Source organism: Streptomyces sp. NPDC058671 (genome assembly GCF_042716475.1).
Classification (GTDB): domain Bacteria; phylum Actinomycetota; class Actinomycetes; order Streptomycetales; family Streptomycetaceae; genus Streptomyces.
This window is the reverse complement of the sequence record NZ_JBHXSA010000007.1, coordinates 173,757-223,423: the sequence shown is the minus strand read 5'-3', so window position 1 is coordinate 223,423 and position 49,667 is coordinate 173,757. Positions and strand designations below refer to the sequence as shown.

Annotated in this window: 46 protein-coding genes (1 of these 46 only partly in view); 16 read left to right on the top strand and 30 right to left on the bottom strand. The window is 72.6% G+C overall.

Annotated features, from left to right (window positions below):
- Positions 1–125: 125 nt before the first annotated feature.
- Positions 126–521 carry a superoxide dismutase, Ni gene (gene sodN / locus ACFWV2_RS11625; protein ID WP_360786109.1) on the bottom strand — a complete coding sequence of 132 codons (396 nt, stop codon included), beginning with the start codon at positions 519–521 and terminating at the stop codon, positions 126–128.
- 162 nt (positions 522–683) lie between these two features.
- On the opposite strand from sodN, the gene sodX reads away from it, so the two are divergent.
- On the top strand, positions 684–1,118 hold the full coding sequence (gene sodX, locus ACFWV2_RS11620) for a nickel-type superoxide dismutase maturation protease (RefSeq protein ID WP_384404821.1): 435 nt from the start codon (positions 684–686) through the stop codon (positions 1,116–1,118).
- On the opposite strand, the gene ACFWV2_RS11615 is transcribed toward sodX, so the two are convergent.
- Positions 1,022–1,651 carry a CGNR zinc finger domain-containing protein gene (locus ACFWV2_RS11615; RefSeq protein WP_384404820.1) on the bottom strand — a complete coding sequence of 210 codons (630 nt, stop codon included), beginning with the start codon at positions 1,649–1,651 and terminating at the stop codon, positions 1,022–1,024. The two genes, sodX and ACFWV2_RS11615, sit on opposite strands and share 97 nt — an antisense overlap.
- A 94-nt stretch (positions 1,652–1,745) precedes the next feature.
- Between ACFWV2_RS11615 and ACFWV2_RS11610 the strand changes: the two genes are divergently transcribed.
- Entirely contained in the window at positions 1,746–2,495 is a 750-nt protein-coding gene (locus tag ACFWV2_RS11610; protein WP_384404819.1) for a class I SAM-dependent methyltransferase, read from the top strand.
- Between the two features lie 64 nt (positions 2,496–2,559).
- On the opposite strand, the gene ACFWV2_RS11605 is transcribed toward ACFWV2_RS11610, so the two are convergent.
- From ACFWV2_RS11605 to ACFWV2_RS11595, 3 genes are read right to left on the bottom strand one after another with little or no spacing between them, the layout of a single operon-like run.
- Complete coding sequence (locus ACFWV2_RS11605; RefSeq protein WP_384404818.1) at positions 2,560–3,327, bottom strand: amino acid ABC transporter ATP-binding protein; 768 nt, start codon at positions 3,325–3,327, stop codon at positions 2,560–2,562.
- On the bottom strand, positions 3,324–4,274 hold the full coding sequence (locus tag ACFWV2_RS11600) for an amino acid ABC transporter permease (RefSeq protein ID WP_384404817.1): 951 nt from the start codon (positions 4,272–4,274) through the stop codon (positions 3,324–3,326). The genes ACFWV2_RS11605 and ACFWV2_RS11600 overlap by 4 nt, the downstream gene beginning before the upstream one ends.
- A gap of 29 nt (positions 4,275–4,303) precedes the next feature.
- A complete protein-coding gene (locus tag ACFWV2_RS11595; protein ID WP_384404816.1) occupies positions 4,304–5,272 on the bottom strand; it encodes an ABC transporter substrate-binding protein in 969 nt (322 codons plus the stop codon).
- Between the two features lie 536 nt (positions 5,273–5,808).
- On the opposite strand from ACFWV2_RS11595, the gene ACFWV2_RS11590 reads away from it, so the two are divergent.
- The 3 genes from ACFWV2_RS11590 (at position 5,809) to ACFWV2_RS11580 (ending at position 9,750) form a co-directional block, all read left to right on the top strand.
- Positions 5,809–7,020: an NADP-dependent malic enzyme gene (locus ACFWV2_RS11590; protein ID WP_384404815.1), complete on the top strand. Its 1,212-nt coding sequence runs from the start codon at positions 5,809–5,811 to the stop codon at positions 7,018–7,020.
- 212 nt (positions 7,021–7,232) lie between these two features.
- Positions 7,233–8,198, top strand: coding sequence for a zinc-binding dehydrogenase (locus ACFWV2_RS11585; RefSeq protein ID WP_384404814.1), 966 nt, complete (start codon positions 7,233–7,235; stop codon positions 8,196–8,198).
- Between the two features lie 181 nt (positions 8,199–8,379).
- The gene (locus ACFWV2_RS11580; RefSeq protein ID WP_384404813.1) at positions 8,380–9,750 is read left to right on the top strand and encodes a cellulase family glycosylhydrolase; all 1,371 of its coding nucleotides are present in this window, start codon (positions 8,380–8,382) and stop codon (positions 9,748–9,750) included.
- Between the two features lie 18 nt (positions 9,751–9,768).
- Here the strand turns inward: ACFWV2_RS11580 and ACFWV2_RS11575 are convergent, their stop codons facing one another.
- On the bottom strand, positions 9,769–10,668 hold the full coding sequence (locus ACFWV2_RS11575; RefSeq protein WP_384404812.1) for a helix-turn-helix transcriptional regulator: 900 nt from the start codon (positions 10,666–10,668) through the stop codon (positions 9,769–9,771).
- A gap of 1 nt (position 10,669) precedes the next feature.
- Entirely contained in the window at positions 10,670–11,539 is an 870-nt protein-coding gene (locus tag ACFWV2_RS11570; protein WP_384404811.1) for a DUF4097 domain-containing protein, read from the bottom strand.
- Between the two features lie 147 nt (positions 11,540–11,686).
- Here ACFWV2_RS11570 and ACFWV2_RS11565 point away from each other — a divergent pair, with 147 nt between their 5' ends.
- Entirely contained in the window at positions 11,687–12,544 is an 858-nt protein-coding gene (locus ACFWV2_RS11565; protein ID WP_384404810.1) for a hypothetical protein, read from the top strand.
- A 469-nt stretch (positions 12,545–13,013) separates the two neighbouring features.
- Here the strand turns inward: ACFWV2_RS11565 and ACFWV2_RS11560 are convergent, their stop codons facing one another.
- From ACFWV2_RS11560 to ACFWV2_RS11505, 12 genes are all read right to left on the bottom strand, one after another.
- Positions 13,014–13,199 carry a DUF6104 family protein gene (locus ACFWV2_RS11560; RefSeq protein WP_360786129.1) on the bottom strand — a complete coding sequence of 62 codons (186 nt, stop codon included), beginning with the start codon at positions 13,197–13,199 and terminating at the stop codon, positions 13,014–13,016.
- Between the two features lie 107 nt (positions 13,200–13,306).
- Positions 13,307–17,149: a multifunctional oxoglutarate decarboxylase/oxoglutarate dehydrogenase thiamine pyrophosphate-binding subunit/dihydrolipoyllysine-residue succinyltransferase subunit gene (locus ACFWV2_RS11555; protein ID WP_384404809.1), complete on the bottom strand. Its 3,843-nt coding sequence runs from the start codon at positions 17,147–17,149 to the stop codon at positions 13,307–13,309.
- 269 nt (positions 17,150–17,418) lie between these two features.
- Positions 17,419–18,471, bottom strand: a complete 1,053-nt coding sequence (locus ACFWV2_RS11550) for an ATP-binding protein (RefSeq protein WP_384404896.1) — start codon at positions 18,469–18,471, stop codon at positions 17,419–17,421.
- A 68-nt stretch (positions 18,472–18,539) separates the two neighbouring features.
- Positions 18,540–19,277 carry a response regulator transcription factor gene (locus tag ACFWV2_RS11545; RefSeq protein ID WP_360786132.1) on the bottom strand — a complete coding sequence of 246 codons (738 nt, stop codon included), beginning with the start codon at positions 19,275–19,277 and terminating at the stop codon, positions 18,540–18,542.
- Positions 19,278–19,359: 82 nt separating this feature from the next.
- Positions 19,360–20,031: a spermidine synthase gene (locus ACFWV2_RS11540; RefSeq protein WP_384404808.1), complete on the bottom strand. Its 672-nt coding sequence runs from the start codon at positions 20,029–20,031 to the stop codon at positions 19,360–19,362.
- A 121-nt stretch (positions 20,032–20,152) separates the two neighbouring features.
- Positions 20,153–20,752 (bottom strand): hypothetical protein, encoded by a 600-nt coding sequence (locus ACFWV2_RS11535; RefSeq protein WP_384404807.1) that lies wholly within the window; start codon positions 20,750–20,752, stop codon positions 20,153–20,155.
- The gene (locus tag ACFWV2_RS11530) at positions 20,749–22,071 is read right to left on the bottom strand and encodes a hypothetical protein (RefSeq protein WP_384404806.1); all 1,323 of its coding nucleotides are present in this window, start codon (positions 22,069–22,071) and stop codon (positions 20,749–20,751) included. The genes ACFWV2_RS11535 and ACFWV2_RS11530 overlap by 4 nt, the downstream gene beginning before the upstream one ends.
- On the bottom strand, positions 22,068–22,871 hold the full coding sequence (locus tag ACFWV2_RS11525) for an ABC transporter ATP-binding protein (RefSeq protein WP_384404805.1): 804 nt from the start codon (positions 22,869–22,871) through the stop codon (positions 22,068–22,070). The genes ACFWV2_RS11530 and ACFWV2_RS11525 overlap by 4 nt, the downstream gene beginning before the upstream one ends.
- Positions 22,868–23,719, bottom strand: a complete 852-nt coding sequence (locus ACFWV2_RS11520) for a zf-HC2 domain-containing protein (RefSeq protein WP_384404895.1) — start codon at positions 23,717–23,719, stop codon at positions 22,868–22,870. Before ACFWV2_RS11520 ends, ACFWV2_RS11525 begins: the two co-directional genes overlap by 4 nt.
- A 293-nt stretch (positions 23,720–24,012) precedes the next feature.
- Positions 24,013–24,633 carry an RNA polymerase sigma factor gene (locus tag ACFWV2_RS11515; RefSeq protein WP_384404804.1) on the bottom strand — a complete coding sequence of 207 codons (621 nt, stop codon included), beginning with the start codon at positions 24,631–24,633 and terminating at the stop codon, positions 24,013–24,015.
- 41 nt (positions 24,634–24,674) lie between these two features.
- Positions 24,675–24,998 (bottom strand): hypothetical protein, encoded by a 324-nt coding sequence (locus ACFWV2_RS11510; RefSeq protein WP_384404803.1) that lies wholly within the window; start codon positions 24,996–24,998, stop codon positions 24,675–24,677.
- 585 nt (positions 24,999–25,583) lie between these two features.
- Positions 25,584–26,222 carry a GNAT family N-acetyltransferase gene (locus ACFWV2_RS11505; protein WP_384404802.1) on the bottom strand — a complete coding sequence of 213 codons (639 nt, stop codon included), beginning with the start codon at positions 26,220–26,222 and terminating at the stop codon, positions 25,584–25,586.
- A gap of 130 nt (positions 26,223–26,352) precedes the next feature.
- Here ACFWV2_RS11505 and lon point away from each other — a divergent pair, with 130 nt between their 5' ends.
- Both lon and ACFWV2_RS11495 read left to right on the top strand, forming a co-directional pair.
- Complete coding sequence (gene lon, locus ACFWV2_RS11500; RefSeq protein ID WP_384404801.1) at positions 26,353–28,773, top strand: endopeptidase La; 2,421 nt, start codon at positions 26,353–26,355, stop codon at positions 28,771–28,773.
- A 140-nt stretch (positions 28,774–28,913) separates the two neighbouring features.
- Positions 28,914–29,573: a DUF4240 domain-containing protein gene (locus ACFWV2_RS11495; protein ID WP_384404800.1), complete on the top strand. Its 660-nt coding sequence runs from the start codon at positions 28,914–28,916 to the stop codon at positions 29,571–29,573.
- On the opposite strand, the gene ACFWV2_RS11490 is transcribed toward ACFWV2_RS11495, so the two are convergent.
- Both ACFWV2_RS11490 and ACFWV2_RS11485 read right to left on the bottom strand, forming a co-directional pair.
- Positions 29,570–30,457 carry a lytic polysaccharide monooxygenase gene (locus ACFWV2_RS11490; protein WP_384404799.1) on the bottom strand — a complete coding sequence of 296 codons (888 nt, stop codon included), beginning with the start codon at positions 30,455–30,457 and terminating at the stop codon, positions 29,570–29,572. The genes ACFWV2_RS11495 and ACFWV2_RS11490 overlap by 4 nt on opposite strands.
- Before the next feature lie 202 nt (positions 30,458–30,659).
- Complete coding sequence (locus ACFWV2_RS11485) at positions 30,660–31,490, bottom strand: lysozyme (RefSeq protein WP_384404798.1); 831 nt, start codon at positions 31,488–31,490, stop codon at positions 30,660–30,662.
- A 530-nt stretch (positions 31,491–32,020) separates the two neighbouring features.
- Here ACFWV2_RS11485 and ACFWV2_RS11480 point away from each other — a divergent pair.
- On the top strand, positions 32,021–32,443 hold the full coding sequence (locus ACFWV2_RS11480; protein WP_384404894.1) for a MarR family winged helix-turn-helix transcriptional regulator: 423 nt from the start codon (positions 32,021–32,023) through the stop codon (positions 32,441–32,443).
- A 4-nt stretch (positions 32,444–32,447) separates the two neighbouring features.
- Here the strand turns inward: ACFWV2_RS11480 and ACFWV2_RS11475 are convergent, their stop codons facing one another.
- Positions 32,448–33,239 (bottom strand): hypothetical protein, encoded by a 792-nt coding sequence (locus tag ACFWV2_RS11475; protein ID WP_384404797.1) that lies wholly within the window; start codon positions 33,237–33,239, stop codon positions 32,448–32,450.
- 383 nt (positions 33,240–33,622) lie between these two features.
- Between ACFWV2_RS11475 and ACFWV2_RS11470 the strand changes: the two genes are divergently transcribed.
- From ACFWV2_RS11470 to ACFWV2_RS11450, 5 genes are all read left to right on the top strand, one after another.
- Complete coding sequence (locus tag ACFWV2_RS11470; protein ID WP_384404893.1) at positions 33,623–36,697, top strand: nitrate- and nitrite sensing domain-containing protein; 3,075 nt, start codon at positions 33,623–33,625, stop codon at positions 36,695–36,697.
- Complete coding sequence (locus tag ACFWV2_RS11465) at positions 36,694–37,185, top strand: roadblock/LC7 domain-containing protein (RefSeq protein WP_360786148.1); 492 nt, start codon at positions 36,694–36,696, stop codon at positions 37,183–37,185. The genes ACFWV2_RS11470 and ACFWV2_RS11465 overlap by 4 nt, the downstream gene beginning before the upstream one ends.
- Positions 37,182–37,613, top strand: coding sequence for a DUF742 domain-containing protein (locus ACFWV2_RS11460; protein ID WP_360786150.1), 432 nt, complete (start codon positions 37,182–37,184; stop codon positions 37,611–37,613). The genes ACFWV2_RS11465 and ACFWV2_RS11460 overlap by 4 nt, the downstream gene beginning before the upstream one ends.
- 61 nt (positions 37,614–37,674) lie before the next feature.
- Positions 37,675–38,292 (top strand): ATP/GTP-binding protein, encoded by a 618-nt coding sequence (locus ACFWV2_RS11455; RefSeq protein WP_384404892.1) that lies wholly within the window; start codon positions 37,675–37,677, stop codon positions 38,290–38,292.
- Positions 38,293–38,321: 29 nt separating this feature from the next.
- Positions 38,322–39,557: a styrene monooxygenase/indole monooxygenase family protein gene (locus ACFWV2_RS11450; RefSeq protein WP_384404796.1), complete on the top strand. Its 1,236-nt coding sequence runs from the start codon at positions 38,322–38,324 to the stop codon at positions 39,555–39,557.
- Between the two features lie 163 nt (positions 39,558–39,720).
- Here ACFWV2_RS11450 and ACFWV2_RS11445 read toward each other — a convergent pair whose 3' ends face one another.
- The gene (locus tag ACFWV2_RS11445; RefSeq protein WP_384404795.1) at positions 39,721–40,392 is read right to left on the bottom strand and encodes a DUF4097 family beta strand repeat-containing protein; all 672 of its coding nucleotides are present in this window, start codon (positions 40,390–40,392) and stop codon (positions 39,721–39,723) included.
- Between the two features lie 231 nt (positions 40,393–40,623).
- On the opposite strand from ACFWV2_RS11445, the gene ACFWV2_RS11440 reads away from it, so the two are divergent.
- Positions 40,624–41,376: a helix-turn-helix domain-containing protein gene (locus tag ACFWV2_RS11440; protein ID WP_384404794.1), complete on the top strand. Its 753-nt coding sequence runs from the start codon at positions 40,624–40,626 to the stop codon at positions 41,374–41,376.
- Between the two features lie 49 nt (positions 41,377–41,425).
- On the opposite strand, the gene ACFWV2_RS11435 is transcribed toward ACFWV2_RS11440, so the two are convergent.
- The 4 genes from ACFWV2_RS11435 to ACFWV2_RS11420 form a co-directional block, all read right to left on the bottom strand.
- Positions 41,426–42,922 (bottom strand): NlpC/P60 family protein, encoded by a 1,497-nt coding sequence (locus ACFWV2_RS11435; protein ID WP_384404793.1) that lies wholly within the window; start codon positions 42,920–42,922, stop codon positions 41,426–41,428.
- Between the two features lie 74 nt (positions 42,923–42,996).
- The gene (locus ACFWV2_RS11430) at positions 42,997–43,305 is read right to left on the bottom strand and encodes a hypothetical protein (protein WP_384404792.1); all 309 of its coding nucleotides are present in this window, start codon (positions 43,303–43,305) and stop codon (positions 42,997–42,999) included.
- 48 nt (positions 43,306–43,353) lie between these two features.
- Positions 43,354–44,076, bottom strand: a complete 723-nt coding sequence (locus tag ACFWV2_RS11425) for a TetR/AcrR family transcriptional regulator (RefSeq protein ID WP_384404791.1) — start codon at positions 44,074–44,076, stop codon at positions 43,354–43,356.
- Between the two features lie 250 nt (positions 44,077–44,326).
- A complete protein-coding gene (locus tag ACFWV2_RS11420) occupies positions 44,327–45,262 on the bottom strand; it encodes a diiron oxygenase (protein ID WP_384404790.1) in 936 nt (311 codons plus the stop codon).
- 180 nt (positions 45,263–45,442) lie between these two features.
- Here ACFWV2_RS11420 and ACFWV2_RS11415 point away from each other — a divergent pair, with 180 nt between their 5' ends.
- Positions 45,443–46,552: a ferritin-like domain-containing protein gene (locus ACFWV2_RS11415; protein ID WP_384404789.1), complete on the top strand. Its 1,110-nt coding sequence runs from the start codon at positions 45,443–45,445 to the stop codon at positions 46,550–46,552.
- Between the two features lie 8 nt (positions 46,553–46,560).
- Here ACFWV2_RS11415 and ACFWV2_RS11410 read toward each other — a convergent pair whose 3' ends face one another.
- The 3 genes in view from ACFWV2_RS11410 to ACFWV2_RS11400 are tightly spaced (at most 60 nt apart) and all read right to left on the bottom strand, a layout consistent with a single transcriptional unit that may run on beyond the window.
- Positions 46,561–48,081 carry a penicillin-binding transpeptidase domain-containing protein gene (locus ACFWV2_RS11410; protein ID WP_384404788.1) on the bottom strand — a complete coding sequence of 507 codons (1,521 nt, stop codon included), beginning with the start codon at positions 48,079–48,081 and terminating at the stop codon, positions 46,561–46,563.
- A 31-nt stretch (positions 48,082–48,112) separates the two neighbouring features.
- Positions 48,113–49,492 carry an FtsW/RodA/SpoVE family cell cycle protein gene (locus tag ACFWV2_RS11405; RefSeq protein ID WP_384404787.1) on the bottom strand — a complete coding sequence of 460 codons (1,380 nt, stop codon included), beginning with the start codon at positions 49,490–49,492 and terminating at the stop codon, positions 48,113–48,115.
- Between the two features lie 60 nt (positions 49,493–49,552).
- A protein-coding gene (locus tag ACFWV2_RS11400; protein ID WP_384404786.1) for an ATP-binding protein crosses the window boundary here: on the bottom strand, positions 49,553–49,667 show its end. The gene runs 1,157 nt beyond the window's last position; the window shows 115 of its 1,272 coding nt (coding positions 1,158–1,272); its start codon lies beyond the right edge, outside the window; it ends in the stop codon at positions 49,553–49,555.

Below are 49,667 nucleotides of genomic sequence, written 5' to 3'. Positions count from 1 at the left end.
AAAAAAAAATTTTTTTCGGGGCCCGTTTTTTTTTTTTATAATCCACCGATACTGGGGCCGGGGTCCCGGCCCGCCCCCGCGGGGGGGCCGGGGGGGGCCCGCCCCGCGTCCAGCGGGAGAGAAGGTCAGGCCTTCTTGGTCTCCCAGAAGATGCGGTCGATCTCGGCGATGAGTTCCAGCGCCTTCTCGCCCGTCTTCGGGTCCGTCGACGCCTTCGCGGCCGAGAGGGCCTTCAGGGTGTCGTTGACCAGCTGGTTGAGCTCGGGGTACTTCTCGAAGTGCGGGGCCTTGAAGTAGTCGCTCCAGAGCACCGAGACGTGGTGCTTGGCGAGCTCCGCGCGCTGCTCCTTGATGACCGTGGCGCGGGCGCGGAAGTGCGCGTCCTCGTTCGCCAGGTACTTCTCCTGGACAGCCTTGACCGACTCGGCCTCGATGCGGGCCTGGGCCGGGTCGTACACGCCGCAGGGGAGGTCGCAGTGGGCGCTGACCGTCACCTTGGGGGCAAACAGGCGGGAGAGCATGGTGCCGTCCTTCCTCGTGATCGTCTTCTCAGGTGGGACATTACTCGGTGAGAAGGGCGTTTTCGCGGGCGCCCCCTGGGGCTTAGGTCAAAAGTCCAGGGTCACCATGGGACTCGTGTACGAGTGGACGAGCGGACGCGCGGGCGGATCGGGAGGTGCCGGATGAGTGGACCGGGGTGGGAGCGGGGGTCGGAGGCCGGGGCTCCGTTCGGGGTCGCCGAGGTCACGGGGGTGTCCATGGTGCCCACGCTGCTCCACGGTGACCAGCTGCTGGTGCAGTACGGGGCGCGGTTGCGGCCCGGGAACGTGGCCGTGCTGCGGCATCCGCTCCAGCAGGATCTGCTCATCGTGAAACGGCTGATCGAGCGACGCGACGGCGGCTGGTGGGTGCTCGGGGACAATCCGGACGCCGAGGGGGACAGCCGGGTCTTCGGCGCCGTACCGCCCGAGCTGGTTCTCGGGCGGGTGCGGGCGCGGTACCGGCCGGTGACGCCGGGGCGTCAGCGGTCCGCCGGGGTGGTCCTCTCCTGGCTGGTCTCCTCTGTGCGGCCCGTCCGGTCCGTCCGGTCGGCCTCCAGGCGCTTGCGGGCCCGGTAGGCGGCCACGTTGGCGCGGGTCGCGCACCGGTCGGAGCAGTAGCGGCGGGAGCGGTTGGTGGAGGTGTCGAGGTAGGCGTTGCGGCAGGGCGGTGCCTGGCAGAGGCCGAGCCGGTCGGCGCCGAACTCGGTGAGGTGGAAGGCGAGGCCCATCGCCGCGATGGCGGCGTATCCCGCGGTCGCGTTCGACGGGTGGTCGGCGAGGTGCATGTGCCACCGCGGCCGGCCGTCCTCGTCGAGGATGTCGTGACCGGAGATCTGGGGGCTGACCGGGAACTCCAGCAGGAGGGAGTTCAGCAGGTCCACGGCGCCCGTGTGGTCGCCCTCGTCGGCCGCGGTGAAGACCGCCCGCAGCCGGGCGCGCACCGCGCGGAAGCGGGTCACGTCGGAGTCGGTCGCCCTGCGGGCCATCTGGGTGGCGGGGCCGAAGAGCTCCCGGATGACCTCGACGGAGGTGAGGGCGTCCTTGTTGCGGGCCGGCTCCTCGGTGTTGACCAGACGCACGGCGTAATCCGAGTAATAGGCCAGTTCCACTTGTAGTCCTTACTCCGGCGGGCTAGTGTCTCGGTCGGCAGGGGTAACGGATGTTTCCCCTATGAGGGTATTACGACGACGGGGAGGAACGGCGATGACCGGAACCGACTGGGCGGCCTGGCAACAGAGCTGGGACCGTCAGCAGGAGTGGTACATGCCGGACCGGGAAGAGCGGTTCCGGGTGATGCTCGACATGGTCGAGGCCTTGGTGGGGCCGAAGCCCCGCGTCCTCGACCTCGCGTGCGGTACGGGAAGTATCACGGACCGGCTCCTCCGGAGGTTCCCGGAGGCGACCAGTACCGGCGTCGACCTCGACCCCGCGCTCCTCGCCATCGCCGAGGGGTACTTCGGCGACGACGAGCGCGTCACCTTCGTGACCGCCGACCTCAAGGACCCCGCGTGGACCACGAGGCTGCCCCACGCCTCGTACGACGCCGTCCTCACCGCCACCGCGCTCCACTGGCTCCACAGCGAGCCCCTGACCGCCCTCTACGGGCAGGTCGCCGGCCTCGTCCGCGACGGCGGCGTCTTCATGAACGCCGACCACATGATCGACGAGGCCACTCCCCGCATCAACGCCGCCGAGCGCGCCCGGCGGCACGCCCGCATGGACCGCGAGAAGGCCGCCGGGGTCCTCGACTGGGCCGACTGGTGGGCCCGCGCCGCGGAGGACCCGGTCCTCGCCGAACCCACCGCCCGCCGCTTCGCGATCTACGGCGAGCACGCCGACGGCGACATGCCTTCGCCGGCCTGGCACGCCGACACCCTCCGCGCCGCCGGATTCGGCGAGGCCAGGGCCGTCTGGGCCTCGCCCTCCGACACCCTGCTCCTGGCCGTGAAGTAGCCGCGTGGAACGGGGAAGGGGCGGTACGGGATTCCCGTACCGCCCCTTCCCGCTGCCGCGCCGGCTACAGCACCTTCGACAGGAACGCCTTCGTCCGGTCGTGCTGCGGGTTGCCCAGGACGTCCCGCGGGTTGCCCGACTCGACCACCACGCCGCCGTCCATGAAGACCAGCGAGTCGCCGACCTCGCGGGCGAAGCCCATCTCGTGCGTGACGACGATCATCGTCATGCCCGACTCGGCGAGGTCCCGCATGACGTCGAGGACGTCACCCACCAGCTCCGGGTCGAGCGCCGACGTCGGCTCGTCGAAGAGCATCAGCTTCGGCTCCATCGCCAGCGCGCGGGCGATGGCGACGCGCTGCTGCTGACCGCCGGAGAGCTGCGTGGGGTAGTTCCCGGCCTTGTCGGCCAGGCCGACCCGGTCCAGCAGCCGCTCGGCCCGTTCGCGGGCCACGGCCCTGGACTCGCCCTTCACCTGGATCGGCGCCTCCATGACATTGCCCAGGGCCGTCATGTGCGGGAACAGGTTGAAGCGCTGGAAGACCATGCCGATGTCACGGCGCTGGCTCGCGACCTCGCTGTCCTTCAGCTCGTAGAGCTTGGCGTTCTTCTCCCGGTAGCCGACCAGCTGGCCGTCCACCGAGAGCCGGCCGCCGTCGACCCGCTCCAGGTGGTTGATGCACCGCAGGAACGTCGACTTGCCGGAGCCGGACGGGCCGACGAGGCAGAAGACCTCGCCGTTCTGCACTTCGAGGTCGATGCCGCGGAGGATGTGGGCGGCGCCGTACGACTTGTGGACGCCCTCCGCCTTGACCATGGGCTGACCGGTCATCGCGATGCCTCCGGGGAACGCTTGAACGTGGTGAGGTTCGTCCTGACCCGCTGCCACGGGGTGGGCGGCAGGCTGCGGAGCGAACCTCGGGCGAAACGGCGCTCCAGGTAGTACTGGCCGACGCTGAACACGCTGGTCAGCGCGAGGTACCAGATGGAGGCGACGAAGAGCATCTCCATCACGGCACCGGCCGTGTTGCCGATGTTCGAGGACGCGCGCAGCAACTCGGTGTACTGCACGGCGGAGACCAGCGACGAGGTCTTCAGCATGTTGATGAACTCGTTGCCCGTCGGCGGCACGATCACGCGCATGGCCTGCGGAAGGACGATGCGCCGCATGGTCTTCGTCTGGGACATGCCGAGCGCGTGCGCCGCCTCGGTCTGGCCCTCGTCGACCGACTGGATGCCGGCACGGACGATCTCCGCCATGTAGGCGCCCTCGTTGAGGCCGAGGCCGAGCAGCGCCACCATGAACGGCGTCATGACGTCCACGGTCTCGTTCTTGTAGATCGGCCCGAGGTCGATGTACTGGAAGATCAGCGACAGGTTGAACCACACCAGCAGCTGGACGTAGACCGGGGTGCCGCGGAAGAACCAGATGTAGAGCCAGGCGACGGCGCCCGTCACGGGGTTCTTCGAGAGGCGCATCACCGCGAAGACGACGCCGAGGACCAGGCCGAGGGCCATGGAGGCGACGCTGATGATGATGGTGTTCCACAGGCCGCTGATGACCGACGTGTCGAACACCTTGTCCCACACCGTGTCCCAGAGGATGTTGCCCTGGGAGAAGGCGAAGACGAGCCAGCCGAGCAGGGCGACGACCACGACGGCGCTGACCCAGCGCCCGTAGTGCCTCACCGGGATGGCCTTGATCGCCTCGTACGGGCTGCCCGAGGCGCCGGGCCCGGCCGGAGCGGCGGCCGGGTCCTTGTTGATCTTGTCAGTCACGACGACTGCCCTTCAGTGGAGCGGGGAGGTCACTTGCCGGCGTTGACGGTGGCCGACTTGACGGCGCTGCCCTCGACGTTCCACTTCTTCAGGGCCTCGGCGTAGGTGCCGTCCTTGATGATGGCGTCGAGCGCCTCCTTGACGGCGTCACGCAGCTGGGTGTTCTCCTTCGAGACGCCGATGCCGAAGAGGCCGACATCGCTCTGGCTGCCGACGACCTCGAAGTCGTTGCCGCCGCCCGAGGTCTTCGCGATGTACGCGGCCACCGGGTAGTCGTTCAGGTCGGCCACGGCGCCGCCGGCCTTGACGCGGGTCTGCGCCTCGGCGTCGGTGTCGAAGGCCTGGATCGTCAGCTTCTTGGCCCCGCACTTCGTGGCCTGGGCCTTGAAGGTGTCCTCGTAGATCGTGCCGCGCTGGACGGCCACGGTCTTGCCGCAGAGGTCGTCGAGGGAGTTGATGCCCTGCGGGTTGCCCTTCTTGACCAGGAGGGAGACGCCGGAGCTGAAGTAGTCGACGAAGTCGATGCCCTTGCCGATCTTCTTCCCGTTGTCGTCCAGGCCCTCCTGGCGCTTCTTGTTGTCCGTCATCGAGGACATGATCAGGTCCTGGCGGCCGGTGTAGATCGAGGTGATCAGACCGTCGAAGGTGCCCGAGGTGAACTTGAACTCGACGCCGAGCTGCTTGCCCAGGGCCTGGGCGATGTCGGGGTCGACGCCGACGATCTTGCCGCCCTCGGTGAACTCCATCGGCGCGTACGAGGCGTCCGTGCCGACCTTGATGACACCGGCCTTCTGGATGTCCGCGGGGAGCTTCGAGAAGAGCGGGGCGGCGTTGGTGGACGCGGAGCCGCCGTCCTTCGTCGGGGTGGCGGAGCCGCCCTCGGTCTGGTCACCGCAGGCGGTCAGCAGCACGGAGCCGGCGACCGCGACGGCGGCGACCGCGGCAAGACGGGAGGTGCGGGTCTTGGCGGTCGTACAGCGCGTGGAGCGTGCGGTCATGATCGGGTTCCTCCGGCGTGTGAGGGAGTTTCCAGTGGCCACGTACGTCTCTTCGAGTGTCGTGACCTCGTGTGATTACGGCATCTTGCCATTCGGACCGCCCCAAACCGACGGCCACGGATGTCAAAATCGGGTAACGGGTGACGGCCGGATGCCGCGAGGCCGGTACATCAGGGCCGGATCATCTGCTGGATCCCTTCCCCGCCACCGAAGAATCTCCTGCATATCTCGCCGTTCGGATGACTCGAAGGCGGCTATTCGGGTGGGGTTCGTATCTATCGGGACATCGGGTGACGTGTCGTTCTCCGTCCACGTCCGGATGCACTCGGTATGAGTCGCATCACCGAGCGGTTATGGACTCGTCTGCGGTGCCGTCCGTCCGGTAAGAAGGATCCTTACACCCCTCATCCGGGGCTCAGGGCGCGTTGTGCGGCGCGCCCGCGCGGCTGCCAGACACGGCGGCCGCGGTGCCTCCCCACCCCTCCTCAACCGGGAGTGGCCACCCTCAAATGAAAAGACTTAAGGGGTTCAACCCAATGGCAGCGGAGATCGTCAATCCTCGCAATGACAGTGGTACGAAAGGAGCTCCGGAGGAGCCCTTCGATCCTGTCTTCGCCCTCCACCGGGGCGGCAAGATGGCCGTGCAGGCCACCGTCCCCCTCCGGGACCGGGACGACCTGTCCCTCGCGTACACGCCCGGCGTCGCCAAGGTGTGCACCGCGATCGCCGAGCAGCCCGAGCTGGTCAACGACTACACCTGGAAGTCCCAGGTCGTCGCGGTCGTGACCGACGGTACGGCAGTGCTCGGTCTCGGCGACATCGGCCCGGAGGCCTCCCTCCCGGTCATGGAGGGGAAGGCCATCCTCTTCAAGCAGTTCGGTGGCGTGGACGCGGTCCCGCTCGCCCTCGCCACCACCGACACCGACGAGATCATCGAGACCGTCGTCCGGCTCGCCCCGTCCTTCGGCGGCGTGAACCTGGAGGACATCTCGGCGCCGCGGTGCTTCGAGATCGAGCGCAGGCTCCAGGAGCGCCTCGACATCCCGGTCTTCCACGACGACCAGCACGGCACCGCCATCGTCACCCTCGCCGCCCTCCGCAACGCGGCGAAGCTGACCGGCCGGACCCTCGGCGAACTGCGCGCGGTCATCTCCGGCGCCGGCGCGGCCGGTGTGGCCATCGCGAAGTTCCTCCTGGAGGCGGGCCTCGGAGACGTGGCCGTCGCCGACCGCAAGGGCATCGTCAGCCGCGACCGCGAGGACCTCACGGACGTCAAGCGCGAGATCGCGGAGCTCACCAACAAGGCCGGGCTCAGCGGCTCCCTGGAGAGCGCCCTCGCCGGCGCGGACGTCTTCATCGGCGTCTCCGGCGGTACGGTCCCCGAGGCCGCCGTCGCCTCCATGGCTCCGAACGCCTTCGTGTTCGCCATGGCCAACCCGAACCCCGAGGTCCACCCCGACGTCGCGCACAAGTACGCGGCCGTCGTGGCGACCGGACGTTCGGACTACCCGAACCAGATCAACAACGTCCTCGCGTTCCCCGGCATCTTCGCCGGCGCGCTCCAGGTGCGGGCCTCCCGGATCACCGAGGGCATGAAGATCGCCGCGGCCAACGCGATCGCGGACGTCGTCACCGACCAGCTCGCCGCCGACTGTGTCATCCCGTCGCCGTTCGACGAGCGCGTCGCCCCGGCCGTCGCGGCCGCGGTCGCCGCCGCCGCCCGCGCCGAGGGCGTCGCCCGCCGCTGACGCGCGCACCGGTCGGCGCCGGCGCGCGCACCGGTCGGACGTGCCTTGTGCGGGCACGTCCGCCGGTCGTCCGCCGGTACGCCCAGGGGCCCGTTCCGTACGTCGGGACGGGGCCCTTTCGCGTACGCGGGGTCCGACGGCGGCGCCGGGCGACATGGGTCACACGGGGGTGTGGTTCCCCTCGCCGTCCGCGGCACCCTAGGGTCGGGCCCATGTTCGCTGCCTACGCTGCCCGAATCGACCGCGACCAGCCGCTGAACGGCCTCGAATTGGGCGAACGCCCCGAACCCGAGGTGCGGCCGGGCTGGACCACCGTCACCGTCAAGGCCGCCTCGCTCAACCACCACGACCTGTGGTCGCTGCGCGGGGTCGGACTGCCCGAGGGAAGGCTGCCGATGATCCTGGGCTGCGACGCCGCGGGCATCGACGAGGACGGCAACGAGGTCGTCCTGCACTCCGTGATCGGCCAGACGGGCCACGGCGTCGGACCGGACGAGCCCCGGTCCATCCTCACCGAGCGCTACCAGGGCACGTTCGCGGAGCGGGTGACCGTGCCCCGCTGGAACGTGCTGCCCAAGCCGAAGGAGCTGTCCTTCGAGGAGGCCGCCTGCCTGCCCACGGCCTGGCTGACCGCGTACCGCATGCTCTTCACCAACGCCGGGGTACGGCCCGGGGACTCGGTGCTCGTCCAGGGCGCGGGCGGCGGTGTCGCCACCGCCGCGATCGCCCTCGGCAAGGCGGCAGGACTGCGGGTCTTCGCCACCAGCCGCGACGAGGCCAAGCGCAAGCGGGCGGTCGAGCTCGGCGCCGTCGAGGCGTACGAACCGGGCGCGAGGCTTCCGCAGCGGGTGGACGCGGTCATCGAGACGGTCGGCGCGGCCACCTGGTCCCACTCGGTCAAGTCGCTGCGGCCCGGCGGCACGCTCGTCATCTCGGGCGCCACGAGCGGTGACCGGCCCGCGCACGCCGAGCTGACCCGGATCTTCTTCCTGGAGCTGAAGGTCGTCGGCTCGACGATGGGCTCCAAGGACGAGCTGGAGGACCTGCTGGCCTTCTGCGCGGCCACCGGCGTCCGGCCGGTGATCGACGACGTCCTGCCGCTGGACCGGGCACGGGAGGGCTTCGAGAAGATGGCCTCCGGCGAGCTCTTCGGGAAGATCGTCCTGACGAACCCCTGACGAACCCCGGAAGGACTGCTGACGAGCCCCCTGACGGACTCCTGGCGCACCCCTGAGGCGGGACTTCCGGCGACTTCCCGACGGACTCGGACCTACCTCTTGATGACGCGTCAGTCATGCTGATGGGATCTCCGGCACGCGAACGTGAACATCTCTCACATCCCCGTGCCGGAGGTCCTCCATGTTGCGAACCACCCTGGCGGCCGGTGCCACCGTCGCCGCACTCCTCGCCCCGACCACCGCCCACGCCGCGCCGGTCGACTCCGGCATCCCCGTCCTCACCGACGAGCACGGCCGCGCCCTCACCCTGCGCGGCTGGAACGTCGAGGACAAGGCGAACCGGGGCGACGCCGCCCTCTCCGCGATCACCGAGCGGCACTTCCGCGACATGCGGGCCGAGGGGTTCAACTTCGCCCGCCTCCTGGTCTTCTGGGACGACCTGGAGCCCCGGCCCGGGCGGTACAGCCAGGGCTACCTGCGCAAGATCGAACAGATCCTGGACTGGGCCGGGAAACACGACGTCAAGGTCCTCATCGACGCCCACCAGGACGTCTTCGGTCCCGCGTTCGGCCATCGGGGCGTGCCCGCCTGGGCCACCAGGACCGACGGCCTGCCGTTCACCCCGCACCCGGACGACTGGTTCTCCGAGTACTTCGAACCCGCCGTCCAGCGGGCCTTCACCCACCTCTACGAGGACGAGGACCTGCGGCGCGCCCAGGCCCGCATGTGGCGGCTGCTCGCCGACCGCTTCGAGGACCACCCGGCCGTCCTCGGCTACGACCTGATCAACGAACCCATGGGCGAGCTGCGGAAGGGCGAGGACCTGGCGACGGCGGCCCGGCGCATCGAGCGGGACCAGCTCACCCCGATGTACAACCGCCTCGCGGACGCGATCCGCTCCGTCGACGGGTCCACCTGGATCTTCGTCGAACCGACCCCGATCGTGGGCGAGGGCGTGCCCACCGGACTCGGCCGGATCGACGACCCGAGGATCGTCTACGCCCCGCACTTCTACAACACCGGCATGGAGGCGGGCGCCGACTACGATCCCGCCGCCGGCTGGATCGAGACGTACGAGCAGGCCGTCACCCGGTACCCCAAGGAGCAGAAGGTGCCCGTGGTCGTGGGGGAGTGGGGGCCGCTCAACAACTCCCTGCCGAACATGAACCGCTTCTACCGCGACGCCATGGCGTCCCTCGGCCGCTACGGCTCCGGCTGGGCCGGCTACGTCTGGTGCTACGGCGGCGGCTACTGCGCCGTGGACTCCGCCGGGACCTTCCGTACGAACAAGGAGCTGACCGCCGAGCCGTACGCCGAGGCGGTCGCCGGCACGGTCCGCTCCACCACGTACGACGCGGGGACCGGGACCTACCGCCTCTCCTACGACGCCTCCGGGCGGCGCGGCCCCCGGGTCACCGAACTCTCCCTGCCGGCCGGCGGCTGGCGGGTGACGGCCGGGAGCGGGGCGCTCGTGCTCCGCACGTCCCCCGGCAGGGCCTGGGTCCTCGCGGCCCCGGGCGCCCGGGTGACGGTCACGGCCACCCGGGGCTGAGGCTGGCGCCCGCCTCGGCTACACGGAGGGACGTGACCCCAGCAGGCCCGTGATTCTGATCGCCGCCGTGGACAGCTGGTCGCGGGCCTCGGCCAACTGGTCCCGGCTCACCCCGTGGTCCCGGGCCGCGTCCCGGATCTCGTCGCGGAAACGGTCCAGGAGCCGGTCCAGGTCACGGGCCGGATCGCCCGAACCCTCGGTGTCCCGGGCCCACTCCGGCACCGCGCCGGCCGGTGCCGTCGTGAACGGCGGCTCCTGGCCGGCGGCCTTCGGGTGGGTCGTGCCCGTCACCAGGTCCCCGAGCTGCGCCGTGATGCCGGAGAGCCCCTCCCACACCCCCTTGGGCCAGTCGCCCCGCGAGAAGCGGTCCTGGACCTCTTCCTGCACCTGCTGGGCGATCCGCTGGAACTCCTTCGCCTGGTGCCGGGCCGACTTCGCCTCGGCGCGGGCCTGGCGGGCCTGCTCCTTCCACTCCTGCCCGACCCGGCGCAGCTCCTCCCTGGCGTCGGCGAACGAGGAGGACTCCGCCGTACGGGCCCGGCCCGCCGCCGCGCGCATCTCGCTGCGCACCCGGCCGGCCGCACCGCGCACGTCCTCGCGGATCTCCGCCGCCAGCTCCGACACCGACTCGCGGATCTCCCGCTCCAGGTCGTCCAGTTCGGCTCCGCGACCGGCCAGCTCCGCGCGGCCCGCGTCGGTGATCGAGTAGACCTTCCGGCCTCCCTCGCTGGCGTGGGTGACGAGGCCCTCGGCCTCCAGCTTGGCGAGGCGGGGATAGACCGTGCCCGCGGAGGGCGCGTAGAGCCCTTGGAAGCGCTCCTCCAGGAGGCGGATCACCTCGTAGCCGTGGCGCGGGGCCTCGTCGAGCAGCTTGAGCAGGTAGAGACGGAGGCGGCCGTGCGCGAAGACGGGCGGCATGTCAGAGCACCTTTCCGGTCGCGGAGGAGGAGGGAGTGGGGTCGGTGTCGCCGTCCGGCTCTGGACGGCGGAGCAGGGCGATGGAGCCGGAGACGGTCGTCGCCCTGAGGGTGCCCCGGCCGGCGCCGAGGGTGCCGGTGAGGGACTTGGCGCCCCACTGGCCCCCGACCCGCAGGTCGTCGAAGGCGCTCGACACGGAGCCGCTCGTGGTGCTCGCCTCGACCCGGGCGTCGGCCGGGTGCGGGAGGCGGATGGCGACCTCGCCGGAGACGCTGGCGAGCCGGATGTCGGCGGGCGGTCCCGCGAGGTCGGAGGGGTCGAGGTCGATGACCATGTCGCCGCTGACCGTCTCGGCCCGCACGGAGGAGCCCGCGCCCTCGATCACCGTCACGTCACCGGTCACGGAGTTGACCCGGAGGGCGCCCGTGACCGACTGGGCCTCCAGACTGCCCGAGACGCTCTCGGCGCGGACCGGGCCCGAGAGCCCGAGGAGGGTCGTGTCGCCGGTGACGCCCCGCACCTCCGTACGTCCCCGGATGCCGGTGACGACGGCCTCGGCGCCGACCACTCCCACCTCGACGTCGACGCCCGCCGGGACGGCGACGGAGACGACGACCCGGCGCCGGTACTCCTTGCGGTCGAGCCACTTGAGGATGTTCTTCCACTGCAGGTCGTCGTAGCCCACGGTCAGGGCGGAGCCGTCCTGCGACACGGTCAGCGGCGGGCCCTCGATCTCGGTGATCTCCACGCGGGCGGAACTCTCGTCCGTCCCCACCACGTTCACCGTGCCGTTGACGATGCGGATCTGCAGGCGGGTCACGGGGTCGGCCGGCGCCAGTTTCGTCGGCTCGGTGACGGACCACTCTGTCATGGTGCTGACCTCCCGCTCGGGCAATGCAACATATCGCGTCTTCCGGTAGACACGATATATCGCGGTCTTGGGGAGTCAACCCTGACTCCTCCCTGACAGGGTGTGCAATCGCCGTCGTAAGCGGACAAATTGACCTAGCGTGGGGCCATGAACGCGACATCCGGACCGAGCTCCGCCGGGGCGCTGCTGCTCTGCCGCGCCGAACCCCCGGCGGTCCGTCCGCCCGCCCGGCTGCTCGGGGAACAGCTGCTCCTCGCCCCGGCGGGTGACGGCTGGAGCGTGCTCGTCCCGGAGGGGAAGCCCTGGCTCCACCACGGGGAACCCGTCGAACAGGTCGTCACCGGCTGGGCCACCGCCCTCGCCGTCTCGGCCGCGACCTGGCCCGTCGTCGCGCTCTGGTGGGACCGGGACGGGGCCGGGCTCACGCTCGCCGCCGGCTTCCGCCGCACCGTCGGCTACACCTGGCTCGCGGACGGCACGCCCGTCGGCGAGGACGAGGCCATGCACACCTTCGCCGCCCGCCTCGGCCTCGACCCGGTCCTCGACGTCCAGGCCCTGGAACCGCTCACCGCCCCCGACCCCGACGCGGACGCGCCCGGCCGGCTCCTCGCCGTCGTCGCCGTCCTCGGCCGGATCGGCCTCGCCATGCCCACCGGACTCCACCCCGGCGAGAGCGCCGACCGGCTCCGCTCCGTCGCCCTGGCCGACGGGGCCGAGCAACTCGAACGGTCCGGCCACGGGGCCGCGTCCCCGGCGCGAACGAGGCGGGGAGGCTGGGGAGGAGACGCCGTAACGGCCGAACTCCACGTGCTGGAGGACGGACCCCTCGGGCGGTGCCTGCGCGGTCCCGAGGCGCGCGTACTCGCCGCGGCGCAGCTCGCGGCGGGAGTGCCCCTGCTTCTCTGGGGTCTCGGCCGCCGCAGCGGCGGCTGGGCGACGGCCGGAGCCCTGCTCGTCGCCCACGGCACCCTCGGCCTCGCCCACGCCCGGCTACGGGAGACGTGAGCCCCGGCGGCCGGCACGGGCGACGGTGACCCCGCGTGCGCGTGAGGCGTACGGCCCTCGTCGTCCTGGGCACGGGCGACGGTGACCCCGCGTGCGCGTAAGGCCCCCGTACGGCACGTCGTCGTCCGGGGGCGGTCGCACCGTGACCCCGGCGCGCGCGTGAGGCGTACGGCCCTCGTCGTCCTGCGGACGGTCGTACGGTCGCCCCGACGCGCGCTTGCGGCGTAAGGCCCTCGCCGCCCTGCAAGCGGTCGAAGGGCGTCCCATCGCGTGCGCGTGCGGGGCGGGGCCGATGTCGTACGCCGGGGCGCCCTCCGGGCCCGCGTGTGCCCCCTGGCGGCACCCTCCGGGCCCGCGTGTGCCCCCCGGCGGCGCCTCCCCGGGCCCGCGTGTGCCCCCTGGCGGCACCCTCCGGGCCCTCGTTGCGCCCCCCGGCGGGCGTATGTCCCCCCGGCGGCCCCTCGACTTCCTACTCGTCGTCTTCCATGTCGTCGTCCAGACGTGCCAGCCAGGTCGCGAGGCGCTCGACCGGCACCTCGAAGTCGGGGTTGAGGTCGACGAAGGTCCGCAGCTGCTCGGCGAGCCACTCGAAGGTGACCTCCTCCTCGCCTCGCCGCTTCTCCAGTTCCTCGATGCCACGGTCGGTGAAGTACATGCGATCAGGATAGGTCGTGCCCTCGGCGCCCCCCACCCGCCCCGGACACGCCGGAGGCCCGGCACCCCACCGTGGGGTGCCGGGCCTCCGTACGTCGTCGTACGAGGTCAGGCGTCGAAGACCTCGTTGACCAGCTGCTGCTGCTCCGCCTGGTGGCGCTTGGCCGAGCCGACCGCCGGGGAGGAGGAGTGCGGACGCGAGATCCGGCGCAGGCGCTCGCCCGCCGGGATGTCCGCGCCGACCGCCAGGTCCAGGTGGTCGATCAGGTTGAGCGCGATGAACGGCCACGCACCCTGGTTCGCCGGCTCCTCCTGGGCCCACAGGTACTTCTCGGCGTTCGGGTACTTGGCGATCTCGGCCTGGACCTCGGCACCCGGCAGCGGGTACAGGCGCTCCAGGCGGATGATCGCCGTGTCCGTGGCGCCGCGCTTCTGGCGCTCGGCCTCCAGGTCGTAGTAGACCTTGCCGGCGCAGAAGACGACCTTGCGGACGTCGGCCGCCTGCACCGTCGCGTCACCGATCACCGCGCGGAAGCCGCCGGTGGTGAACTCCTCCACCTTGGACGCCGCGGCCTTCAGACGCAGCATCGACTTCGGGGTGAAGATGATGAGCGGCTTGTGGTGCGGGTTGTGCACCTGCCAGCGCAGGAGGTGGAAGTAGTTCGACGGCAGCGTCGGCATGGCGACCGTCATGTTGTCCTGGGCGCACATCTGGAGGAAGCGCTCGGGACGCGCGGACGAGTGGTCCGGGCCCTGGCCCTCGTAGCCGTGCGGCAGGAGCAGCGTGACGCCCGAGGTCTGGCCCCACTTCTGCTCGGCCGAGGAGATGAACTCGTCGACGACGGTCTGCGCGCCGTTGACGAAGTCACCGAACTGGGCCTCCCAGACGACCAGGGAGTCCGGGCGGGCCAGCGAGTAGCCGTACTCGAAGCCCATCGCCGCGTACTCGCTGAGCAGCGAGTCGTAGACGTTGTAGTGGGCCTGGTCGTCGGTCAGGTAGAGCAGCGGGGTGTAGTCCTCGCCGGTCTCCTGGTCCACCAGCACCGCGTGGCGCTGGCCGAAGGTGCCGCGGCGGGAGTCCTGGCCGGAGAGCCGGACCGGGGTGCCCTCCATCAGCAGGGAGCCGATGGCGAGGGTCTCGCCGAAGCCCCAGTCGATGGTGCCGTCGTCGATGGAGGCGGCGCGGCGCTGCATCTGCGGCAGCAGACGCGGGTGGACCGTGATCCGCTCCGGGACGGTGACCTGCGACTCGGCGATCCGCTTCACGACCTCGGCGGAGACCGCGGTGGTGACGCCGACGGGGAACTCGGCGCGGGCGTCGGGGACGTGCGCCGGGGCCGGGGCGGCCGTGGCCTCGCGGACCTCCGCGAACACCTTCTCCAGCTGGCCCTGGAAGTCCTGGAGCGCCTGCTCCGCCTCTTCGAGGGTGATGTCGCCGCGACCGATGAGCGACTCGGTGTACAGCTTGCGCACCGAACGCTTCTTGTCGATCAGGTTGTACATCTGCGGGTTGGTGAACTGCGGGTTGTCGCCCTCGTTGTGACCGCGGCGGCGGTAGCAGATGAGGTCGATCACGACGTCCTTGTTGAACGTCTGGCGGAACTCGAAGGCGAGCCGCGCGACGCGGACCACGGCCTCCGGGTCGTCGCCGTTCACGTGGAAGATCGGCGCCTCGATCATGCGGGCCACGTCGGTCGCGTACATCGAGGAGCGCGAGGACTCCGGGGCGGCGGTGAAGCCGACCTGGTTGTTGATGACGATGTGGACCGTGCCGCCGGTGCGGTAACCGCGCAGCTGCGACATGTTCAGCGTCTCGGCGACGACACCCTGGCCGGCGAAGGCCGCGTCACCGTGGAGGGCGACGGGCAGGACGGTGAAGTCCGTGCCGCCCTTGTTGATGACGTCCTGCTTGGCGCGGACGATGCCTTCGAGGACCGGGTCGACCGCCTCCAGGTGCGAGGGGTTCGCGGCCAGGGAGACCTTGATCTCCTCGCCGTCGAGACCGGTGAAGATGCCCTCGGCGCCCAGGTGGTACTTGACGTCGCCGGAACCGTGCATCGACTTCGGGTCGAGGTTGCCCTCGAACTCGCGGAAGATCTGCGCGTACGACTTGCCGACGATGTTCGCCAGGACGTTCAGCCGGCCGCGGTGGGCCATGCCGATGACGACCTCGTCGAGGCGCGACTCGGCGGCCGAGTCGATGACCGCGTCGAGCAGCGGGATGACGGACTCGCCGCCCTCCAGGGAGAAGCGCTTCTGGCCGACGTACTTCGTCTGCAGGAAGGTCTCGAAGGCCTCCGCCGCGTTCAGCCGGCGCAGGATGCGCAGCTGCTCCTCGCGCTCCACGCGGGAGTGCGGGCGCTCGACGCGGTCCTGGATCCACTTGCGCTGCTTCGGGTCCTGGATGTGCATGAACTCGACGCCGGTGGTGCGGCAGTACGAGTCGCGGAGCACGCCGAGGATGTCGCGGAGCTTCATCATCGACTTGCCGGCGAAGCCGCCGACCGCGAACTCCCGCTCCAGGTCCCACAGGGTGAGGCCGTGCTCGGTGATGTCCAGGTCGGGGTGCTTGCGCTGCTTGTACTCCAGCGGGTCGGTGTCGGCCATGACGTGGCCGCGGACCCGGTAGGAGTGGATGAGCTCGAAGACCCGCGCGGCCTTGGTGACGTCGTCGTCGTGCGAGGCGTCGATGTCCTTGAGCCAGCGGACCGGCTCGTAGGGGATGCGCAGGGCCTTGAAGATGTCGTCGTAGAAACCCTGCTCGCCGAGCAGGTAGTTGGCGACGACGCGCAGGAACTCGCCGGAGGCGGCACCCTGGATGACCCGGTGGTCGTACGTCGAGGTCAGGGTCATGACCTTCGAGATGCCCAGCTTGTTCAGGGTGTCCTGGGAGGTGCCCTGGAACTCGGCCGGGTAGTCCATCGAGCCGACGCCCATGATGACCGACTGTCCGGGCATCAGACGCGGCACGGAGTGGACGGTGCCGAGGCCGCCGGGGTTGGTCAGGGAGACCGTGACGCCGGTGAAGTCCTCCATCGTCAGCTTGCCCACGCGGGCGCGCTTGACGATGTCCTCGTACGCCTGCCAGAACTCGAAGAAGTTGAGCGTCTCGGCCTTCTTGATGCCCGCGACGACGAGCTGGCGGTCGCCGTTGGGCTTCACCAGGTCGATCGCGAGACCGAAGTTCACGTGCTCCGGCTTGACCAGGGTCGGCTTGCCGTCCTTCTCCGCGAAGGAGTAGTTCATCGACGGCATGGCCTTGATCGCCTGCACCATCGCGTAGCCGATGAGGTGCGTGAAGGAGATCTTCCCGCCCCGGGCCCGCTTGAGGTGGTTGTTGATCACGATGCGGTTGTCGAAGAGCAGCTTCACCGGGACGGCGCGGACGGACGTGGCCGTCGGCACCTCCAGGGAGGCGTTCATGTTCTTCGCGACCGCGGCGGCGGGGCCGCGCAGCGTGATCAGCTCGGGGCCGGCGGGGGCCTCGGCGGCCTCCTGGGCCTTCGCCGGGGCCGGAGCGGCCTTGGCGGCGGCCGGAGCGGCGGTGGCGGGCTTCGCGGCGGCCGGGGCTGCGGCGGGCTTCGCGGCGGCCGGAGCCGGAGCGGCAGCCTGAGCCGGAGCGGCGGCCGGGGCGGGCACGGGGGCCGGAGCGGCTACCGGAGCGGCAGGCGCGGCCTGTGCGGGGCCCGCCTGCGGCGCGGGGGGCGCGCTCTGAGTGGCCGGAGCGGCCTGCGTGGTGGGTGCCGGGGCGGTCGGGGTCTCCGACGCTCCGGGCTTGTAGTCGGCGAAGAAGTCCCACCAGGCACGATCGACCGAATTCGGGTCCTGGAGGTACTGCTGGTAGATCTCGTCGACGAGCCACTCATTGGCACCGAAGGCGGTCGCAGGGTTCTGGCCCTGCCCGTCTTGGTCGGTCGGGGAGCTCGGGGTACTGGGGGACTGAGACGACACGGCGGCAACCGCCCTCTTCCGCTTCACAAGGTGATGGACAGCGGGAATCAAGGCTACGCCTGTCCGGCCGAGAGGTGCAGGCGGGGCGCACCAACGTCGCGCAAGTCACACTTGACGAGGTGTTTCGGGGCTGTGAATGGCGGGAAACAAGCGGGGTTCCGCAGGTGTGAGGGTACGGAAAAGCGCAGGCACGGCCCGCTTCGACCGCTCCCCCGATCACGTCCTGCTCACGTACACGCAGAACGCGCTCTTCCGGTTCGAACCCTACGTCAATCCCTCACAGGAAGGCTGCCCGGAAGAGTGACTCTGATGCGGCAGCCACGTGCGGATTCGGCCACACCGATCCCGCCGCCGTGCAGATCCACCGCCCAGCGGGCGATCGCGAGACCGAGACCCGTGCCGCCGTCGCTCCCCGGCCCCTGCCGATGCCGCGCCGAACCCCGGTTGAAGCGCTGGAAGACCTTGTGCCGCTCCGACTCCGGGATGCCGGGACCCTCGTCCTCGACCTCCAGCTCCAGCGAGTCCGGGTACGGGCCGCGGCGGGCCCGCACCGTGACCCGGCCGTGCGGCGGCGAGTGCTTCACCGCGTTGTCGATCAGGTTCGCCATCACCTGGTGCAGCCGCTCCGCGTCCGCGTGCGCCACCAGCTCGGGCGGTGACACGTCCAGGTGCAGATGCACGTCCGTACGGTTGTGGAGCCCCGACGTCGACGAGAGACCGCGCTGCGACGCGGCCAGGTTCGCCTCCCGCAGCACCCCCGACAGATACGGCCAGACCTCGAAACGACTCGCCCGCAGGGCGACGACACCGTTGTCAAGACGGGACAGGTCGAGCAGCGTCTCCACCAGGCGGCCCAGCCGCTCCGTCTGTTTCAACGCCGACCGCATGGTCTCCGGATCCGCGTCGGACACCCCGTCCACGACGTTCTCCAGAACGGCCCTGAGTGCGGCGATCGGGGTGCGCAGTTCGTGCGACACATTGGCCACCAGCTCCTTGCGGTGCCGGTCGACGGCCTCCAGGTCGTCCGCCATGCGGTTGATCGTCGAGGCGAGGTCCCCGAGCTCGTCCCGCCGGTCCGCGCCCCGCACCCGGCGGCTGAAGTCACCGCGCGAGATCGTCCCCGCCACCGTGGTCATCTCGTCGAGCGGCGCCGTCAGGGACTGGGCCACGAACTGCGTGATCAGCAGGGTCGCGATCATCGCGAAGATCGTGATGTACCGGAACTCCGTGGACGTGCGGATCGCGACCAGGGCCAGGCAGGAGGTGAGCAGCACCGCGCCGACGACCAGCGCGCCCAGCTTGGTCTTGATCGAGATGACGATCCGGCGCGGCCTGCGCGCCCCGCCGTCCGGCCCCCGCTGCGCCCGCGACCCGCCGGGCCCCCGCAAGCTCACAGCGCCGGGGTCTCCAGCGCGTAACCGACGCCGTGGACCGTACGGATCCGCTCGGCCCCGATCTTCCGGCGCAGCGCCTTGATGTGACTGTCCACGGTCCGGGTGCCCGAGGCGTCCGCCCAGTCCCACACCTCGGCGAGGAGCTGCTCGCGGGAGAGGACCGCACGTGGGGTGCTCGCCAGGCAGACCAGCAGGTCGAACTCGGTCGGCGTCAGGTGCACGTCCTCGGAACGCACCCGGACCCGGCGCTGCGCGTGGTCGATCTCCAGTTCGCCGAGGCGGAGGATGCCACTGCGCGGAGTGGCCGCGGCCAGCGCGGCCCGCTCCACCCGGCGCAGCAGCACGTGCACCCGGGCGGCCAGCTCACGCATCGAGAACGGCTTGGTCATGTAGTCGTCCGCGCCGACGCCGAGACCGACCAGCATGTCGGTCTCGTCGTCGCGGGCGGTCAGCATGAGGACCGGGACGGGGCGCTGGGCCTGGACCCGGCGGCACACCTCCAGGCCGTCGAAACCGGGCAGCATCACGTCCAGCAGCATCAGGTCCGGCTGCCAGGCCTCGGCCGCCTCCACCGCCGCGGGACCGTCGGTCGCGGTCTGCACCAGGAAGCCCTCGGCGCGCAGCCGCGCGGAGATCGCTTCCACGATCGTCACGTCGTCCTCGACCACCAGGACACGTCTCTGAGCCCCCGGAGTTGCCGCCGCACCGTGGTGAGTGGTGTGTGTCTGCTCCATTGCCCCGCCTCGCGTCGCCGATGTCGGTGCAGCAGCCTAGAGGTACCCGCAGCGTCCCGGCTATCCAGGATCCGTCCAGGAGCTACAGGGGGCGGACGGCGAGGTGGATCACGTCGGGGACGCCCCGGGCAACGGGCACCTCTTCCGTCCGTACCCCGCTGAATCCGGCATTCCGCAACGACTCCTCGAAATCGGCGGAGGGCCGCGCGGACCACACGGCGAGCACCCCGCCCGGGTTCAGCCGGTCCGCGCAGGCCGCCAATCCCTCGGCCCCGTACAGGGATTCGTTGTCCTCGGTGACCGTCCAGTCGGGGCCGTTGTCGATGTCCAGGCAGAGGGCGTCGAAGGTGTCCGTGGAGGTCCGCAGGTACTCCACGAGGTCCGTGTGGAGGATCACCGTCCGCGGATCCCCCAGCGCGCGCCCGGAGATCGCGGCGAGCGGGCCCTGCCGGTGCCAGTCGATGATCGCCTCCTCACGCTCGGCGACGGTGATCCGACCCCAGCCGGGGTCGGCCGCGGCGTGGGCGAGGGAGAAGCCGACCCCGAGACCCCCGATCAGGAGGGAGCAGCCGACGCGGGACTCCTCGGGCAGGGCGTCCCGCGCCGCGTCGACCAGGAGCCGCTCGGAGCGCCCGTCGGAGGTGTCCATGAGGAAGGTGCCGTTGGCGATGATCTCGTAGTGCTCCGCGCGGCGGCGCAGCACGACCTCTCCGTACGGTCCTTCGCGGCGGTCCAGGGTCACGGGTCCTGACATCGTTCGTCACTCCGTTCTCGTCGGCTCGGCAGACGGTCCCCGCCATCCTCGCGGGACGGGGACGGCGGGAACAAACGCCTTACGGAACCGCGGGGTTACGCCCCCGGGGCGCCCCGGGCCCTCAGGACTCGCCGGCCATGTGCCGCGCACCCCGCCACGCGTACCCGCTCGTGCCCGTGACGAACGCGGCGACCGCCACCGACCACGCGCCGGCCTGCGCCCCCGGCTGCATCACCCAGGCCCACCACTGCGCCGTGCCGCCCGCGGCGGACGGCGCCGCCAGGTACACCGCGCCCACGAGGAAGGCGGGCGGCAGCCAGCTCAGCCGGGCGCCGACGAGAGCGGCGGCGCCCGCCGCCACCCCCACGAGCCCGAGCGTGTTCCGCACCGCGGCGGGCGCCCCGAACGCCTCCGGATGATTCGGCACCCCCAGTGCGAACAGGGCGGCGGCGAGCACCGTCGGAGCCAGCACGTGGGCGAGCCGGCGGGGCCACCACGCCCGTACCGCCGTACGGTCCAGTTCGTCGCTCGGGGTGTGCAGGCTCACACCGACGGCGGCCGACGCGAGCAGCGGGCCGAAGACGACGACCGGCAGCCGGGCCGAGTGGTCGAACTCCGGCAGCGCCTCCAGCCACCGGGCCGACCCGGCGGCGGCCGCCGCCGCGGCGACGAGGGCGGCGAGCGTGCCGGGCAGGGCACGGGAGCGCAGATAGAGCCTCACGGGACGGGCACCTCGTCCGGACGGCAGCCGTTCGCCGCCAGATACCGGGCGAGGTAGTCACGCTGGGCGGCGGGGGACCTGGCCTCCAGCCGGTCGATGTACGGGCGGGCGGCGGACGGATCGGGGCCGTAGTCGTCCGGGGTGGGCGCGAGCCACTCGGCGACGGCGAGGTGGATGAGGCCGGCCCGCTCGGCGTGCGGACCCGTGCCGTCGCCCGGCCGGCAGGTGTCCGAGAACAGCCAGGTCACGGCCGAGTTCAGGTACAGGTCCGGGCGTACGAGCCGGTCGCGCACCGCCTCCTGCCCGGTGTCGGGCAGCGCGACGTCACCGGGACGAGAGGCACCGCCGGGTCCGCTCACCCAGCGGACCGGGGCGCCGGGCAGCCCCGTGAGGCGGGCGTTCAGCGGGGCGAGCGCCGCCGACACGTCCGGCAGCAGCCCCTCGTCCACGGCCGTCAGACACACCTGCGGGGTGCCGTCGTCACAGACCAACCGGGCCAGGGCCGGGTCCGGGCGCCACGGCCCCTCGTCCACCGGCAGGCGCAGGATCAGGCCGGCGGCGCCGACCGCGACGGCCAGCGGGACCAGGGCGAGCGGCCGCAGGGCGGGGCGCAGCCCGTACGCGAGGAGCGCGGCGAGCGCGAGCCCCGTCGTCCACGCCATCGACACCGGCCCGAACCACCACACCGGCCGGTCCCAGAAGAACTGGTGCTCGGAAGCGGGGCCCAGCCAGCGCGCGGGGCCCTCCGCGTACGTGGCCATGGCGAGCCCCACGTACCCGACGATCCCCAGGAGCGGTGCGGTCAGCCGCCAGGGGACCGCCCGGCCGGTGACATGGCCGAGCGCGCCGAGGGCGGCGACGGCGAGCACGTCGGCGGCGACGAGTTCCAGGTAGGGGCGGCCCCCGGAGACGTACGGCCAGGTCGCGAGCAGACAGACGACGTCCGCGACCAGCACCCCCGCGGCCGGCCACAGCGCGGACGGGGCGACGGCGACCAGCAGGCGGCGCACGGGGGAGCGGGGGACGGACTTCCACAGGTCCGTCGTCCCGCGCCGCCGGTCCCGGCCGCCCTGCCAGCAGCCCGCCGCGAGCGCGAGCGGCCCGGCGAGCAGCCCGGCGGCGACGTGCAGCAGGTTCGTCGTGTCCGCCCAGCGGCCCTGCCAGCCGGGCGCCTTGCCGTACATCGTCACCAGCACGGTGAGGGCGACGGCGGCGCCCGCCCAGGGCCCGAGACCGCGCCGCAGCTCGGTGCGGAGCGGGGAGGACGCACGCGCACGCGTGGGGCCCTCGGCACGGGGCGGGGTGAGGGTGTCGGTCACCGGAGCGCCTCCTTCGGGTGGCTCGCGGCCTCGGGTGCCCGGTGGGCGCGGAGTGCCGCCGTGTAGCCGCGTTCGACGGCATGGGTCGTGGAGTCGGCCGGGCCACCGGGCTCCCCGCCGAGCGCGGTGAGTTCGGCCGTGGTGCCCTGGAAGGCGAGCCGCCCCGCCTCGATGAGCGCGACCTCCCCGCACGCGGCGGCCACGTCCTCCACCAGGTGCGTGGAGACCACCACCGTCGTCTCCGCGCCCAGCTCCCGGAGCAGCGCCCGGAAGTCGACCCGCTGCTCCGGGTCGAGCCCGGCGGTCGGCTCGTCGAGCAGCAGCAGCTGCGGGTCGTTCACGAGGGCCTGGGCGATCCCGGCGCGCCGCACCATGCCGCCCGACAGCGTCTTCATCCGCGCGTCGATCCGGTCACCGAGCCCGACCCGCCGCACCGCGCGCTCCACCGCCGCCGGGACGCGGTCGGCCGGCATCTCCTTGAGCCAGGCGACGTACGCGACGAACTCGCGCACGGTGAACCCGGGGTAGTAGCCGAACTCCTGCGGCAGATAACCGAGCCGGCGCCGGATGCCGGTGCGCTCGCGGTGGTCCGTGGCGTCCCCTCCGAGCAGCTCCACCCGCCCGGAGGTGGGCGCGGCGACGGTCGCGAGGACCCGGATGAGGGAGGTCTTCCCGGCTCCGTTCGGGCCGAGCAGGCCGTGCACGCCGGGCCCCAGGGACAGGTCGAGCCGGTCCAGGGCGACGGTACGGCGGTGACGGACGGTCAGTCCGGTCACCGCCACGGCGGTCGAGAGGTTCACCGGGGCTCCAGGTGGTCGAAGGAACGGCGCCGCAGCGTGAGGAGGGCCGCGCAGGCGAGTGCCGCGGCGGCCCACCCCCCTTGCGCGGCGGAGCCGGAGAAGTACGGGGCGAGCGCGGCTGCTCCCGAACCGGACCCCGCGCCCGCGTCCGGCCCCCCGAGGAGGGGGCCCGTGACGGCGAGCAGCCATCCGCCGCCGACCGTCGCGGCCGCCGCCCGGCAGCCGACGAACGAGCCGAGCGCGAGGGCGGCCAGGGTCAGCGCCAGACCGGGAAGCAGCCAGGCGGCGGCCCCCGGGCCCCCGGCCGCCCGTGGCAGCAGGGCACCGCCCGCGGTGAGCAGCGGCACGCATACGGCGAGTACGGCGGCGGTACGGGTGAGCAGCAGCCGCAGCCCGCCGGAGGGGGTCGCGGCGGTGATCTCGAACAGGGGGTCGGCGTGCCGTCCGTAGGAGACGGCGACGCCCGCGAGCGGAAGAACGGGAGAGACGGCGAGCAGCAGACTGCCCGCGCCCCGGAACCCGGCGCCGTGGGCGAGCCCGAAGGCCCCGCCGACGACGAGGACCACGGCCACCACCCAGGACCCGCGGAGGGCGGGGCCGACGGCCCACCAGAGGCGTGCCCACCGCCCCAAGCGGCTACCGGCGACGGCCGTGGCGGCCACGGGGGCGGGCCGGTGGCCCAGCGAGCTCAGGAGGTCGGAGCGGACGGCCGCGAGGACGGGGCCCGCGGCGCCGGCGCGGACGGCGGCCGAGACCCGCGCCGCGCAGTCCGCGCAGGATTCGACGTGCTTCTCCAGGGACCAGGCGTCGGTCTCGGGGACGCTGCCGCCCGCGTACCGGAGGGCCAGGGCGTCCGTGACGTGCCAGGGGGGTGGGGGGGCGGGTCGGGGTGTGGGGTGGGGGGCGGATCCGGGGTCGGGGTGAGGTGTGGGTCGGGGTTGGGGGGCCGGTGTGGGCTGGGGCGCGAGTCGGGGTTGGCGTGCGACTCCGGTTTCGTCGTGAGGCACGGGCTCGGGTCCCAGTCGCGGTGTCGGCTCGGGTTCGGGACGGGGTGCGGGTGTGGGCTCGGATTGGGGGCGGGGTGCGGGTGTGGGCTCGGGTTCGGGGCGGGGCGTGGGCTCGGGTTCGGGGCGGGGTGCCGTCATGCGGTGCCTCCCAGGGCGTGCGGGCCCCCGGGGTTCCCGGCGGCGAGGGCGGCGCGCAGCTCGCGGCGGGCGCGCAGGGCGCGGGTCTTGACGGTGCCCTCGGGTATGCCGAGGAGCCGGGCCGTCTCACGGGTCGTCAGGCCGTCGACGACGGTCGCCCGCAGAACCTCCGCGAGCTCGGGCGAGATCCGGTCGAGTGCGGCGCCCACCTCCCCGTACTCCAGGCCCGCGAGCACCCGTTCCTCGGCGGAGGGCGCCGTGGGCGATGCCCCGGAGGGTGCGGCGGCGTGCGTGGCGGCGCGGTCGGCGCGGGCCCCGGCCCGCTGGGCGTCCACAAGGCGCCGGGCGGCGATCACCCAGATCCAGCCACCGGCCTCCCCACGGCCCCGGTGGCCGCCGGCCGAGCGCCAGACGGTGACGAAGGTGTCCTGGAGGACCTCCCGTACGGTCTCCTCGTCGGCGCAGCGCCGGGCGAGGCGGGCGTGCAGCCAGCCGGCGTGCCGGTCGTAGAGGACGGCGAGCGCCTCGGTGTCCCCCCGGGCGACGGCGCGCAGCAGCGCGGAGTCGTCCTCGTCGCCCCCGGAGGGGCCTCCCCCTGTGGGGCGCGACAGTCTCACGCCCTCTCTATCGCCGGCAGGGCCCGGTACGGTTCACGCCCTCACGGGCGGGTCGGCGGACCGCCGTCGGGAAGGGCGGCGAAGACGCGCTGGAGGGCGGGCGGGCGCTCACCGTCGCCGGTGACGACGAGCCGGTGGCGGTAGGTGAGGAAGTACTGGAAGCCGTCGGGGACGGGGCCGCCGGTCGGACGCGCCGGTACGCGCGCGTAGGCGGGGTCTTCGAGCGCCGCCCGCAGCTCGGCGGCCTCGGCGGGGGTCATCCGGCCGGTGCGGGGCGCCTTGGTGCCGGAGCGGCTGGTCCAGGAGCCGTCGTAGTGGACGACGAGCTGGTTGCGGACCCCGGCGAGGCCGCCGTTGACGACCACTTCGACGAGGACCTCCTGACCTCGCGGCTCCCGGGTGGACGCGCCGGTCCCGGACGGGGTCGTGGGCGGGGCGGGGGTGCCGGGGGCGGACGGCGCGTCGGTCGACGGTGCTCGGGTGCCGGGGCTGGGGGGTGTGCCGGTTGCCGACGAGGGGCCGCCGAGTGCCGGAGGGGCCTCGGGGCCGCAGCCGGTCGCGCCGACGGCGCCGAGCGCCAGGACGGCCGCAAGGAGCAGCGCTCCACGCCGTGTCCCCCGCGCCCGTGGCCCGGTCTCGGGTGCGGCCTGTCGGGCTTCTCGCGCGCGTGGCCCGGTCTGCGGTTCGGCCCGGCGCGGCTCCCGCGCGCGTGACGCAGCCTCCCGTACGCCCCGCAGGCACTCCCGCGCGCGTGGCTCGGCTTCCCCTTCGCCCCGCCGGGACTCCCAGGCGCGTGGCGGCCCGGTCTCCCGTACGCCCCGCCCCGCCGGCCGTACGTCTCGCCGTGTCTGCCGTACGCCTCGCACCATGCACCGAGCATGCCCCTTCCGGGCCGCCGCGCGCAGCCGGAAGCCCGGGATCGCGTGCCCCGGCTCCGGCCCGGCTCGCGGTCAGGCCTCCGTCCGGACGATGCCGGTGAGCGGCCCCCGGTGGCGCCAGCCCAGCGCGTCGTACAGCGCGAGGCCGTCCGTGGTCGCGGAGAGCACCCCGGTCTCCGCGCCCGCCTGGGCGGCGGCGGCCTCGAGCGTGCGCATGACGTTGGCGCCGAGGCCGCGCCGCCGGTGCGCGGGGTCGGTCTCGATCTGGTCGGCGACGGCGGTGGAGCCGGTCGGGGCGATCTGGCCGCGGGCGGCGAGGGTGCCGTCGGGGGCGAGCACGCGGACCCGGATGACGCCGTCCCGGACCTCGGTGGTCCTGGCGTACCCCTCCGGGGGCGCGGGGCGGGCCCCGGGGTCGAGCGGCTTGGTCATCATGAACCCGGGATCGTCGGGGACCGTCCACCCCTCGGTGATCCACGACTCCACGTCCTCGGGTCCCGCCATGACCTTGAGCCAGCTGTACGGCGCCGTGAGCCGCGTGCAGAGCGCCCCCACGGTGGCCGCGTCGGGGGCGGGCAGGACGTGCCGTACGACGTGTCGGGGCAGGCCCACGTCGATCCGGTAGCCCCAGGGCTCCGGGACGGGGGCGGGGGTGCCCCGCGAGACCGTCCAGCCCGCCACCCAGGACAAGGTAATAGACGCCATATCCATAGGGGCATTACACCTGGTGTCACCCCGCGGAAAAGCGGTGATCGCTCAGAGCGAACGGACGTCCGGGAACATCTCCGGGCTGGCGTGCATTGAGTCCACATAGCTCAACTTGACTGCCGAAGGGGAGATCATGGCTTCTGAGTCCAAGGCGTCCGTGCCGCTCACTCTGCCCGTCCTGCCGCTCGACGACGAGGTCGTGCTGCCCGGAATGGTGGTGCCGCTGGACCTCTCCGACACCGACGTGCGGGCCGCCGTCGAGGCCGCCCAGGCCGCCGCGCGGTCCGGAGCGGGCAAGCCGCGGGTCCTGCTCGTGCCGCGCGTCGACGGGACCTACGCCGCGACCGGCGTCCTGGGCACCGTCGAGCAGGTCGGCCGGCTCTCCGACGGCGACCCCGGCGCACTGATCCGCGCCCTCGGCCGCGTACGCATCGGCGCCGGTACGACCGGACCCGGCGCCGCCCTGTGGGTCGAGGGCAGCACCGTCGAGGAGACCCTGCCCGACCCGCTGCCCGGCCAGGTCACCGACCTGGTCAAGGAGTACAAGGCACTGGCCACCAGCTGGCTCAAGAAGCGCGGCGCCTGGCAGGTCGTCGACCGCGTCCAGCAGATCGACGGCGTCGGCGCCCTCGCCGACAACGCCGGCTACTCGCCCTTCCTCACCGTCGAGCAGAAGGTCGCGCTCCTGGAGACCGCCGACCCGGTCGCCCGCCTGAGGCTCGCCACCGCCCAGCTCCGCGAGCACCTCGCCGAGCAGGACGTCGCCGAGACCATCGCCAAGGACGTCCAGGAGGGCGTCGACAAGCAGCAGCGCGAGTTCCTGCTCCGCCGCCAGCTCGAAGCCGTCCGCAAGGAGCTCCGCGACCTCAACGGCGAGGCCGAGGGCGACGAGTCCGACGACTACCGCGCCCGCGTGGAGGCGGCCGACCTGCCCGAGAAGGTCCGCGAGGCGGCCCTCAAGGAGGTCGAGAAGCTGGAGCGGTCCAGCGACCAGTCGCCCGAGGGCTCCTGGATCCGCACCTGGCTGGACACCGTCCTCGAACTGCCGTGGAACCGGCGGACCGACGACGGCGCCACCGGCCGCGACATCCGCGGCGCCCGCGCCGTCCTCGACGCCGAGCACGCCGGTCTGGACGACGTGAAGGAACGGATCACCGAGTACCTGGCCGTGCGCAAGCGACGCTCCGACCGCGGCCTCGGCGTCGTCGGCGGCCGCCGCGGCGGAGCCGTACTCGCCCTCGTCGGCCCGCCCGGCGTCGGCAAGACCTCCCTCGGCGAGTCCGTCGCGCACGCGATGGGACGCGAGTTCGTCCGGGTCGCCCTCGGCGGCGTACGGGACGAGGCGGAGATCCGCGGACACCGCAGGACCTACGTCGGCGCCCTCCCCGGCCGGATCGTCCGTGCCATCAAGGAGGCCGGCTCCATGAACCCGGTCGTCCTGCTCGACGAGATCGACAAGGTCGGGTCCGACTTCCGCGGCGACCCCGCGGCCGCGCTCCTCGAAGTCCTCGACCCGGCCCAGAACCACACCTTCCGCGACCACTACCTTGAGGTCGAACTCGACCTCTCCGACGTCGTCTTCCTCGCCACGGCCAACGTCCTCGAAGCCATCCCGGAAGCACTCCTCGACCGCATGGAGCTCGTCAGGCTCGACGGCTACACCGAGGACGAGAAGGTCGTCATCGCCCGCGACCACCTGCTGCCCCGGCAGCTGGAGCGGGCCGGCCTGGAGCCCGGTGAGGTCGTCCTGGAGGAAGCGACCCTGCGCAAGCTGGCCGGCGAGTACACCCGCGAAGCGGGCGTCCGCACCCTGGAGAGGTCCGTCTCCCGGCTGCTCCGCAAGGTCGCCGCCCAGGTGGAACTGGGTGACCGCGAACTGCCGTTCACGGTCACCGCGGACGACCTGCGGGACCTCATCGGACGGCCGCACCACGTGCCCGAGTCGGCCCAGGACCCGGCGGAGCGCCGTACCGCCGTGCCGGGCGTCGCCACCGGGCTCGCCGTGACCGGCGCGGGCGGTGACGTCCTCTTCGTCGAGGCGTCCCTCGCCGACCCGGAGACCGGCGCCGCCGGACTGACCCTCACCGGCCAGCTGGGCGACGTGATGAAGGAGTCGGCACAGATCGCGCTCTCCTTCCTGCGCTCCCACGGCGCCGAACTGGAGCTGCCCGTGACCGGCCTGAAGGACCGGGGCGTGCACATCCACTTCCCGGCGGGCGCCGTCCCCAAGGACGGCCCGAGCGCGGGCGTCACCATGACGACCGCACTCGCCTCCCTCCTGAGCGGGCGCCAGGTCCGCACGGACGTGGCCATGACCGGCGAGGTCTCCCTCACCGGCCGGGTCCTCCCGATCGGAGGCGTGAAGCAGAAGCTCCTCGCCGCGCACCGGGCCGGCATCACGACGGTCGTGATCCCCAAGCGGAACGAGGCAGACCTGGACGACGTCCCGGCCGAGATCCTGGAGAAGCTGGAGGTCCACCCGGTGACGGACGTCCGCCAGGTCCTGGAGATCGCCCTGACCCCGGCGGCGGTCCCGGTGGGGGTCGCGGCCTGACGCGTCCGGCCGGGTGCTCCCGTACGCCGGAGCGGGGTGTCCTTCGCGGGCACCCCGCTCCGGCGCGCCGTGGCGGTGACACGCTTGCCCGGAGGAAATCGATCACCCGGATGTCAGCGCGGGCTGGCATGCTCGTATGCATGAACGACGACGCCTTCTGGGCTCTCATCGACGAGTTGAGCCGCCGACCCGGTGACCGGGACGAGCGGCTGGAGTGGCTGCGGACGGAGCTGCTCCGACGACCGGCGGACGAGAGCGTGGAGTTCCAGGTGCGGCTCGAGGCCGCGTGCGAGGTCGCCGGCACGCGCGCGGTGTGGCGGGCGGCGAATCTGATCGAGGGCGGCGACTGCACCGACGACGGGTTCCACTACTTCACGCTGTGGCTGGTGGGCCAGGGACGGAAGGTCTACGAGTCGGTCGTCGCCGACCCGGACGCCCTGGCCGACGTGCCGGAGGTACGAGCCCTCGTGGGGCGCCACCGGAACGAGTGGGACGACGACGAGTGGCCGGAGTGGGAGGAGCTCGACTATGTCGCCCAGGACGCGTTCGACGAGCTGACCGGCCAGGAGGACGACGACGGCGAGGAGTTCCTCGACGCCGTCGAGGAGGTGGCGGAGGAACTCGCGGACGAGCTCGCGGACGACCTCTCGGGCGAGTCCCCGGACGGGTTCGCGGACGCGCTCCCGGGAGGTCCGACGAGAGGGTGGGAAGAGGGCGACGGACCCCGGGGGTCTCGTCCGGAGGGGGTGGCGACACCCCGGCTCGCCGCCCTCTTCCCGGCCGTGACGTCCGGCTCCTAGGAGGCGGACGGGTTCCGGCGGCGGCCGAGCAGCAGGCTGCCCGCCGCGAAGGCGGCCAGGCCGCCCGCGCCCGCGAGGGCCGACGGGAGCGGCGAGGACGGGGCCGCGGCGCTCTCGGCGGAGAGGGCGGGCGCCTGCTCGTCGCCGCCGTGGCCCGCGTGGCTCACGGTGGACAGCTCCGCGCCCGCCGCGATCTTCGCCTCGGACGGCGCCTGGCCCCGTGCCGTGGCCTGTTCCTTCGCCGCCGACCCGCCGAAGGTGACGTCGGAGCAGCTGTAGAAGGCTTCGGGGCTGTCGCTGCGCTGCCACACCTTGTAGACGATGTGGCGGCCGGTGCGGGCGGGCAGGTTGCCGGTGAAGGAGTAGTAGCCGTCGGTGGCGGTGCGGGTGGTGTTGTACACGGCGACGGGGGTCGCGTCCAGGTCCGACCACTTCAGCGGCTGCGTGGGGTCGAAGCCGGGCTTGGTGACGTAGACGGTCATGGTGCCGGAGTGGGCCGCCGTGGCCCGGACCTTGAAGCCGAAGGAGCCCGCGGCCACCGCCGTCGCCGGCCAGTCGGTGCGCGCCCAGTCCAGGGCCCGGTACTTCTCGCGGTTCGCGGAGCAGAGCTTGCCGTCGGGGATGAGGGTCCGGTGCTGTCCGGCGGCGTTCGCGATGTTGACCTCGTTCCAGTCGTAGAGCGGCTGGGTGCCGGAGTCGGCGACGAGGTCCTTGCACACCTGCGACCTGGGCGTCTCGGGGCCTTCGGCGTAGCAGGCGGCCACCCGGCTGACGGGGTTGAAGACGGCTCCGTGGGCGCTCGCGGCGGTGGGGGTGAGGCCGACGAGTGCGGTGGCGGCGGACAGTGCGGCGACGCCGGTGACGGTGCGGCGTGAGGACGGCATGCGGGGGCTCTCTTCTCGTGCGTGGGGAGGACGGGACGAGCAACGCGCGCTGAGCGCCCGGAAGTTGAATCCCGTGCGATCGTCGAAGAGGTTCGCATTGGTCCATACCAATAGGCAAGGGGGTGGACCGAAAAAGCCGCGGCGGCCCCCGGGCGCCGCATGCCCGGGAACCGCCGTGGAGGCGAGGTGGACGGGCGGGCCGTCAGCCGTTCGCGAGCGCCTGCACCCGCGACAGGTCGCCGTTGAAGTGGTTGTGGTCACCGACCGTGGGGCCGGACGAGGTGTACTGCCACATCGTGTAGTACAGCCAGCCGGCCGGGAGTTCGCCCACCGTGGAGGCGTACCGCGCGACCCACAGCGGGTTGGTCGACCCGAAGCCCGCGTAATTGCCGGTGCACTGGGTCCACCAGCTCGTCGCCGTGTAGATCACGGCGTCGCGGCCCGTGCGGTACTTGTACCGGTTCACGAAGTCCCGGATCCAGGCCACCATCCCGGCCTGGGTCTTGCCGTAACAGGTCGCCCCGTACGGGTTCCACTCGATGTCGAGCACGCCCGGCAGCGTCCTGCCGTCCTTGGACCAGCCGCCGCCGTTGTTGACGAAGTAGTCGGCCTGGGCGGCCCCGGTCGTCGTGTCCGGGGTGGCGAAGTGGTACGTGCCGCGGATCATGCCGACGTTGTACGAACCGGTGTACTGCTGGGTGAAGTAGGTGTTCTTGTAGTAGGTGCCCTCCGTCGCCTTGACGTAGGCCCACTTGACGCCGCTGTTCCACAGGGTGGACCAGGCGACGTTCCCCTGGTGGCTGGAGACGTCCACGCCCTCGGTCTGGACGGCCTGACCCGAGACGCCGCCGGGCGCGCCGTCGCGCCCGTCGTGCTTGAGCACGCCCATGCCCATGCTGGCGGAGCCCCGCGCGGGCGCCGTGCGGGTGCCCGGGTCCTGGGCGGCGCCGGCGGGCCCGGCGAGGGGGAGGAGAAGGGCCAGCGCCGCGAGGGCGGCGCCGGCGAGGGTCGTTCCGGATCTGTGCACACGCATTCCGTGCCTCCGGGGGGATCGGTGGGAGAGCGAGGATGGCAGCCAGGTCTCTGGCGTGAACATGTCAGGGGCTGTCGTGGACGACGCTACGCACGTAGACCCGGCAGGCGGAAGGGGACCTGGGTTCCGCCGTTGGTCTAATCCTGCGAAATACTGGAGGAGCTGCGGCGATGGCCTCGGCCGGAAGAAACTTTCAGCGGCCCGAAAGCTGCCGGAGGGTCGCCGGAGAACGCGTGGGAGGTGCTGACGTGCACGGAAGCGGTACGGGAAGTGAAGGCCGGGTCCCGCCGCCCGCCGACGGCCCGGGGCCCGCCCCGGCGGACGCCGGCGCAGGCGGCGCGACCCCCGCCGGCGCGGACCCCGACGCCCCACCTTTCGACGGCCAGGCCCCCGTCCAGGGCCACGGCGCCCCGCCCGCCGGCGGCCCGGCGCCCGAAGCCCTGGACCACGGCGCCGGCGGCCCGGCCTCCGCCCAGGGCCACGGCGCCCCGCCTGGCCCCGGCGTCGACCCCGCCGGTGGGGTCGACCGCGTGTTTCTCGCGCTCGAGCGTGAACTGGCGGTCTTTCTGCGGCGGGCGCGGGCCCAGTCCGGCGAGATGGCACGCGAGGTGCATCCCGAGCTGGAGCCCGCCGCCTACGGCCTCTTCGTGCGGCTCGACGACGCCGGACCGCAACGGGCCACCGAACTCGCCGGGTACTTCGGCGTCGGCAAGGCCACCATGAGCCGCCAGCTCCGGGCCCTGGAGGACCTCGGGCTCGTCGCCCGCGACCCCGACCCCGCCGACGGCCGGGCCTCCCTGGTGCGGCTCACCGAGGAGGGCAGGAACCGCTTCCGGCGCGTACGGGTCGCCCGGCGCGAGCGGTACGTCCGCAAGCTCGCCGACTGGGACCGCACCGAGGTCGCCGAACTCGCCCGCCTCCTCAACCACTTCAACGTCCGGTTCGAGGGCTGACCGCTCAGGTCCGGGACAGCTCCACGTACGCGGCCGTCGCGTCGTCGTGCCGCTTCCAGCGCCGCACCCCGCCCGCCCGCTCGTCCGCCGTCTCCAGGGCCCGCACCCGGTGGAGAAGGCCGAGCGGACCCTCCTTGCGCAGGACGCCCAGGCACTCCGTCCAGTCGCCCCCGGCGAACAGCTCCACCCAGCGGCTCGCCCCGTCCGTGAGCGCGGCCAGGGACCGCACCTGCGCGCGCGGGGTCGTCCCGGTCACCGCCCGCGCCGCCACCGCCGGGTCGGCCGCCGCGGTGAAGAAGCCGCCCTCCTGGTTCCGGAGCCGGTCCGTCGCCGCGAGGGAGCGCAGGATCTCGACCGGCACCCGGTCGAGCCGGTCGTCGAGCACCGCCCGTACCGTCCCGTCCGGGGCCTCCAGGAGGAGTGCGGAGTCGGAGAGGACGAGATGCTCCACCGAGGTCTCGTCCCAGCGGGCGAGCACCACCGTCGCCTGGGGCGTACGGACGTGAGAAAGGTCACAGGTCTCGCGGTGGGCGTCCGCGGTGCGCCGGATTGCCGACGCCAGGACCTCCGACAGGGGCATGTCCGGCCGGGAAGCGGACAGTTCGGTCAAAGCTCCGCCCAGTCGCGCGGTGAACCACGGCACGGTGTGCACACAACCGTCATCACCGACGGGGGGTGTGACGCCGTCGAGGAGGACGACGGTTCCGCCGCTGCCCGAGGCGGGCAGGACGGCGGCCACCCAGTCCTCGTTGGGGCGTTCGGGGCTGCCGGGGAGGGAGGCGACATCGCTGCGCATGAGGACCAGTGTGCCCGGCCCGGCGAACTGCCCGGCGTACACCTTCACCGGACCTGCAAATGACCGGAAATGGCCTGTACCAGCCTGGCGGAGGGGGGCGCGCGACACGGAACGGCCACTCCGTGGAGCTGCGGGCGGGCATCCTGCCAAAGCCCGCGCGGAAGATCCAACCGGGGGTCCCTCGGGGCCCTTGGACCCCGCCCGCAGAACTTGTTCGCCAACTCAGGAGTGTTGTTCACTCGTTCGGGTGGCGGAGCGGCCGATGCGCGCCCCCTTCCCAGAAGCGCTGGAATGGTCGGAAGCCGTACCAGGGGTGGGGGCGCTCCATGTGACCGGCCGTCACCTCTGCTTTGTGGGCGGACGAGTCAAGAATGCGAGCACCGGTGCAGATGAAGCGGCCTCGGAGCAAGAACGGCGCGCGGAGCCGGACCCCCGGTGCGACTCCGACCCCGGACGACGGCGCCGTCACGGCGCCCACCGCCGGCGCCGCCCCGGTCGGCACCACCACCGGCGCCGCCCCGGGCAACGCTCCCGCGGGCCGCTCCAAGCGCGTCCGCAACCGCCTGGTCGCCGGCGTCGCCCTCGTCGGCATCACGGTCCTCGCCGCCGGGGCCCCCGCGGTCCTCGCCGCCTCCACCCAGCTGACCGACTCCCAGAGCCTGGTCACCCTCGCCGAACTCGACCGGCAGGCCGTCACCCTGGCCCACTCGCTCGCCGACGAGCGCGACGAGGTCGTCGCGTACATCGCCGCCGGCCGTGACGCCCAGAGCGGCGACGCCGAGGACAGGCGCCAGGTCACCAGCGTCCGGTCCACCCGGGTCGACCGGCAGATCGACGAGATCCGGCCCGCCGCCTCCGCCGAACTCCGCCGCGACCTCGCGGGCGTTCCCTCCGTCCGCCGCGCCGCCCTCACCGGCAAGGGCACGGCCCTGGAGGCCCACCGGGCGTACTCGGAGGTCATCACCAAGCTCCAGGCCCTCGCCGACGAGCTGGCCGACCAGACCCCGCCCCGCGCCGCCGGCACCGCGCTCACCGAGACCACCCGTGCCCCCGCCGCCCTCGGCCGCGCCGTCGAACAGGCCTCCGCCACCCGCGGCCTGCTCCTCGCCGCGCTCTCCGTACCGCAGCCCGAGCCCACCGGGGACGTCCGTTACGACCCGGAGACCGACACCTACGTCCCCGAGGTGCCCGAGGGCGCCGCCGAGGCCGATCGCGCCCGCGACACCCTCACCGCGGCGGCCCAGCAGGCCCGGGTCCGCGAACTCGCCGCCCTCGGCGACTTCGACCAGGCCGCGGGCTCCGCCGCCCGTGACTCCCTCGCCGCCACCGTCACGGGGCCCGACGTCAAGAGCGCCGAGCGGTCCCTCGCCTCCCTCACCGACCAGCCCCGTCTGACCGAGGCCGAGCGCGAGACCGACCGGGCCGCCCTCGAAGCCGCGCTCTCCGCCCGTATCGAGCAGATGCGGGGAGTCGAGTCGGCCCTCGCCGCCGAGCGCGTCGAACAGCTCGGCGCCCTCCGCGACGACGACGTCACCGCCCTCGAACTGCGCATCGCCTTCCTCGGCGGCTGCCTCCTCGTCGCGATCGGCATCTCCACCTACGTCGCCCGCACCCTCACCCGGCCGCTCGCCGTGCTCCGCATCGGCGCCGCCCGGCTGGCCGGCGCGCCCGCGCCGCACACGGAGGAGCCGGTCCGCTTCACCGGCCGCAACGACGAGTTCGCCCAGGTCGTCCGCTCCCTCAACACCCTGCACGGCAAGCTGTCCGGCCTCGCCGCGCACACCGAGCGGCTCACCGACGGCCAGACCGACCTCGCCGCCGCGAAGGAGGCCCTGGGCGCCGAACTCGCCACCCAGCGCGCCGAACTCCAGGGCCGGGTCGCCCTCCTCACCGCCGACCTCGAACGGCTCAGGAGCACCGTCCACCACACCTTCGTCAACCTCTCGCTGCGCAGCCTCGGGCTCGTCGAGCGGCAGCTCGGCGTCATCGAGAAGCTGGAGGAGCGCGAGCAGGACCCGGACCGCCTCGCGACCCTGTTCAAGCTCGACCACATGGCGACCGTCATGCGCCGCCACAGCGAGAACCTCCTCGTCCTCGCCGGGCACGAGCACGTCCACGGCCACGCCGGGCCCGTCCCGCTCGTCGACGTCCTCCGGGCCGCCGTCAGCGAGATCGAGCGGTACGAGCGGGTCACCATCCAGTCCCTCCCGCCGCACGCACAGATCGCCGGCTTCGCCGCGGACGACCTGAGCCACCTGATCGCGGAACTCCTGGAGAACGCGACCTCCTTCTCGCCGCCCGACACCGAGGTCCAGCTCTCCGGCTGGCTCCTTGAGTCCGGCGAGGTGATGCTCTCCGTCCAGGACGCGGGCATCGGCATGACCGCCTCCCGCCTCGCCGAGATCAACGCGCGCCTGGCCGAGGCCGATCCGACCGCCTTCGACGGCGAGGGCCTCGGCATGCGGGTCATCGCCCTGCTCGCCGCCCGCCACGGCGTCCGGGTCGAGCTGCGGGAGCAGAAGCAGGGCGGTACGGCGGCGGTCGTGGTCCTGCCCGAGCCGCTGCTGCCCACCACCCTGCCGACCGCGGTGACGGAGCCCGTACGGGTCGGGGGCACGGCGCCCGCGATCCAGCTGCCGGGCTCGGCCGCGGAGACCAACTCCAACACGCTGCCGTCCCGGACCCGCGACCCGCTCGTGGACGCGGCGGAACGGGCGTTCCTGGCGGCGGAGGTGACCGAGGCGAAGGAGCAGCGGGAGCAGCAGCCCACGCAGGAGCCGACGCCGGAGCCCGCGCAGGATCCCACGCAGGAGCCGACCCCGGAACCCACCTCGGAGCCGACTCGGGAAGCGCCGCACGCGCCCCCGCACGCCGCGCCCGAGCCCACGCCCTCGCCCGCGTACGAAAAGCCCCGCGGGGAGCCCGCCCCCCTCGGGGAGTCGCTCTCCGAGACCACGCTCCAGGTCCGGCTGCCCGACCCGCCGCCGGAGCCGGACGCCCATGCGCGCGCGGCCGACCCCGCGCCGTACGCGGGGCCCGCCCACCGCGCATCCGATCCGGAGCCGGTCACCGACGAACGGTCCGTCGAGCCGCTCACCGTCGAGCCGCTCACCGACGAGCCGCTCACCGTCGAGCCGGTCATCGACGAGCCGGGCCCGACGGGCCTTCCCGGCCGGCCGGTTCCCGGCCCGCGAGCCGGTCAGTGGGAGCGGATCACCGACAAGGGCCTGCCCAAGCGCACCCCACAGGTGGTCCGTCCGGCCGGTGCCGCCGCCGCGCCCCGCCAGGGCGGCGTGGACGCGGAGGCCCTGCGTCGTCGGCTCGGCGGCTTCCACAAGGGCGCCGAGGCCGGGCGCCGCGACGTCGAGGCGGAGCTGGACTCGGCGCGGATAGAAGACGTAAAGCCTGCACGTACAGAGGAGATGACGGGGGACACAGTCGAGGAGGCACGCAGTTGACTGCGACGGGAACGTTCGGACTGAGCACGGAAGCCCGCAACCTGCAATGGCTGCTGGGAAACCTGGTGGAGGAGGTACCCGGGGTCCGCTCGGTCGCCGTCGTGTCCTCCGACGGCCTCCTGCTGCTCTCGTCCGACCCGGCCATCCAGCAGAGCACGACGGTCGCCGCCGACGCCGGCCGTCCCGACGGGCCGCGCGGTTCCAGCGCCGACCTGGCCACCATCGTCTCCGGCATCGGCAGCCTGACCATCGGCGCCGCCCGGCTCATGGACGGCGGCGGGGTCAAGCAGACCATGGTGGCGATGGAGGAGGGCAGCGTCTTCGTCATGTCGATCAGCGACGGCTCGCTGCTCGGCGTGCACGCCACGCCCGACTGCGACATGAGCGTCGTGGCGTACCACATGGCGCTCTTCGTGGGCCGCGCCGGTCACGTACTCACCCCCGAAGTCCGCAGTGAGCTGCGCAAATCGATGGAGAGCACCCAGTGACGTCAGCATCCTCGGCCTACCCCGGGCCCCACGCCCACCGGCTGCCGGTACGGGGAGACGGGCGGCGCCCCGCGCGCGTACGCCCGTACTCGCTGACCGGCGGCCGTACCCGCTTCGGCCACGTCCTGCTCGTCGAGACCTTCGTGGCGGCGCTCGAAGCGCCCGCCGTGCGCAAGGTCCTGACGGACGGCGGGCCCGGTGCCCGCGGTCTGATGCCGGAGATGCGGGCCATCGTCGAGATCTGCCGCCGTATGCGGACGGTCGCGGAGATCTCGGCACTGCTGAAGATGCCGTTGGGAGTCGTCAGGGTGCTGCTCAGCGACCTGGCCGACCAGGGAAAGATCCGCGTGTACGGGACCGGTCACGGCACCGGTCAGCCCGACCGCGCGCTCCTCGAAAGGGTGCTGAGTGGACTCCGTCGTCTCTGACGCCTCCGTCGTCTCCGACTCACCGGCGGTGACGGGCGTTCCCGTACAGCCCCAGACCGATCTGTTCGACCGGGATACCGCCGGCCCGGGCGCCGAGGACGGCGCACAGGACTGGCAGCTCGACCACACCCGCGCCCCGATCGCGACGAAGATCGTCGTCGCGGGCGGCTTCGGCGTCGGCAAGACCACCTTCGTCCGCGCGGTCTCGGAGATCACCCCGCTCCAGACCGAGGCGCTGATGACGCGGGCGAGCGAGGACACCGACGACCTCACCGCCACCCCGGACAAGCTCACCACGACCGTGGCGATGGACTTCGGCCGGATCACGCTCGACAATGACCTGGTGCTGTACGTCTTCGGTACGCCGGGACAGCAGCGCTTCTGGTTCATGTGGGACGACCTGGTGCGCGGCGCGATCGGCGCGGTCGTGCTGGCCGACACGCGCCGCCTGACCGACTGCTTTCCGGCCCTCGACTACTTCGAGAGCTGCGGACTGCCGTACATCGTGGCCGTCAACCACTTCGAGGGCACCGAGGCGTTCGAGGCGGAGGACGTCAGGGAAGCTCTGACGGTGCCGGCGCGCGTACCCGTGGTGATCATGGACGCGCGCAAGCGGTACAGCGTCATCGAGAGCCTGCTCGCGATGGTCGCGCACGCGCTCGAAGCCACCCCCGAATAGTTCTCCCCGTCACGCCAGGAGCACCACCCATGCGGAAGATACTCATAGTCGGCGCCGGCCAGTCCGGTCTGCAGCTCGCCCTCGGACTCCAGTCGGAGGGGTACGAGGTCACCCTCATGTCGAACCGGACGGCGGACGAGATCCGGTCCGGCCGGGTCATGTCCACGCAGTGCATGTTCCACACCGCGCTCCAGCACGAGCGGGACCTCGGCCTCAACTTCTGGGAGTCCCAGGCCCCGAAGATCGAGGGCCTCGGCGTCTCCGTCGCCGCCCCCGACTCCAGCCGGGCGATCGACTGGGTCGGGAAGCTCGACGGGTACGCCCAGTCCGTCGACCAGCGGGTCAAGATGGCCGGCTGGATGGAGACCTTCGCCCAGCGCGGCGGCCAGCTGGTGATCCACGGCGCGGCCGTCGGCGACCTGGACTACTTCTCCCGTAGCTACGACCTGGTGATGGTGGCGGCGGGCAAGGGCGAGCTGGTCTCGATGTTCGGCCGGGACGCGTCCCGTTCGCCGTACGCCGAGCCGCAGCGCGCGCTGGCCGTCGCGTACGTCCACGGCCTCGGCCCCCGCCCCGAGCACCCCGACTTCGACGCCGTCCGCTGCAACGTCGTCCCGGGCGTCGGCGAACTCTTCGTCATGCCGACCCTGACGACGGGTGGCCGCGCCGACATCCTCTTCTGGGAGGGCGTCCCCGGCGGCCCGCTCGACGCCTTCCAGGGCGTGAAGGACCCGGCGGAGCACCTGTCCCTGACCCTGGAGCTGATGGAGCGGTTCACGCCCTGGGAGTACGCGCGTGCCACCAAGGTCGAACTGACCGACGCGGGCGGCACCCTCGCCGGCCGGTACGCCCCGACGGTCCGCAACCCGATCGGCCGGCTCCCCGGCGGCGGTCTCGTCCTCGGTGTCGCCGACGTCGTCGTCGCCAACGACCCGATCACCGGCCAGGGCTCCAACTCGGCGTCCAAGTGCGCCGCCGCGTACCTCGCCGCCATCGTCGAGCGCGGCGAGGAGCCCTTCGACGAGGAGTGGATGCGGGGCGCCTTCGACCGCTACTGGCAGACGGCCCAGCACGTCACCAAGTGGACGAACGCGATGCTGGCCCCGCCGCCGGAGCACGTCCTGAACCTCCTCGGCGCGGCCGGGCAGCTCCAGCCCGCGGCCGACCGCTTCGCGAACGGCTTCAACGACCCGTCGGACTTCGAGAACTTCTTCTACGAGCCCGAGAAGACGAACGCGTACCTGGCGTCGCTCGCCGGGAACTGACGGACCGCGTCCCGGCCCCCACGGGCGGCCGGAGAACGCGGAGAGGGCGGCCGTACCCCGACGGGTGTCGGGGTACGGCCGCCCTCGTGCGTGGCGGGGGCTCGCGCCCACCGGGGATCGCGTTTGCGGACGGCCTTCGGGGTCGGAGGACCGAAGGCGCGGGTCAGAGGCTGCGGGCGGTGATGTCGCCGTAGGCGGTGGTCGCGTGGATGGCGAGCTGGGCCTCGGCGCCCTGGGAGTTCTGGAGGGCGTTGTCGACCCGGCCGTAGGAGGTGCCGGCGTCCAGGGTGGCGGAGACGCCGCGGGCGGCGCCGACCGAGATCGCGCCGTGCTCGGTCCGCAGGGTGACCGTGCCGCGCACGGCCTCCGTGATGGTGAGGTCGCCCTTCTGGCCGCTGATCTCCGCCGGGCCGCCCAGGCGGCCCACCGAGATGTCGCCGGCGGCGAGGGTGATGCGGGCGCCCGCGGTCTCGTCGAGCTTGACGGTGCCGTGCGCGCTCTCGTAGGTGACGTCGCCGAGGCGTCCGACACCCCGGAGTTCGGCGGTGGCCGTCGTGGCCTCGACGCGGGAGCCGGCGGGCAGCTGGACGGTGACCTCGACGGCACCGGAGTTCCCGAGGGCGCGGTTGCCGGCGTCGGCGGCCTCGATCCGCAGGACGCCGTCGCCGTAGGCGACCGTGATCCGCTCCGCCGCCTTCACGTCGCGGCTCTTGGAGGGGTCGGCGGGCAGGACCTCGACGGTGGTGTCGGTCCGGTCGGCGGCGATGAACCGGATGCGGCCGGCGGGGATGTCGAGGACGGCGGAGACGGGGGCGGAGGTGAGGAACTTCTGCATGGTCTTTTCCTTCGGTTCGTTGTTTCCGATGAGTGAAACGCTACGTTGCGTTCACAGTCTCGGCAATGAGGATGTTGCGCTGCGAGTGCATAGCCGCAGTTCAGAGCTGCTATTTCGTTGCACCGTCCTGTCACGTAACGCAACGTCAGGAGGAATTCCGTTGCAATGGAATGAAAGCGAACGCTATGGTGAAGGCGTAAGCGGCACAGAGGGAACGCGAAGGAGACCGTGATGCCGGGAGGCAGGCTCACCCAGCAGGAACGCCGGCAGATCGCGCTGGGGCTGGCCGACGGCCTCGCCTACGCGGAGATCGCCAGGCGGCTCGACCGCCCGACCTCCACCGTCACCCGCGAGGTGATGCGCAACGGCGGGCCCACCGCCTACCGTGCCGAACTGGCCCAACGGGCCACCGAGCGCCGCACCCACCGGCGGAAGCCTGCCGCGTCCCGGACGGCGACGGCACCCCCGCAGGCCCACGGCCGCGACGCCGACGCGGTGCGCGAGTTCGAGGAGACGTTCACGACCGTCCTCATGAGCTCGGGCATGCCCACGATGATGTCCCGGGTGATGGCCTGCCTCACCCTCACCGACACCGGCAGCCTCACCGCGTCCGAACTGGTCCAGCGCCTCCAGGTCAGCCCGGCGTCCATCTCCAAGGCGGTCGCGTTCCTGGAGGACCAGGGCTTCGTCACCCGCGAGCGCGACGAACGCCGCCGCGAGCGCTACATCGTCGACGACGACATCTGGTACCGGTCGATGATCGCCAGCGCCAGGTCCACCGCCCAGATCGTCGCGACCGCACGGCAGGGCGTCGGTGTCCTCGGCCCCGACACCCCGGCCGCCCACCGCCTGGAGAACGTCGCCCGCTTCCTCGACTTCGTCAGCGAGAGCACCGCCCGCGCCGCGGAACAGGCCCGCGACATCCTCACCCCCAGAGCCGCGGCACCCGCGGGGCCCCGGGAGTCGGACCCCGGACCGCGGTGACCGGCGAACCGGTGGTGCGGGGTCGGCGACCCGACGTCACCGGTGTCGTTCAGCCGCGGTCGTACCCCTCGTCCTGCCCGTCCCTGGCCCCCGCCGGGAGCGGCGGCGGCACGTACGCGGCCAGGGCCCTCCCGTCCGGGTCGGGGCGCACCGCTCCGAGCAGCGGATTCGCCGCGATCGGGGAGACCTTCACCTTCCCGCCCGGACGGGGCGCGTGCACCACGAGACCCTCGCCGAGGTAAACCGCCACATGGGTGGCGCCGGGGAAGTACACCACCAGGTCCCCCGGCCGAAGCTCCGCCCACGACACCCGGGGCAGGGTCGCCCACTGCTCCTGGCTGGTACGCGGCAGCTCCCGGCCCGCCGCCGCCCACGCCCGCTGGGTGAGGCCCGAGCAGTCGTAGGTCCCCGGGCCCTCCGCCCCCCACTCGTACGGCTTGCCGATCTGCCCCACCGCGAACCGCAGCGCCTCCGCGCCCGCCCGGGACGGGGTGCGCCGACCGTCCAGGACGCCGGAACCGAGGAGTTCGCGCTGCGCGCCGGCCGTCTGGACGCGCTCGAGCTCGGTGAGCCGGGCCAGTTGCCCGGGGGACAGCGCGGCGAGGAGTCTCTCGACCTCCGCGAGGCGGGCCCGTGCCTCGTCACGCCGGGTGCGCTGCGCGACGGCGAGGCCCTGCTGCCGGTCGAGGGCCTTCCTGGACGCGCTCGCAAGGGAGTCCGCCTGCCGCTCGGCCTTCGCCAGGCGGGACACGGCCTCGGCACGGTGGCGGCCGGCCCGGGCGATCAGATGCCCCTGGTCCAGGGCCGACCGCGGGTCCGGCGCCAGCAGCACCCGCAGGTACGAGGAGAGTTCGGACCTGCCCTGGTACTGGTCCCGGGCGATCCGGCCGGCCGCGGCACGCCCCTGCGCCAGGGCGGTCCGGGCGGCGGTGAGCCGGGCCGTGACCTTCTTGGTGTCGGCGGTCTGGAGCTTCAGGGCCTCGTCGGCGGCGTTGTACCGCTCGGTGGCCTCCTCGGCCCGCTGGTAGAGCGTGCGCAGCCGGGTGAGCAGGGCGGTGACGGAGTCACCACCGGGAGGGGGGAGGGCGGCGCCGTCATCGAGGGGGACGGGGCGAGCGGCCTCGGGTGAGCCGGGGGCGTCGGAGGACTCGGGAGAGCCGGGGACCTCGGGCTCTCCCGAGGTCTCGGGGGAGCCGGGGCCCTCGGGAGAGCCGGAGGCCTCGGGGGTGCGAGGGGCCGACGGGTCTCCGGGGGCCAGGGGGACCTCGCGGCCGTCGGGAGCCTCGGTGACGTCGGGGCCGTCAGGGCCGCCGGACGCCTCCGCGCCCTCGGGGTCGTCGACGCGGGTCTCGGGCTCGACGCGGGCGTCGGGATCGACGGGGCCCACCGGTTCCTTCGCGGGGTCCGCCCACGCGATCGGGGCCTCCGCCGGGGAGTCGGTCGGCGGGTCCGGGGCGGTGGCGCTCGCGGAGAGCGTCACCCCGGTGAACGCCGTCACCGCGGCCAGCGCCCCCGTGCAGACCGTACGCATCAGCCTTCGCGTCACGTCACCACCTCCACGGGGATGATGACGTGTCACTTCAACCGATTAACGTACGAATAGGGGCGCGTCCGGCGGCCTCACCCGTTCGGCTCAGCGTCCTTCACGGGCGGAGGCGTACCGCCGCCCGGCTTCGACCACGGCCACCTCAGCTCCCGCCGCTCGCGGCCGTCGGGCGCGTACGCGTAGACCCAGCCGCGCTGGAGCCCGAGCCGCTTCGTGTGGCCCGCGGGTTCGCGCCGGTACGCGTACACGGTCGGCGGGCGCCCGTCGTGCGCCGGGACCGGGACCTCGTACCACTTCGGCGGGTGGCCGGTCGGGCCGAGCAGGATCGGCAGGACCCGGCCGTCGAGGGGGCCGCCACGGAAGGGGGTGTTCTCGCTTCTCACCCCTCCAGTCTGCCCCGCTCACCCCTCCGGCCTCCCGCGCCTCCCCGCTCACAGGAGGTGGGCCGCCTCGCCCACCACCGGCATGACCCTCCGGGCGAGCCGTGCCACCGGCCCCTCGGGCGTCTCCTGGGCGAGGAGCAGCCCGACGACCCCGGCGGTCTCCTCGTCGCTCGCCGTGGTCGCGGCGAGCAGGGCGACGAGATGGTCGACGAGCCACTCCCGCAGTTCCCGGGCCGGTGGCTTCTTGTCCTCGTCGAGCCAGATGAGCGACGCGGCCTCCACGGCGGCGATCCACGTCCGCACCAGCATGCCGAGCCGGGGCCCGGGCCGCTCCACCCCCAGGTGGACGAGGATCTGCTCGGCGGCGGCCCGCCGCACCTCGTCGACGATCGCGCTCGTCCGGGAGGTCTCGGCGACGCTGCCGCCCCGCAGCAGCGCGCTGAACCCGGCGTCGTGCTCGTCGACGAAGGTCAGGTACCGGTCGAGGACCCGCCCGAGCCGCTCCGTGGGCGGGCCCTCGGGCGGCTCGGTGAAGCAGCGGTTCAGGGCGTCGGCGGACGAGCGCAGGGCGGCCTCGTACAACTGCTGCTTGCCACCGGGGAAGTAGCGGTAGACCAGCGGCCGGGAGACGCCGGCGGCCTCGGCGACGTCGTCGAGCGAGACGTCCTCGGGCGTCCGGTGGGCGAAGAGCCCCAGGGCCGCTTCGAGGAGCTGCCCGCGCCGCTCCTCGACACTGAGCCTGCGGTACGCGGGAGTGGCGGCGCTCGTCATGCTCCGCAGCGTAGCCGCGCGGCGCGCGGGCGGGTCGTCCGCAACCGACGCCGCAACCCGCGCGGCGCGCGCGGAACATCCGGAGCCGGACGCCGCAGCCCGGCGCCCACGGGTCGTCCGCAACCGGACGCCGCAACCCGCGCGGCGCGCGCGGAACATCCGGAGCCGGACGCCGCAGAGCCTGTCCGGAAGGTCCGCGAGCCCTGCCCTCCGGGCGGAAGGCGCTACGTTCCGGACACCACCCCCACCCTCACGCCAGCAGCCCCGAGGACTTCCAGAGCCGGCGTCCCGGCCCGCGCAGCACCCCGATGTCGTCGAGGAAGTCGGTGAGGCGCCTGGCGCCGGACTGCATGACCTCGCGCCGGTGTCCGCTCGCGCGCACCTGCGCGACGGCCTCGCGCCGGTCCAGCCCCACGGCCTCGTACACCCCCGGGTTGACGAAGCAGGTGGAGAAGACCCGGGCGGCCTCACCGCAGCTGAGCCGGGTGAGCTCCTGTTCCCAGCGGGGGGCGGTCACCATCTGGCGCCGCAGTTCCTCGCGGGCGTACCGCACATGGCGTGCCTCCTCCACCACGTGGATGCGGGTCACCCCGCGGACGAGGGTCTGCACCCGCTCGTCCGGGAAGGTCAGCCGCTGCATCCAGTCGAGGATCTCCTCGCCGAGCAGGGTGGCGGCGAAGGACCCGGGAGTCGTGGAGACGGTCTTCAGGAGGCGCGCGAGGTTGTGGTGGAGCCTGGGGACCGGGTAGGCGGGGGTGCCGCTCCGCTGGATCATCCGGGCGAACATCATCGAGTGCCGGCACTCGTCGGCGATCTCGGTGAGCGCGTACCTCACATGATGACTGGTCAGGGACTTGTCGTAGATGTGCCGGACGAGCAGCTGCATGAGGATGATCTCGAACCAGATGCCGAGCGAGGCGAGTGACGCCGCCTCGTGACGCGACAGGTCGATCCGCTGCTCCTCGGACATCCGGCGCCAGAGCGGGGTGTCGTAGAGCGACACGAGCTCCGGTGGCCAGAACCACCTGCCGTCCTCGAACGGCGCGTCCCAGTCGAGCTCGGCGTCCGGGTCGTAGGAGTGTTTGCGGGAGGATTCCAGAAGGCGCTCGGCGATCTGCTCGCGGTCGCGCAGCGGCCCCAGGGCATCCCTGAGGAGGCTGAGATCGGGCTCGGTGAAGGGGGTCATGGTGGGAGACACCTCGCTGTGCTCGCCGACACGTTACCGGGGGTCACTGTCTATAAGACTGCTCGTCAGTAATGCCGTCAATCCCCTCGGTGCGACTTGTTGACGATCCGTCTACCACCGTGTGAGCCTGGCGAGTGGACTCGCACCACGGGAACGGTCCCACCCCCGAAGGAGGCGTCAGTGTCGACGCGCGACCTCTACACCACGGCCCCGTCCACCCCCACCTGGCAGGTCCCCGCCACCGGCGCCGCCCGCTTCTCCTGGGAGTACGAGGACGGCCGCGAGCGCCTCCTCGCCCTCTACCAGAAGGGCAAGGACAAGCAGTGGGACGGATCCACCCGGATCGACTGGGACCTGGAGGTCGACCCGTACGACCCGCTCGGCACCCCCGACGAGGTCCTCACCCTCCACGGCACCCGCCACTGGGCCAAAATGACCGAGAAGGACAAGGGCGACCTGCGACGGCACTACGCCTCCTGGCAGTTCAGCCAGTTCCTCCACGGCGAGCAGGGCGCCATGATCTGCGCCGCCCGGATCGTCGAGTCCGTCCCCGACCTGGACGCCAAGTTCTACTCGGCCACCCAGACCATGGACGAGGCCCGGCACGCCGAGATCTACGGCCGCTTCCTCCACGACAAGATCGGCATGCTCTACCCGATCAACGACAACCTCAAGGGCCTCCTCGACGACACCCTGCGGGACTCCCGCTGGGACATGCCCTACCTCGGCATGCAGGTCCTCATCGAAGGGCTCGCCCTCGCCGCCTTCGGCATGATCCGCGACACCACCGACAAGCCGCTCCCGAAGCAGATCCTGGCGTACGTCATGCAGGACGAGGCCCGGCACGTGGCCTTCGGGCGGATGGCCCTGCGCGACTACTACCGCCAGCTCTCGGACGCCGAACTCCGCGAACGCGAGGAGTTCGTCATCGAGGGCTGCCACCTCATGCGGGACCGGCTGCGGGGCGTCGAGGTCCTGGAGAACTTCGGCATCCCGAAGAAGGAGGCCGAGGAGTTCAGCGAGCAGAGCGAGTTCCTGCACCTCTTCCGCAAGCTCCTCTTCAGCCGGATCGTCCCCTGCGTCAAGGACATCGGCCTGTGGGGCGAGCGCCTCCAGAAGGCCTACCTCGACATGGGCGTCTTCGACCTCGGCGACTCGAACCTCGACCTGCTGATGACGCAGGACGAGGAGATCGCGGAGCGGCTCGACGCGGAGCGTTTCGCGGCTGAGGAGCAGGCCAGGGTGGCGGAGGTGGAGGACGCGATCGCGGAGGGCGCGACGGGGGAGTGACCAGGTCCTCAGGGCTCGCGGCCCCCGGCACCTGATCCGAACGGGTGGCCCTGGCCTCTCCGGCCCTCCGCCTCCAGCCGCAGCGCCTCCGTCATCACCGCCTTCGCGATCGGAGCCGCGCTGCCGCCCCCGCTGATGTCCGTACGGGCGGCCTCCGCGTCCTCGACGACCACCGCCACGGCGACGGCCGGCTGGGCCGCGTCGCCGGCCTGGGCCCAGGCGATGAACCAGGCGTACGGGGTCCCCGTGTTGCCGAAGCCATGCTGGGCCGTGCCCGTCTTGCCGCCGACCCGGGCCCCGGGGATCGCCGCGTTCGTCCCCGTCCCCTCCTCGACCGCCCTCACCATCAGCCGCTGGAGCTGGAGCGCCGTCGAGGGGTTCATGGCCAGGCGGTGACTGCGCCGGCCGGTGCGGTCGACCGTGATGCCGCCCGAGGTCGTCGTGCGGTCGACGAGGTACGGGTGGGCGATCTCCCCGTTGTTGGCGACCGCCGCCGCCACCATGGCCATCTGGAGGGGCGTCGCCGTCGTGTCGAACTGCCCGATCGACGACAGGGCCAGCTGGTCCGGGCTCATCTCCCGGTCGAAGTTGGATCTGGCCACCCAGGACGGCACCCGGAGCGTGGTGTCGTTGAAGCCGAATTCCTCGACCGCGTCGACCATCCCGGTCAGGCCCACCTTCACCCCGAGCCCGGCCATCACGGTGTTGCAGGACCACTGGACGGCGTACGCGAGGGAGGCGTCCTCGCACCCCTTCGCCTCGTTGGGGAGCACCTGCCGGGTGCCGGGCAGCACGAACGGGTCGGGGGTGTCCGTCGGCGCGTCCACGTCCCGTACCGCTCCGGCGTCCAGGGCCGCGGCCGCCGTCACGATCTTGAACGTGGAGCCCGGGGGGTACGTCTGCCGCAGCGCCCGGTTCAGCATCGGCTGGTTCGGCGAGGTGGTGAGCCGCTTCCAGGCGTCCTTGACCTCCGGGCCGGTCCCGGAGAGGACACCGGGGTCGTACGAGGGCGAGCTGACGAGCGCCAGGATCCGACCGCTGTGCGGCTCCACGGCCACCACCGCGCCGCGTTTCCCGCCGAGCCCCCGGAAGGCGGCCTCCTGCATCGACGACCGGATCGTCGTCACGACGTCGCCGCCGGGCTGCCGGCCGCGGGTGAGGTCGTTCCAGAGGGGGAGCGGGGCCAGCATCGGGTCGGTGCCGGCCAGGACGGCGTCCTCGGCGTGCTCGACGAGGGTGGTGCCATAGGTCTGCGAGGCGTAGCCGGTCAGCGGCGCGTACAACGGCCCCTTGCGGTAGGTCCGTTCCCAGCGCAACTGCTGTCCGCTGTCCCGGGAACCCGTCACGGGCTTCCCTTCGACGACGATGTCACCACGCGGCTGCTCGTACCGGTCGATCGCGATGCGGCGGTTGGCGGGGTTGCCGTCGAGGGACTCGGCCTCGAGGACCATCACCCGGGCGGAGTTGACGAGGAGCGCCACGAGCAGGACGAGGCAGAGTCCGGCGGCCCGCCGGGCATACCGGATCACGACTCCGCCCCCCTCGTACGACACACGAGGCTCACGAGGCCCCCTCCTTGACGGGGGTGAGCGTCCCCGTGTCGGCGGCGTCGGGCTCCGGGGCGCGTGCCGAGTCGCTGACGCGGATGAGCAGCGCCACGATCACCCAGTTGGTGACGACCGACGAACCGCCCTGGGCGAGGAACGGCATCGCCATGCCCGTCAGCGGGATCAGGCCCATCACCCCGCCCGCGATCACGAAGACCTGGAGCGCCACGATCGAGGCGAGCCCGATGGCGAGGAGCCGCCCGAAGGGTTCGCGCAGCGAGAGGCCGGCGCGGTATCCCCGGGCGACGAGCAGCGCGTACAGGACGAACAGCGCGGTCAGGCCGACGAGCCCGAGCTCCTCGCCCGCCGTGGCGAGGATGAAGTCCGATTTGGCGGCGAACCCGATGAGGACGGAATGGCCGAGACCGAGCCCGCTGCCGAGCATGCCCCCGGCGGCGAAGGAGAACAGCGACTGGGCGAGCTGCCCCGGGCCGTCCCCCGCCCGGATCGAGGCGAAGGGGTCGAGCCAGTCCTGCACCCGGCTGTGCACATGAGGTTCGAGGGAGCCGACGAGGACGGCGCCGGCGGAGGCCAGCACCAGGCCGACGGCGATCCAGCCGATCCGGCCGGTGGCCACGTACAGCATGATCACGAAGAGCCCGAAGAAGAGCAGCGACGTGCCCAGGTCCCGCTCCAGGACGAGTACGCCGACGCTCAGCAGCCAGATCGCCACGACGGGCCCGAGGACCCGACCGGCGGGCAGCTGGAACCTCCAGATCCGGCGCCCGGCGTACGCGAGCGCGTGGCGGTTGGCGGCGAGGTAGGCGGCGAAGAAGACGGCGAGCAGGATCTTGGCGAACTCACCCGGCTGGAAGGACAGGCCGCCGATCCGGATCCAGATCTTGGCCCCGTTCACGGCCGGGAAGAAGATCGGCAGGATCATCAGGGCGAGCGCGGCGGCCACCGACACGTACGCGTACCCCTGGAGCGCGCGATGGTCGCGGAGCAGCAGGACGACCACGATGAAGAGCGCGACCCCCAGCGTCGACCAGACCAGCTGGGGCGCGGCCGCCTGGTCCCTCGGCGTCTCCAGGTCGAGCCGGTAGATCAGGACGAGCCCGAGGCCGTTGAGCAGCACGGCGATCGGCAGCAGCAGCGGATCGGCGTACGGGGCGCGGAAGCGGACCGCGAGATGGGCGACGAGCGCGAGCAGACCGAGCCCGGCCCCGTAGCGGACGGCGTCCGGCGGCACGGCGCCGCTGCGGGCGAGACCGACCTCGGCGTAGCCGTAGACGGAGATGAGGACGGCGCAGACGAGGAGGGAGAGTTCCACGCCGCGGCGCTTCGGGATGCGTACCCCGGGCGGGGGCGCGTCCGTTCGCGGTGCGGTCATGGCCGCAACGTAGCAAGCGGTATGCCCTATGTCCCTTTTGTGTGACGGTGTGCCGTGCTGTCACTCCTGCGGCGCGTCGTCCGAGAGGTGGACGTACTCGGGCAGCCGCAGCAGGGCCTCGGCCCCGCCCCCCGGCGCCCCGGTGAACACGAGCGCGGCCCCGATCACCTCCGCC

Excerpts from the sequence above, each read along its gene's own strand:
- ACFWV2_RS11590 (WP_384404815.1), top strand. The coding sequence starts at position 5,809 with ATGGCAGCGGAGATCGTCAATCCTCGCAATGACAGTGGTACGAAAGGA.
- ACFWV2_RS11610 (WP_384404819.1), top strand. The coding sequence starts at position 1,746 with ATGACCGGAACCGACTGGGCGGCCTGGCAACAGAGCTGGGACCGTCAG.
- ACFWV2_RS11545 (WP_360786132.1), bottom strand. The coding sequence starts at position 19,277 with ATGGAGCAGACACACACCACTCACCACGGTGCGGCGGCAACTCCGGGG.
- ACFWV2_RS11445 (WP_384404795.1), bottom strand. The coding sequence starts at position 40,392 with ATGCAGAAGTTCCTCACCTCCGCCCCCGTCTCCGCCGTCCTCGACATC.
- sodN (WP_360786109.1), bottom strand. The coding sequence starts at position 521 with ATGCTCTCCCGCCTGTTTGCCCCCAAGGTGACGGTCAGCGCCCACTGC.
- ACFWV2_RS11475 (WP_384404797.1), bottom strand. The coding sequence starts at position 33,239 with ATGCGCAGCGATGTCGCCTCCCTCCCCGGCAGCCCCGAACGCCCCAAC.
- ACFWV2_RS11560 (WP_360786129.1), bottom strand. The coding sequence starts at position 13,199 with ATGTACTTCACCGACCGTGGCATCGAGGAACTGGAGAAGCGGCGAGGC.
- ACFWV2_RS11540 (WP_384404808.1), bottom strand. The coding sequence starts at position 20,031 with ATGTCAGGACCCGTGACCCTGGACCGCCGCGAAGGACCGTACGGAGAG.
- ACFWV2_RS11565 (WP_384404810.1), top strand. The coding sequence starts at position 11,687 with ATGAACGCGACATCCGGACCGAGCTCCGCCGGGGCGCTGCTGCTCTGC.
- ACFWV2_RS11585 (WP_384404814.1), top strand. The coding sequence starts at position 7,233 with ATGTTCGCTGCCTACGCTGCCCGAATCGACCGCGACCAGCCGCTGAAC.
- ACFWV2_RS11570 (WP_384404811.1), bottom strand. The coding sequence starts at position 11,539 with ATGACAGAGTGGTCCGTCACCGAGCCGACGAAACTGGCGCCGGCCGAC.
- lon (WP_384404801.1), top strand. The coding sequence starts at position 26,353 with ATGGCTTCTGAGTCCAAGGCGTCCGTGCCGCTCACTCTGCCCGTCCTG.
- sodX (WP_384404821.1), top strand. The coding sequence starts at position 684 with ATGAGTGGACCGGGGTGGGAGCGGGGGTCGGAGGCCGGGGCTCCGTTC.
- ACFWV2_RS11405 (WP_384404787.1), bottom strand. The coding sequence starts at position 49,492 with ATGACCGCACCGCGAACGGACGCGCCCCCGCCCGGGGTACGCATCCCG.
- ACFWV2_RS11595 (WP_384404816.1), bottom strand. The coding sequence starts at position 5,272 with ATGACCGCACGCTCCACGCGCTGTACGACCGCCAAGACCCGCACCTCC.
- ACFWV2_RS11505 (WP_384404802.1), bottom strand. The coding sequence starts at position 26,222 with ATGGATATGGCGTCTATTACCTTGTCCTGGGTGGCGGGCTGGACGGTC.
- ACFWV2_RS11440 (WP_384404794.1), top strand. The coding sequence starts at position 40,624 with ATGCCGGGAGGCAGGCTCACCCAGCAGGAACGCCGGCAGATCGCGCTG.
- ACFWV2_RS11485 (WP_384404798.1), bottom strand. The coding sequence starts at position 31,490 with ATGCGTGTGCACAGATCCGGAACGACCCTCGCCGGCGCCGCCCTCGCG.
- ACFWV2_RS11425 (WP_384404791.1), bottom strand. The coding sequence starts at position 44,076 with ATGACGAGCGCCGCCACTCCCGCGTACCGCAGGCTCAGTGTCGAGGAG.
- ACFWV2_RS11580 (WP_384404813.1), top strand. The coding sequence starts at position 8,380 with ATGTTGCGAACCACCCTGGCGGCCGGTGCCACCGTCGCCGCACTCCTC.
- ACFWV2_RS11450 (WP_384404796.1), top strand. The coding sequence starts at position 38,322 with ATGCGGAAGATACTCATAGTCGGCGCCGGCCAGTCCGGTCTGCAGCTC.
- ACFWV2_RS11605 (WP_384404818.1), bottom strand. The coding sequence starts at position 3,327 with ATGACCGGTCAGCCCATGGTCAAGGCGGAGGGCGTCCACAAGTCGTAC.
- ACFWV2_RS11495 (WP_384404800.1), top strand. The coding sequence starts at position 28,914 with ATGAACGACGACGCCTTCTGGGCTCTCATCGACGAGTTGAGCCGCCGA.
- ACFWV2_RS11420 (WP_384404790.1), bottom strand. The coding sequence starts at position 45,262 with ATGACCCCCTTCACCGAGCCCGATCTCAGCCTCCTCAGGGATGCCCTG.
- ACFWV2_RS11575 (WP_384404812.1), bottom strand. The coding sequence starts at position 10,668 with ATGCCGCCCGTCTTCGCGCACGGCCGCCTCCGTCTCTACCTGCTCAAG.
- ACFWV2_RS11490 (WP_384404799.1), bottom strand. The coding sequence starts at position 30,457 with ATGCCGTCCTCACGCCGCACCGTCACCGGCGTCGCCGCACTGTCCGCC.